Source organism: Mycobacterium sp. TKK-01-0059 (assembly GCF_000709305.1).
GTDB lineage: Bacteria > Actinomycetota > Actinomycetes > Mycobacteriales > Mycobacteriaceae > Mycobacterium > Mycobacterium intracellulare.
This window is the reverse complement of sequence record NZ_KL446995.1, coordinates 1-57,671: the sequence shown is the minus strand read 5'-3', so window position 1 is coordinate 57,671 and position 57,671 is coordinate 1. Positions and strand designations below refer to the sequence as shown.

Sequence of the window (57,671 nt, the reverse complement as noted above, 5' to 3'; positions counted from 1 at the left end):
CCGAGCTTCTCGCGTGCCGCTTTTGCGATCGCGGTGGCGATGGGATGTTCGGAGGCAGCCTCCAGCGCGCCGGCGACCCGGAGCACCTGATCGGGCTGTTCGCCGTCGTCGGTGATCACATCGATCAGGGCCATCGCGCCGGTGGTTACCGTGCCGGTCTTGTCGAGGACGATGGTGTCGATGCGTCGCGTCGATTCCAGCACCTCGGGACCCTTGATGAGGATGCCGAGCTGGGCTCCGCGGCCGGTGCCGACCATCAGAGCGGTCGGCGTGGCCAGGCCCAGTGCGCAGGGGCAGGCGATGATCAATACTGCGACGGCAGCCGTGAACGCCGCGCCGATCGACCCGCCGACGACCATCCACAATCCCAGCGTCGCCACCGACAACACGATGACGATCGGCACGAAGATGGCCGAGATCTTGTCGGCCAGCCGCTGCGCGTTCGCCTTTCCGGTTTGCGCCTCCTCGACCAGCCTGGCCATCTGCGCCAGTTGGGTGTCGGAGCCGATCCGGTTGGCCCGCACCACGAGTCGGCCGCCGACGTTGATGGTGGCCCCGATGAGGTGGTCGTCGGGCCGAACCTCCACCGGCACCGATTCGCCGGTCAGCATCGATGCGTCCACCGCCGAAGCGCCCTCGACGACGACGCCGTCGGTGGCGATTTTCTCCCCCGGCCGCACCACAAACTCGTCGCCCACTGCCAGTTGTTCGATCGGAATGCGTTGCTCCAGACCGCCTTTGCGCACAGCGACGTCCTTGGCGCCGAGGCCGAGCAGCGCACGCAGCGCGGCGCCGGCCCTCCGCTTGGCTCGGGCCTCGAAGAACCGGCCAGCCAGGATGAAGGTTGTGACACCGGCGGCGGCCTCGAGATAGATGTTCCCGGCACCGTCGGTACGCGTGACGGTGAACTCGAAGGCGTGCCTCATGCCAGGCATTCCGGCAGTGCCCCAGAACAGCGCATAGACTGACCAGCCCAACGCGGCGAGCGTGCCCATCGAGATCAGCGTGTCCATCGTCGCGGTGCGGTGGCGCAGGTTGGCCCACGCGGCCCGATGGAACGGCCACGCCCCCCACACCACAACTGGAGCAGCAAGCGTCAGCGACAGCCATTGCCAGTTGGCGAACTGCAGCGGGGGGACCATTGCCATCACGATCACCGGCACGGTCAGCACCAGCGAAACCAGGAGCCGCTGCCGTAGCGATGCCGTGGGGTCGCCGTCGGGCTGCTCGTTCGGGTCACCATCGGCCGCCTTCTGCTGGGGAAGCGCCGCCGTGTAGCCGGCCTCCTCGACCGCGGCCACCAGCTGATCGGGCGAGACATCGCCGACGTAGGCCACGCTGGCCCTTTCCGTTGCGTAGTTGACCGTCGCGGTGACGCCGTCAAGCTTGTTGAGCTTCTTCTCAATTCGGGCCGCGCACGACGCGCAGGTCATGCCGTCGATCAGCAGCTCGACGTGGCCGATGGGTGTTGTCTCGATGACGGGACGCACACTGCTCTCCTTTAGAGGCCCGGCCTGCTAGCGGGCCGGCGGACCGTTCGACGGGGGTCGCACACAGTTGAGGGTTTGCCTCAGCCGGCGAGCTGGTATCCGGCCTCTTCGACGGCGGCCTTGAGCGCGTCGTTGTCGACTGGGTTGTCGCTCTCCACGGTGACCTTGCCAGTTGACAAATCGACGTCGACTGCGGTGACGCCGGCGATGCTGCCGACCTCATCATGTACTGAGGATGCGCAATGGGCGCAGGTCATTCCCGCAACCCTGACTGTGACGGTGCTCATGTCGGCTCCTTTCACGTCGAAAGCCGTTTCAATCAACAATATACCCCCATAGGGTATCTGTCCAAGTGTCAACATCCCGAACGAACGCGCTGCCGAGCTCACGGGGACGAAGGTTCATTTGGCATAACCACATTTCGCCGAAAATATTGCCCCGATCGAAAGATGGCACGGACCACCAACGGCTGGTTGACGGCCTCACTGCGAAGCGAAGCGCCCATTTCTCGAGTCGCATCGGGCCGGCATGCAGTCCGGCGGCCGAATCGACGCGACGCACAGGAATTAGTTCCTGGTCAAGGTGCAGCTCGCGGCCCGCCCAACTGCGTCAGAACGTCTGCAAGGGATGCCCCTCCGAGAAGGTCCGAGACCTCTAGATCGTGATTGAATTCGGCCTTCACACGGCGGCGTAACTCCAGTGCCTGCAGGGAATCCAGGCCGATCGCGACCATGGGGGCGGTGGTGTCAATCGTCTCGGTGCGGTCGACACCGATGGCTTCGGCTAGCAGGTTTACCAATCGTCGGGGTAGACCTGTCTCCTCGACGGGGGCTGGAGCTTCGACGATAGAAGTTGCCGCGACGGGCGAGGTCAGCTGGGACAACAGCGGGCCGTAGCCGTAGACCTCCAGGACTGATCGTGCGCGAGTGAAGTCGAATGCCGCGACGATGGCATTTCCAGGAAGTCGGCGCATTCCCAAAGCGATTGCGTCGGCGGGAGACATCGGGACGACGCCGATGGCGGCCAGCTGCGCCATGCTGGCGTCATCGAGATCAAAATGGACGGTCCACTGTCCCCACTGCACGGACACGCAGTCCAAACCCTCGGCTCGGAGTCGGTGCGCCATAGCGTCGAGTATCCGATTGGCCGCCGCGTAGACGACCTGTCCCCGGCCGCCGATCGTCGCCCTGGCCGAGGAGCATAGGACTACCCGACAGTTGTCTGTCCTGGGGAACGTCCCTAATATGCGGCAGATGCCAACAACTTTGGCGCGTAATGCCTGGTCGACTTTCTCGGTGGTGATGTCCAGGAATTCGACAGCCGAATACTCTACGGCGGCATGGATGATCAGATCCGCAGGCACGCTTTGGTTTTCGGCAGCCAGTCGCGAGACCGCTGCTTGGTCGCCCACGTCGCACCTAGTGACATGGATCGGCGTCGCTGCGGCCGAACGAATGCGCTGCAGTCGATCTGCGACGGCAGCCGTCTCGCCCGATCTGCTTACCAAAGTGATTCGCTGCGCGCCGCAGTGCGCGAAGTGCTCGCAGAATTCGAGCCCGAGATTTCCTGTTCCCCCGATGATGAGCACATGCTCAGGGGGTGCTGTGTCGCAGTCGCCGGCGGAGGTGTCGCTCTCGGCGATGCGCTTGGCGTAGAGGCCGCCGTTGCGGAATGCCAGCTCGGATTCTTCAGCCGTGTGCAGCGCCGTGAGGATTGCGTGTGTCGAGTCTGACGCCGTCATTCCGCGCGGGAGATCGAGGTGTCGGAATCCAATGCCTGGATAGTCGGCACCTATGCTGCGAAACCCTGCGCTGGCTGCCGCGTGAACCGGGTCCGGCGGCGCATCGTCTGCAACAACCGTCTCACCGCCGACTGTTACGAGCCAGCAGTCGGTGACCGCGTCGTGTATCCCCGGCCACCAGCTGCGGTCGGCAAAGAATGTCGCGACCTCGGCTGCTGCGGCGGCGTCGTCCAGTTCGGGCGATTGCGGAACCAGGATGACGAGCGTATTAAGATCGCCGCTGGCGGCGCTGCTTTCGGTGTTGATCATGCGAGCCGTGGCGCCGATTTCTTCGGCCACGACGCATAAGGTGGTGGCCAGGTCCCCGCAGGCTCCGGTGTGATCCACGATTCCGAGGGCGCGCGGCGGCATCAGTGAGCGTTGCGACAGCCGAACCCACTCCTCGACGAGAAGGCGAGCCGGTATGGCTTCTGCGGCTCGGCTGCGCGCCGAATCAGTCACTGCGGCAACGGGTGTGACAGCGGATGATTGGCGGGCACGCACGGGCAGAACCTCGTTATACGGCAGCCACAGCCGCGTCTCGTTCATCCGGGTGTTGGGGAAATCGCGTAACGGCAGCCGGACGTGGCCGTCAGATTCGGTGCGCAAGCACTCCCACGAATAGTCGAGGTCGTGTACTGCCACCTGCGCGAGGCCGCGGGTGAACTCGCCCAAATCGGTGGCGGTTCGCTCCGACGTGCCGACCACCACCGCCTCGCGTTCGTCCGCCTGGAGGGCGAGATTCTCGTGAATCGCCAACTGCAGCGTCGGATGTTCGGCTAGTTCGACGAAAGTATCGATGCCGTGCCGCACCGCGGTCGCAATCGCTTTGTCGAAGCGAACGGTGTTGCGCAGGTTCCAGAACCAATATTCGTCGACCGGCAGCTCAGGCATGATGGGGCCGCCGAGAGTGCCTCCGAGGCAGTCGATGTCGGTGTCGAGGAACTTCGCATTCTGCAGTTGGCGCTGCATGGACGCACGTACCGAAGCGGCGAGCTCATGGATCAAGCTGCTGTGCGCGGGATACTGCACGCGAATGACGCGCGCGAACGTGCCGCGCTCGGTCAACGTGTCCACGATGCCCTGCACCGTCTCTTGATCGCCTGAAATGCCCACCATGCTCGGGGAATTCACCACCGACAGCTGCGCCCAGCCCGAGCAACGTGCGAGTAAGTCCTCGCAGGTGTCACGGTCGGCGGCGACAACGGCCATGGCGTAATCACCGGAGGCGAACTCGTCGGCGGCACGTGCACGGAGCCCGACGACGAGCGCGGCATCTGCCAAAGTGGTCATCCCGGATACGTAGGCTGCGGCGATCTCGCCTTGGCTGTGCCCGATGGTGACGTTGGGCGCAATGCCGAATGATCGCCACATCGCGGCCAGGCCGGCCATCTGGGTGAACAACGCGGGCTGGACGACGCCCGAACTGTCTTCGGCTGGAAATTTGTCGTCGAGAAGGTATTTCAGCGGCGACTCGCCGAACTGCGTCTGGAATGCCTCGGCACAGCGATCTGCCTCGGTTCGGAATGCCGGTATCGATTCGTAAAAGAGCCGCCCCATCCCCGGTCGTTGGCCTCCCTGCCCGGGAAAAACGTAGGCGAGCCGGCGGGTGCTGGCGGGTGTATTGGTGCGCACCAACGAAGGATGTTCGTATTCATCGATAACCGCGTGCAGGGCGCTGATCAACTCGTCGCGCTGGCTCACCATGACTAGGGCTTGGTGCCGGCGCGCGATCCGCGTCCGAAACAGCATTTCGGCGATCCGGTCGGGTGTCACCTCGGGATGGTCTGCGGCATAAGAAAGGAGGGCGACAGCCTCATACCGTAGTAATTCGCGGGTTTCGGCCGATAACAGGACGGGAATGGTGTCGTTCGGAAGCCGGTAGGTAAGAGGTGCCACTATTCACTCCAGGGAACTTGCGGGCATCGCGATGATCGCATGCGCGTTGGCGCCACCGGCGCCGAACGATGAGACCGCGCCGTAGCGGACGTCGCCTATGGGCTCCCACTGGTGCAGTTTTGTCGCCAATCGCAGGCCTGTCAGGTCCCAGTCCACCGTCTCGGTGGGGTTGTCCGAGAAGAGCGTTGGTGGGATCTGACCGTGCTGGCCGGCGAGTAACAGTTTGATCAGTCCGAGGATTCCGGATGCCGCTTGCGCGTGCCCGGCGTTCGACTTCAACGAGCCCAGCCGCGCCTCGGATCCCGCCGCGCCGTAGGTCTTGAAAAGGGCCAGCAATTCCACCGGGTCGCCCGCGCGGGTCGCGGTGCCGTGCCCTTCGATCATTCCGACTTCGGCCGGATCGATCCCCGCCGCGTCAATTGTCTTGCGGATGAGCTGCTCTTGCGCGCGCACCCGGGGTACGAGGATCGGCTTGCCTTTGCCGTTGTGGTTGGTGCGGACGGCCAGGATGCGTCCATAGATCCGGTGTCCCAGTCGGCGTGCGCGGGATTCAGATTCGACAACGACCATCCCCGCGCCTTCCCCCCACACGGTGCCGCTGGCGTCCTCCGAGTAGGCGCGGCAATGCCCGTCAGTGGAAAGCGCATTGAGCCTTGCGAACTCGTAGAAAGCTCCCGGTGACCCCATGACGCACGCCGCGCCGGCAAGCGCCCATTCGCACTCGCCCGTCCGCACCGCCGTGGCTGCCAGGTGTAGTGCGGTCAACGACGACGCACACGCCGAATCGATACACATCGATGGCCCGGACAGTCCAAGGCAGTGCGAGATACGCCCGGCGGCCCCCAGCTGGCCTAGGCTGGCGATCCGATGCCCGCTGTGGGCATCGGCTACGGCTGCACGCGGGCCGTACTCCATCGGGGACATCCCGACGAAACAGCCGACGTCGTCGCCGTCCAGCGCACCGGGGTTTATCCCCGAATTCTCCAGTGCCTTCCACGCCACGCGCATCGCCACCCGTTGCTGGGGCTGCATCACGAGGGCCTCGCGATGCGTGATACCGAAGAAAGGCGGGTCGAATGTTGTTGCGCCGTCGAGGAATCCGCCCGCGTCGAATACCGGCCCCCAGCTGTCTAGCTCGGACACCGAAAGGAGATCGTCGATCGGCCAGCCGCGATCGCGCGGAAAGGGGGCAATCAGTTCCCTGGCTTCGGCAAGTGCGGACCACAAGGCTGCGGGACTGTCGATTCCCCCGGGCGCCTCGACGGCCATTCCGGAAATGACGATCGGGTCGTCGCTGCTCACGCCGTCTGCTCGCGGTGCGCACTAGACGCCAACAACTCCGCGACGGCGCCTATGTGCGATTCCAGGTAGAAGTGTCCGCCGTCGAACATCGTGACCTTGAGGGTGTCGGTATGTTTGCCCCATCCGTACAGATCGCCCATCGTGATATAGGGGTCCTGATCACCGCCCATCGCGTGTACCGGAGCCGCTACCTTGATGTCGTCGGCGCAGGAGTAAACGTCAAAAGCGTTGTAATCGGCTTTGATCACCGGAAGCGCCCGTCTCATGATTTCGCGGTCGGTGAACACATCGGTGCTAGTTCCCTCCAGCGCCGCCAGATGGTTGAGGATCCCCTCGTCATCCTTGGGATGCGGTGGCTTGGCCGCTGCGCGGCAAGGGGCAACCGCCGCGGAGACGTTCAACTGGCGCACATCGATTCCGCTGGCTTCGGCGATACGGACAAACTCGAACGCGACCAACGCACCCATGCTGTGCCCAAACGTGACGATCGGGATCCCGCGATTGTGCTCCGACGTCCAGAATTCGCCGAACGCTCCAGCGGCGATCTCGGGGAGTGATTGCAACGACGCTTCAGCCGCCCGGTCCTGCCGTCCCGGGTACTGGAAAATAATGACCTTGAATGTCGTGCGCAGTGCTTTCGAAAATTCGCGGTACGCCGACGCGCCAGCCCCAGCATGCGGAAAAACCAGCAACGGAACGCTTTCGGGCAAATCCGGTTCGTGGAACTGTCTGATCCACCCCAGTGTGCGCGGCATGCAACGCTACCTTTCGCTTCGTGTCGCTGTATGCGCCGCGAGGAGTCCGCGGCGGCACGACCACCGCATGCGTCATTAACTTAGCGTAGGCTAACATAAGCTCCTCGCCTTCGGGAGATGGCACCGGCCCGTCGTCCGGGTTCGGGGCGGCGCTGGTCGGCCCTATCGGTCACGGATCATGAGGGCGGCGCGCTTGTTCGGCAGGTCGAGCTCCGTGATGCGCTGAAACCCCGCGTGGTCGAGCACCCGGAGCACCCGCACATTGTCAACGTCGGGTTCGGCGACCACCCGGGCGGCTTGCGGATCCGCATCCAGTTGCCATGACGAGACCGTGCGTAGCAGGTCCACCGCCAGCCGCCGTCCGCGACACTCGGGTGGACCCAGCAGCATGTGCACGCCTGCGTCGTGCTCGCGGGCGGGGTAGTACTCGGCCAGCGGATCAAGGTCGGCGCGGTAGAGCTCCCAATAACTCATCGGAAAGCTATCCAACAGACCCAGGTATGGAACCGAGTGCGCGCTGGAGTGCTGTTGTTGCAGATAGGACGCAATCCGGACGCGGGACCACGGCTTCCTCCAGAATCGCGCCACCTCGGGGTCGTTCATCCAGCAATGCATCAGGTCGAGGTCGCCGTCGGGGTCCAGCCGGCGCAGCGAGAATTCGCCCGCGAACACCTCATGATCAACCGCGGCGCGGCATTGCTGCAGATCTAGCATCTGCACCCGTGTACCTCCCGACCGAACGGGCCCATGTGGTGCGCGACGAGCACATAGGGCAATGGGCAATCCGATCTCGTCGCCGCGGCAGGCGCACGAGCCCTGTAACTTAGCGAAGGCTAACATAAGCCCGCAGTCGCGGTACGGTGCCGGCGACGAAGGGATCGTGGATGCGTGTCGTGTCGTTCGGGTTCCGGATCTGGGATGTAGGACGTCCCATGCTCTGATCGATCCGGCGAACTGAATAACGGGAGTGAGGCGAGCCATGGCCGACGACGTCAAGACTTTGGAGCAACGTCGCCTGGAACTGTTACGTTTGCGCATCGCCGAACGCGGTCTGGCGGCGCGGGAGTCGGTCGAACTGGTGCGGATCTGTCCGGGAGAACGTTATCGGCTGTCGCCCGGCCAGCGCCGGATGTGGTTTCTACAGGCCATGGACCCAAGCGACGTTACGCTCAACATCTGCGTCGCCTACCGGCTGACGGGCGCTCTGGAAGAGGCGCGCTTACACGCAGCCCTCAATGAGGTCGTTGCCCGGCACGCCGTTTTGCGTACCACCTACGCGGTGGATAGCGAGGGTGAACCTTATCAAGTATTTTCCGATGACGTTGAGATCGGTTGGCGAACAGTTGATTTGACCCATCTCTCAGAGGCCGAGCGCGAGCGCCAGATCCAGGCGTTGGCGCGAGATGAGTTCGGCCGGCCATTTGACCTCACCGAGGATCGTCCGTTGCGGACAACCCTGATCCGCTCCGGCGCGGACGAATTCGTGCTGATCCTGGTCGTCCACCACATTTGTTGGGATGACGACTCCTGGGCTGTTTTCTTCGGTGAGCTGAGCGCTGCCTATAACGGTCATCAACTGAACGGCCACGCGCCGCAATTCGTTTCGGTCGCGGTGCTTGGGAACGAGGCGGAACCCACCAGTGCCGACATCGGCTACTGGACGGACACTTTGCGGCCGGCACCGGAACCGCTGGAGCTTCCCGGTGTGGGTGCTGCGCAGCCGTCCAGGCAGGCCGAACGTCGAACTCGCGCCCTTCCCGACGACATGTTCGGCAGGGTCGAGGATTTTGCCCGAAACCGTTCCGCTTCACCGTTTATGGTGTTGTTGGCGGCCTTTGGCGTGCTGCTGCGCCGCTATACCGGCGCAGCAGATTTTCTGATCTCCGTGCCGGTCACCGGACGCGGCGGCCCGGCCGAGGGGGCGATCGGGTACTTCGGCAACACGCTATTGCTGCGGATCGTGGCTCGACCGCACGACACGTTCACCTCGTTCGTCGACTCGGTACGCGAAACCTGTTTTGCCGGGTTCGCCCATCAGTCCGTCGGCATCGATCGAGTGGTGCGCGAAGCCAACCCGGAACGGGCTATAGGGCACGATGGCATGGACCAGCTGGTCCGCTTGGGTTTCAGCATGCGCAACAGCGCAAGTGGATTGATACTGGACGGTGTCACGGTAGGACAACTCGAATTGGGCGCGGTAGCCGCCCAGCTTCCGTTGGCCTTGACGGTTGTGCTCGACCCAAAGGGAGTATCGGTCGAGCTCGAGCACCAGACCGACGTGTTGAGCTCGGCACTCGTTGATCAGATGCTGACCCATTATCTGCAGCTGTTGAACAACGCCCTGGCCGAACCCGAACGTCGCCTCACCAAATTGGACTTGCTCGGCGCCGGCGAGCGGGAAGCCGTCCTGGCGCAGTCGCACGGGGAAGTTGTCGCCACGCCGGCCACCACGATGGTCGCGATGCTTGAAACAGCCGCGGCCGTCGCTCCCGACGCGGTCGCGCTCGTTTCCGACGCGGGTGAAGTGACCTATGCCGACCTGCATGCTCGCGCGAATCGTTTGGCGCGCTGGCTTATCGGACGAGGCTTCGGTGCGGAGGACGTCATCGGGCTGCGCATGACCACGTCGATAGAGTTCATCGTCGCGCTGCTCGCCGTGCTGAAAGCCGGTGCGGCCTACCTGCCGATCGACCCCGCCTATCCCGACGACCGCATCCAATACCTCGTCACGGATGCCCGACCCCAGACGGTTATCGGGCGGCGGGAACTCGACCCCGCCGAAGATGCCGCCGCACAGTTGTCGGACGCCGTGCTCACCGATGCCGACCGGCTACGTCCGTTGCGTCCCGACCACTTGGCTTACGTCATCTACACGTCCGGTTCCACCGGGCGGCCCAAGGGCGTGGCTGTCTCGCACCGCGCGATCGCCGAGCACGTGGATGGTTTCATTGCCGAGTGGAGCGTGACCGGAGAAGACCGGTGGCTGCAATCGTCGTCGGTGAGCTTCGATGCTTCACTGGCAGACATCTTCATCCCGTTGTCGCTTGGCGCACAGCTGATCGTGCCCAGGCCCGAGGCCTTCGGGGACATCGATTACGTTGCCGAGCTGATCAATCGCCGCGGCGTCACCGTGCTGCACATGGTGCCCTCCATGCTGAGCACCCTGCTGATGCTGCCGCAGGCCAGCCAATGGCGGCAGTTGCGTCATGTGCCGGTGGGCGGAGAAGCGCTTCCCACTGAGGTGGCCGACAAATTCGCCAGCTACTTCGACGCGGAGCTACGCAATCACTATGGCCCGACCGAGGCCGTCGTGTGCTCGACACACAAGCGGGTCGCGGGGTCGCAGGGCGCGCGTGTGGTGCCGATCGGCGTGCCGAACCGCAACGTCTACGCCTATGTGCTCGACGAGCAGTTGCAACCGGTGCCCGCGGAGGTCGTCGGTGAGCTGTACCTCGGTGGCATTCAGTTGGCGCGTGGGTATCTCGGTCGTCCCGGGCTGACCGCGCAGCGATTCATCGCCGACCCTTTCAATCCCGGCATGAGGCTGTATCGATCCGGAGACCTGGTCCGCCGCAACATCTCTGGCGACCTGGAATTCGTCGGCCGAGCCGACGAGCAGGTCAAGATTCGTGGCTTCCGCATCGAGCTCGGTGAGGTCGAGTCCGTGATCACAGCGCATCCAGCGGTGCGGCACTGCCTCGTATCCGTGGAAGACACCGAGGCTGGGCCCATGCTGGCCGCGTACCTGGTGCCAGCGGCTGATGAGCACCTCTCCGCCGACTCAGATCTCGATGAGATACGCGCACATGCCGCCTCGGCGCTGCCTGAATACATGGTGCCCAGCGCATTTGCGGTTATCCATGAGATCCCGCTGACTGTGAGCGGCAAACTGGACAAACGGGCACTGCCCGCACCTACGCCTATCGCCGTGCGCCGCTACCGTGAGCCGGCGACCGAGACCGAGCGCCGGATGTGCTCGATTTTCGCCGAGCTGTTCGGCTGGGAGCGTGTGGGTGCTGACGACTCATTCTTCGGGCTGGGTGGCCATTCCCTGCTGGCGGCTCGGCTGGTCGCGCAGATCCGTGCCGAATTCGGCATAGAGCTGACCGTTCGCGCCGTGTTCGATACGCCCACCCCGGCCGGATTGGCGGCTGCGCTGGTCGAGCAGTTCCGTGCCGAGTTCGATATCGACCTTGACGCGATGGACGCCGAGGACACTTTCGACGACGCAACGACGGCGTCGCAATCGAGCCGCCCAGAACTCGTCGAATCTGTTCGCCCGGAGCGGCTCCCGTTGTCCTACTCGCAGCTCGCCGCGTGGTTCCAGTATCGGATGGAAGGGGCGGGGGACGGCTTTAACATGCCCTTTGCGCTTCGGTTCGACGGTCCCCTGGACATCGTCGCCCTCACCGAGGCGGTCAACGACGTCGTTAAGCGCCACGAGGCCCTGCGCACGAACTTCGATGAGCACGAAGGCGTTCCGTATCAAATCGTGCACCCGAGCTTGCAGTTGGAACTAAAAGTCCGGAAGGTCACCCCGGACGGCTTCGATGACGCGGTGGCGCAGCTGCGCCGGCACGTGTTTACGCCCGAGTCGGGGCCGTTGATTACGGTCACCCTGTTGGCGCTGGGCACGGATACGCATGTGCTATTGGTGGTCGTTCACCACATCGTCAGCGATCACGCCTCTCTGGGGATCTTCTTTGACGACCTCGTCACCGCCTACCGCGCGCGGCACCAAGGGCAGGCGCCGCAGTGGACCACATCGCCGATCCAGTTCGTGGACTACGCACTGTGGCAACGAGATGCATTCGCTTCCCTATGGGGACAGGCTGAGCTGGCGTATTGGCGTGACGCCCTCGCTGGGTTGCCCGACGAGGTCTCGGTTGCCCACGATTATTCCCGCCCGCCGGCGCTCGGAAAGCGTGGGGAGGTGGTGACTTTCACCGTGCCCGCCACCCGCCGGGCGTCCTTGACACAGCTTGCCGAGCAAAATGTCGCCAGCGAGTTCATGGTTTACCAGGCCGCCCTGGCGGTAGTGCTGCACAAGCTCGGCGGAGGGACGGACATTCCGCTCGGCAGTCCGGTCGCGTCCCGTGTCGAACCGATCACGGCTAATCTGATCGGCTTGTTCGCCAACGTGGTGGTGCTGCGCGACGATCTGTCCGGTGATCCAAGCCTGCGCACCATGCTCACCCGTAGCCGCCACACGGTGCTCGACGCATTCGCACACCAAGAGCTGCCCATCGAACGTCTGGTTGAGGCTCTCAACCCACCGCGCTCGCGGTCCCGAAACCCGCTGTTTCAGAACATGATCCACTTTCGCGGAGAGGACTGGGCGCTGATACCGCGCCCTCTCACCGAGACCGGCGGCACCACGGTCGTACCGCTTCCGATGGACTTCGAGGTCTCACTACTGGATCTGGACGTGGGCATGAGCGTGACGCCGGGCGGTGAACTCGACGTGCGCGTCGTCGCCAATGCCGATCTCTACGAACCTGCGACGGTTGCCCTTATCGCCGCCGCTCTGAACGCAGCACTCGATGCGTTCGCGACGGCGCCGGACCGTCCAGTGTCCAGCGTGGAGTTGCTTCCCACGGATGATTTGGAGAAACTTTTCGCCCCGCCGGCCCCGCCCATCGCTGCGCCATCGAAACCGGCCACCGCAGGCTCGGTGGAAACCGAGCGGATCCTCATCACCTTGCTGGAGGAATTGCTCGACGTCACCGGTCTCGATCGCGACGACAACTTCTTCGCGCTCGGCGGTGACAGCATCATCTCCATTAAATGGTCGGCGCAGGCCACCGCGCAGGGACTGGCCTTCACGCCGGGAATGGTGTTCGAGTACATGACCATCGGCGAGCTGGCCGCGGCGGTCGACGCGGCAGCGGGTGAGCCGGCGGCCGAGGCGGATTCGCCGCCGAAGCAGGAATATACGCCGATGAGCGCGTCGGGCCTGACCCCCGATGCGTTGGCGCAACTCAACGCATCCTGGCTCAACCAGTCGTGACGGCACCCGTGAGGTATTTGTGACCACAGCTCCGCCGCAGATCGAGGACGTGCTCGCTCTCAGCCCTTTGCAGGAAGGGCTGTTTGCGTTATACCGATTGGCGCAGGACAGTATCGACCTTTACAGCATGCAGTTCGTCGTCGATGTCGACGGACCAGTCGATCTCGAGCTGCTCCGCCGCAGCGCTCAAGCCATGCTGGTCCGACACCCGAATCTGCGCGCCGCCTTCTGGGATCGTGATGTACCGAAGCCCGTGCAGATCGTGCCCACGCAGGCCGAGCTGCCCTGGTCCGAACGGTTCGCACCGCCAACGGAATTCGATGCCATCGCACGATCGGAGCGGCGCCGCCCGTTCGATCTGAGTCGTGGACCGGCATTGCGGGTTGTGCTGCTTGGCACTCCCGGCGAGACCAGGCGCCGGATGATTTTCACCGCCCACCATATTCTGGTCGATGGCTGGTCCCTCGCCGTGTTCTTCACCGAGATGCTCACCGTGTATCGGGCGGGAGGATCGACCGACGGGCTACCGACCGCGCGCCCGTACCGTGACTACATCGTCTGGCTCGCCCAGCAGGACAGGGCGGCCGCGGCCGCCCAGTGGATGACGTATCTGCAGGGTGTGTCCGGCCCGCTCATGGTGGCAGACGGGACCGTCGCCGCGGGCGAGGGCGTGCCGGAAAAGACCGAATTGCTGTTGCCTGCGGCCGATACGGTGCGGCTGCGACAGTGGGCGGGTCGCAACGGTCTTACCCTCAACACCGCGGTGCTATTCGCGTGGGCGGTTGTGCTCAGCAGGCTCACCGACCGTCGCGATGTCGTTTTCGGCACCATCGTGTCCGGCCGGCCGGAAAACCTGCCCGGCGTGGAAACCATGGTCGGACTGTTCATCAACGCCGTGCCGGTGGTGCACCAGGTGAGCACCGCCGACTCGGTGGTGGAGCAATGCGCCCGGTTGCAGCGCGAGTCATCGGCGATGCGCGACATCGGTTATCTCAGCCTGTCGGAAATCCAGCGTGAGCATGGCCGGGGAACCCTCTTTGATTCGCTATTCGTCTTCGAGAACGCACCGATCGAGGACGCTATCCGGACGGTGATCACACCAGACGGAGCCCGGTTCAGTCCGGCAGAGATGGAGAGTCTCACGCACTACCCGTTGACTGTGGTCTCGCACATGCGAGACGACGCGCTGTTGGTACTGGTCGAGGCGATTCCCGAGGCACTTTCGCATCTTCGGCCCTCCCAGATCGGCGAGCGCTTGCTCGCCGTGCTGCGTCAACTCCCCGATATTGGCGACGACACGCCCGATGCACTGGATATTCTCACCACGGCGGAGCGCGCCGAGTTCGAAGGACTTGCGACGCGGCCGCTGCCCACTTCGGAGAGCACTTCGGTGTGGGAGACGTTCGAGCGGCAGGTCCACGACACACCGCATGCCGTCGCCCTGACTACCGGCGGTGGTGAGTGCTATACCTATGCCGAACTACACGCGCACGCTTGCCGGCTCGCGGGGGAGTTGGCGGAGCAGGGCATAGGACCGGAAAAAGTCGTTGCGCTGGTGCTGCCGCGCTCGACCCGATCCATCGTCGCCATCCTGGCGGTGCTCGCCGCCGGTGGCGCCTATCTGCCGGTCGATATCACGTTGCCGAACGCGCGTATCGAATCTATTTTGCGGCAAGCAAATCCGGTACTTGCCATCGCCGAAGCCGGCTACACGGAGTTGGTAAGCGGCCGGGTCGCCACAGTGGTTATCGACGATCGCGCTGCCGCCGAGCGCATCTCGCAACGCGCAGCCGCCACGCCGGCGGTTCGCCGTCACCTCGAGCACAGCGCGTATGTCATCTTCACCTCGGGCTCGACCGGTGAACCCAAGGGCGTCATCGGCACCAATGCGGCTTTACTCAGCTATTTCGCTGACCACCGCGACCGTGTCTACCGGGCGGCTTCGGCGCGCCTGGGCCGCCCGCTGCGGATCGCCCACGCCTGGTCCCTGAGCTTTGACGCCTCGTGGCAGCCCATGGTCGGCCTGCTCGACGGGCATGCAATCCACCTGTTCGACGCCGAGGAGATGCGCGACGCAGATCGGCTCGTGAAAGGGATGGCCGCCAACCAGATCGACATGATCGACACCACCCCGTCGATGTTTCTCCAACTGCGTGCCGCGGGACTTTTGGACCACTCTCTTTCGGTGCTGGCCCTCGGCGGTGAAGCAATCGATACCGCGCTGTGGGAGCAATTGCGCGCTCCGTCGCCAACTTCTAAAACGGCCGTCTACAACTGCTATGGCCCCACCGAAACGACGGTCGAAGCGGTGGTGGCACCGGTCACGGAATATCAAAAGCCGACGATCGGCACCGCAAACGCTGGAACCGTCGGTTACGTCCTAGATTCGGCGTTGCGGATGGTGCCGGACGGTGTGGTGGGCGAGCTCTATCTGTCCGGGGCGCAGCTGGCCCGTGGCTATGTCGGCAGGTCTGCGATGACCGCGGCTCGCTTCGTGGCGGACCCGCTGCGTCCCGGTCAACGCATGTACCGCACCGGTGACCTGGTACGTCGCCTGCCGCACGGCGGATACTCCTATGTGGGACGCTGCGACTGCCAGGTCAAGATACGTGGCTACCGCGTGGAGATCGGCGAGATCGAGGCGGCCCTGCGTGGCCAGCCACAGATACACGATGCCGCGGTTACCGTTCTGCGTCGCGACAGTGGCACAAGCCTCGTGGGTTTTGTTGTGTGGCAGGAGGATATGGCTGCCGACCTGGTGCGGTTGCGTGCCGCGCTCGCTGAACGGCTGCCGCCTTACATGGTTCCCGCCCGAATCGTGGCGATGCCTCAGCTGCCGGTGAACGCGAACGGCAAGCTGGATGGTGGTGCATTGGACCGGCTTGCCGAGGATGCGCTCTTGCGTGTCACTGAAGGCGGGGCGGCATCGGCGTCCACCGACACCGAACGATCACTGTGCAAAATATTCGAAGAACAATTTAACGGCGTAGTGCCGCACATCGACGATGACTTCTTCTCACTTGGGTTAGACAGCATTGTGGCGATCTCGGTGGTCCATAAGGCACGGCGGCGCGGTCTCACATTGAGTCCACGGATGGTGTTCAGCGCTCCGACAATTCGCCAACTCGCTGCTGCTGTCGATGCGGCGCCGGAATCCGATGCGGCCGTCGAAAACATCGAATACGGTGAGATCCCGCCGCTGCCGATGGTGTCCTGGCTCTACGAGTACGGAAACTACCGCCGATTCACCCATACCGTGTTACTGCGATTGCCGTCTGAAATCGACTGTCTATCAATCGAGACGATGCTGCAACTGTTACTCGACGGGCACGACACTCTGCGATCGATTCTGATCGAGACCGCTGAGGGGCCACGCCTGGTTACCCGCGAACCCGGCGTGGTCCGTGCCGCTGACGTGCTCACGCGTGTTGAGCTACCGAAATCGTCCGCCGCGGAATTCAATGCGGTCTTGACACATTCGGCGCGTAAGGTCACCGACGAGATCGATCCCCACTCAGGTGCCATGGTGCGCGCCGTTTGGTTGTCCAGCGCCGGGCAAGGCGAGATGCTGCTGATCACCGCGCATCACCTGGCGGTCGACGTGGTTTCCTGGCACATCATGCTCGGGGATCTCGCGGAGGCGTGGCGCTCGGTGACATCGGGTGCAACGCCGAAAACGATGCCCGAGTTCACTTCTTACCGCCGCTGGTCGGAGCTGATGTGGCAGCGGGCCGCTACGGCCGAAGTGCAAAGCCAGCGCGGTTACTGGACAGCGCAGGTTCACGGGCCCGATCCTGCGCTGGGTAGGCGGCACCCTGATCCGACGCGTGACACGTGGTCGACTCTGCGGGTCACACGGGCACTCACACCGATCGACGTCACTGAGCGCGTGCTCACAGCGCTCACCAGAGATGAGGGCATGGACGAATTCTTGCTGGCCGCGCTCACGATGGCCGTCGCGAGTTGGCGGCGTACTCGTGAACAAAACTTTGCGGCAGGCACGCTCGTCACGATGGAGAGCCATGGGCGCGCGGACGCTATTTTGGGGACCGACACCACCAACACGGTCGGTTGGTTTACGACTGCCTACCCGGTACGGCTCGGAGTGGGTGCATCAGGTGTCGACGCCGAGCAGGCAGAATGTGATCCGGCAGCGGCCCGAGCGCTATTAGATTCCGTGGCTGACCATTTGAGGATGGTCCCGAATGAAGGTCTGGACTATGGACTGCTTCGTTATGTGGACCACGTTCCAGAACTGCAGGATTCTGTCGAACCTCAGATCATGTTCAGCTACTTGGGCCGCCTCGACCTCGCCGGTGGAACGGATCAGCCCTGGTCCTTAATTGCCGGCGACCAAGTCGACGCATTGCCCGTCGACCCTGAGCCAGATCTGCCACTGCGTTTTGCGCTGTACCTCGCCGTGGCGATACGGGGAACACCGGAGGGTCCGCAACTGACGGCTAACTGGCTCTGGAGCGATGCCCTGTTCGGGCACTCCGATATCGAACGACTGACGCAATTCTGGCAGCGCGGCATAGCCGCGCTCGCAGCCGGATTGACTAAAAGCCCCGCATAGAAAGCTGGCGCCCGAACTACCCACCGTCCCGGTCAGCGACCGCACCGCACCGCACCGCATCGCACCGACGGTTGGCGTGCACGCCAATTTCTTTGGGCTCGGCGACGATTCAATGCCGGCTGCCCCGACTCGCGCGCTCTGGCCGTCATTGCACCCCACTGCCTCGACGTCGCAGCATTGACCAACGAGCAGATTCTCGCCGAGGGCTAGTTCGGGGCGGGCGACCCGACGATGATACTGCCGACGCTGCACTCCTGTAGTTCATCGACACCGGTGGCCGCGACGAAAGCGGCGGTATCACCGAAGCCTTGCGCGCACGCGCCGAGGCCCATCGCGGTCGCGGCCAGGTAGATCGTCTGCATGAGGACGCCGACATCTTTGAGGATGGCGGCATAGGCGATCTGCTCGTAGGTCCACATGATGCGACCGCAACGTGCAGCCATGACGACGAGCACTTGCGGCTCGGCACCTCCGGTGAGAGTTGCTGCGGCCGGTTTCAACAGCTGGGACACGGCCTTCGAATCTGGTCCAGCGACAGGGCGTAGCACATGGTCGAACGAGTCGTAGTGGTACATTCCCGGCGCGAGTCCGGCGACATTGCGCACCACAGGGTAGAGCTCCAGCTCATACAGACTGCCACCAGAAGGGTACGGGCGTGACACGAGTTCCTCGCCGTCGGCGACGAGTTCGGTTCTCCGCGTTCGCGCTGTGCGGTAGAGCAGTTCGGCCAACTGCCCAACAGTAATCGGGCGGGCGTCATCGAATGTCCTTGTGGAAACTCGGTCTTCGAGGACGGCCGTCAAAGTCGGGTCCTGCATTCGTATGGCCGCCAGATCGGGAACCTGAAGGGCAATAGGCTCACCCGGATAATTTGTCCTGCGCGCGGGCGGCTGCGGGAATCGACCCTTCGCCCACTTGGTCGGGCCGAAACGCTCCCAGGTGACGGTGCGTTGACCCAGCGTGCTGCGGCGGTGAAACCACAGATCCGGTGCGCTCCAGCTGAGAGCATCGAACCTGCCGTCTTCGTCGCCGAGGTGGGTGAGGATGCCACACCAGTGCAGATCCTCGATGAACCGCGAGGTGACGGCGCTCGGCATGCCTGAGGCGTCTGCTGCGGGCCCGTCGAGTAGGACAAGCAGGCGTGAGTCGTGGATGCGCACATCACACCATGCCAGCGGATGCTCAAGGACGAAGCCCTCTGAGTCTCGGTGCAGTACAGCAAATTTCGATAGCGCGAAGGAACGCGGCGACATCGGCGCCGGCCGTGTCGCGGGCCGCCCGAACGGCAGGATGGAGTAAAAATCGTTCTTTTCGTCGCGGACCGTGACCGTCAGCCAACCGCTCGTGGCGAGCTGATCAATCAGCGTGCCGACACCGCTTTCGTTCGTCGGCGTGAGTATCTCCGACAGCGTTGCCGGCCCGAGATTCAGCGTTTTGAGTGCCTGTAGCTGGCCAGGGGTCAATTGGGTCAGCTTCTCGCTGCGCGGAGGATTCAGCAGCACCGCTCCAGCGGGCGTGACCAAGCAGGTGACACCGGAACGGAACGCGAATCTCGTTTGGCCGGGGTATGTGACGTCGGGCAATCCGCTAACCCTTCCGCTTCCCTATTTGATCCACCATGTCGACTCCCTCAGCGTAAGCGAGGCACAGTTCATGCGGGCCAGCAGTTCCGCGGGCTACATCAGCGATCTGGGGAGCATTTCCCAGACGGCACCGGCTGCGATTCCGAGCCCCAGACTAAGGCCCGCCGCCACTATCGCGGTCCGTGCGGACCATTTCTCCGCCGTGACGACGCTGTCTCTCATGCCTTCGGCGGGCCGCTGGAATGACGGGATGATCCAGCGCAGATAGTAGAAGAGACTAACCACGGAGTTGACGAAGACAACCACGGCGAGCCATGCCTGGCTACCGTCCCACGCCGCCGTCGCCGTGGTGAGCTTGCCGATGAAGACCGCCGTCGGCGGAGTTCCGACCAGGCCGAGCAGCGCGACCACCAGCGCACCGGCCAGCCAGGGCCGAACGTAAGCCAGACCCCGGTAGGAGTCGAGGTGGCGCCGGGCCGGCAGCGCTGTGCTCACAGCGAATGCCGCGCTGTTGGTGAGCGTGTAGCCGGCGAGATAGAAGAGCAACGACGGGAGCGCGAGGTCGCTGCGGCCCGCCACGGCGATCGGAACGAGCAGGTAGCCGACCTGGCTGATCGTCGACCAGCCCAGTAGTCGTCGGGGGTCGTGCTGCCAGTAGGCGGCGAGGTTGCCCAGCGTCATGCTGGCGACGGCGATCACCGCGACCAGTAACGGCCAGGCCGTCTTTCCGGGCAGCACGTCGACCAGGCGGTAGAGCGCGAGCAGCGCCCCGACCTTCGGCACGGTGGTCAAGAACATGGCGGCGGTGCCGTTCGCGCCTTCTGCCGCATCCGGAATCCAGAAGTGCGCGGGCACGCCGCCGGCTTCGAACATCAGGCCCGCGACGACACCGAGCAGTCCTGCGGCGATGGCACCACCTGGTGCGCTGCCAAGACCGGCCGCCAGGTCGCCGTAGCGGGTGGTGCCGGAAGCCCCGTAGAGCACGGTCACGCCGAGCATCAGGACGATCCCGAATAATGCGCCGATCAGGTAGGCCTTCATCGTCGCCTCGGCGCCCTTCGCGGAGCGCACCAGCCCGATCAGCCCATAGAGCGGAATGCCGGCCAGCAGATATCCGGTTATCAGCACGAGCAGATCGTCGGCTCCGGCCAGGACCATAACTCCGGCGGTGCAAAACAGCAGCAGTGCGTACGTTTCGCTTTCGCGGACCGAGCCGGCGATTTCACCGGCGGCCACCGCGAGCACCAACAGCGTCCCGACCATGACCACGATCCGCGCCACGCCCGTGGCGGTGTCGGCGGCGAAGGTGCCGTCAAAAGCGGTCCGATCCGGACCGGCCATCCCGACCACCGCGACGGCGATGGCACCGCACAGCGCGGCGGCGGCGACTCCCCGGGCCCACCACTGCCGGCGCCGGGCCAGGAACGATCCGCTGATCAGCACCACGAGCCCGCCGCCGAACACCAGCATCTCGGGCAGCATCAGCAGCGGCCGCATCCCCGTCTCCACGTCCGGCTACCGCCCGACCAGCCCGACGAGCGCGTGAGCGGCCGGTTCGATCAGATCGAGCAACGGCCGCGGAAACACGCCTATGGCGACGGATAAGGCGAGAAGCATTCCGACAGAACACGTTTCGGAATAACGGAGGTCGGCAAATCCCACCGAGTGTCCGCGCGTCTCGCCCGTGAAGATGCGCTGCAGCGCGAGCAGAAACAGCGCCGCGGTGACCAGAATGCCGGGCAGCGCGACGGCGGTGATCGGTGCGGCGGCGATACTGCCGGTGAAGATCTGGAATTCGGCGATGAAGCCGGAGAAGCCCGGCAAGCCCAGGGAGGCGAATGCGCCGACGGCAAAGAGCCAAGCCAGTTTCGGGGCCGGCCCGGCGAGCCCTCCGAAGGTGTTCATGTCGTATGTCCCAGCGCGCTCGTAAAACACGCCGGCGATCAAAAACAGCGCACCGGTGATCAAACCGTGGCTGACCATCTGGGTGACGGCGCCCGTGACCGCAACCCCGCGAGCCTGGGCGGTGTCACCCGCGATCAGCCCGGCCGCACCGACCGCGAGCACGATGTAGCCCATATGGTTGACCGACGTGTAGGCGACCATCCGCTTGAAGTCGTTTTGGGCCAACGCCACCAGCGCGCCGTAGAGCACCGACACCACGCCGACGACGATGATCACCCACGCCCACGCGCGCCAGGCCTGCGGCAGCATCGGCATTGCTATCCGCACGAACCCGTAGGCGCCCATCTTCAGCAGCACCCCGGCGAGCACCGCCGAGCCGACCGCGGGGGCATCGGTGTGCGCCGGCGGCAGCCAGGTATGGAACGGGACGGTGGGAGTCTTGACTGCCAGTCCCAGCAGGATCGCCGCGAGAACCAAGCCGCCGGCGACGGGGCTGCCGCCCAGAGGTGTGCTGGCGGCCAGGGTCACCATGTCGAACGTGTGCGGCTGGGCCGCGATATACAGGCCGATGAAACCGACGAGCAGCGCCAGCGAACCCAGGAAGGTGTAGAGGAAAAACTTCAGCGCCGACCGGCCGGCGTCGCCATGGCCCCAGCCCGCGATCACGAAATACATTGCCACGATGGATAAATCGAAGAAAACAAAGAACAGAATCAGGTCGGCGGACACGAACAGACCCAGGCTCACCGTCTGCAGGAACAAAAACAGCGCGGCCAGCGGTTTAGGCCGGTCGCGGCCGCGCAGGCTGTAGAGGGCACAGGCCAGAAAGATCACCGCCGTCATGACGACCAGCGGCAGCGATAGCCCGTCGACCCCTAGGTGGTAGCTGCTGTTGACCCCGGGTATCCATCGGGCCTTCTCCTCGAACGCCAATGCACCCGGCCGGGGCGTCCGATAGAGCGCCCACACCACCGCAGTCAGCGCCACATCGGCGGCTGTGACCGCAACCCAAATCCAGTTTGCCGCAGCACCGCCAAGCCGCGGCAGCGCCAGCAACACCAGGGCCGCCGCTAGCGGCAGGAAAACGATCACACTGAGCACGCTCACCTCGCTACGACCAGGACCACGACACCGAATGCCAGCACCACCACAGCCGCGAGGTAGTACTGGTGCAGCTGGCCGGTTTGCGGTCGGCGCGCCAATTCACCGAGCCGGCGCATCCAACCCGCGACCGCTTCCACCGCACCGTCGACCGCGCGAATGTCCGTGTGCGCCAAACGGTGCGCTGCCCGTAGCGAGTGGATGGCGGTTGCCTCCACGGCCCGGTCGAGCACCCGGTCGTCGAATCGCGCCAGGATGCGTGCGAGGCCGAATGTGGGCCGGACGACGAGGAGATGAGCGACCTGCTCCAGGCCGAGCCAGCCGCCTGCCCACCGGGGCTCGGGTACCCACCAGCGCGCCACCGCCGCGACGACGATGACCGCTAGCGCTGCCGAGCCTAGCAGCTCGAGCGCCGTCGCGGGTGGGCTCGCGGTGCCGCGCAGCGCCCGGGTAAGAGCCGAGCCGGCCGGCGGCAACGCCAACACTACCGCCGCTGCGGCGCCGACCGCGAGGACGACGATAGGGGCCTGCTGGAAGGCGTTGGGGCCGAGAGCGTCTCGCGTGACGCCGGGGCTGCTGTCGGCAGCTTTGGTGCGCCACAGCACGGTTAGGACCTTTCCGGCATAGGCCGCCGAGAGAGCCGACGCGGCCAATCCCACGGCGTAGAGGGCGGGGGAGTAGTGCAGGGCTGCGGTCAGCACCGTGTCTTTGGTCGCCCATAGCGACAGCGGCGCAACGCCGGCCAGAGCCAGGGCGCCGACGGTGGCCGACCAGCCCAGGAGCCGCCACCGTCGCGCGACCCCCCAAAGGTCGTCGAGCTGCTTGGTGCCCAGTACCGACAACCAGGCGCCGGCCGCAAGGAACAATCCGGCCTTGGTGAAGGCGTGGGCGATCAGCTGCGCGGCGCCGCCGCCGACGGCGCCCACACCCGCGGCCATCACCACGAATCCGAGCTGCGCTGCGGTCGAGGCCGCCAGCAGCTGTTTGAGATCACGCTGCGCCACCGCGACCGCGCCCAACAGCAGCGCAGTTCCCCCACCTATCCATGCCGCGGCCGGCGCGGCCCACCCGGTGGCCGCGAGCAGCGGCTGCGTCCGCAGCAGCAGATATGCGCCCATGGCGACCATCGCGGCCGAGTGCAGTAGCGCGCTGACCGCGCTGGGACCCTCCATGGCCCGGGACAGCCAGAACGAGAACGGCAGCTGCGCGGCCTTGCCGAGCGCCGCGAGCAGCACCCCGAACGCGATGACGTGCCGCCAGCCGCCGCTCGCGTCGGGCAGGTCGGCCAGCGCAAGCCCCGCGCCACCGGCCAGCGCAGCCGCCGCGGCCAGGTAGAGGCCGAGGTCGGCGGTGCGGGTGGTCAGGAAGGCGGTGAGCCCGGCCGACATTCGGTACTCGTCGCGCCACCTGAACCCGATCAGCGCGTACGACGCCGCCCCCATCACCTCCCACGCCAACAGCAGCGTCGGCAACGTCGTTGCCGACGCGGTTACGGCGACAGCCGAGGCGAATAACAGCATCAACCCGTGGAACCGGCCCGGCGCTTCCCGAATGTCCCCGGCGGCGAATACCAACACCAGCAGCGTCACCGCCGCCACCATCGGAACTACCACCGCGGCCAGCGCATCTATCCGTAACGCGAATTCCGTGCCGGCCATGAACGCCACGGCCAGTTCCGGGCGGGCAAAGCCCACGACGATCGACGACACCAGCATGACTGCCGCCGCGGTCACCGAGATCGCCGCGGCGTACCGCTCGAACCGGCGGCCCAGCAGTAACGTCGCGCCGGCCACGGCCGGCGCGAGGATCAGCAACCACAACCAAAGCTGCGCTGGTGTGCCCCCTGCCACGGTCAGCCGGACAGCTCGGCGGCCATATCGGTCATGTCGGCCCGGTGGTCGCGGTGTAGCAGCGTCGCGACGGCGAAGCCCATCGCCATCTCCACGGTCATCGCCGCGATGATCACCAGCAGCAAAACCTGGCCGGTGGGCGCCGGCGCGAGGAACCACCAAAAGCCCGCGGCGGCAAGGATGATCGCGTTGATCATCAACTCGAGACCCATCATCACCATCACCACGACCTGTTGGGAGAGCGCACCGTAGAGTCCGATGCTGAACAACGCGGCCGCTACCAGCAGCACCGTGTCGAGGGTCATCTCCCGACACCTCCCGGCTGCGGGTCGCGGGCGGGACGTTGTTTCAAGTCATCGCCGAACCGGTCGTAACGGCTCCGCTTGGCCGCCAACACAATCGCGGCCACAATGGTGGCCACCATGATTGGGCTGATAACGGCCATCGCGAGCATCTTCGGTCCCATCAACTCCTCCCCGAGCGCCACGGTGACATCGCGTGGTGGTGCACCGCGCCGCGATGGCCAGTCGACCAGCAGGATCCCGGTCGCCAGCAGAACGAAGGTGCCCACGGCCGCGGTGAGGGCCCGGCGCTTGTCGTGCACCATGCTCATCGGCATCAGCGCCGGGTTCATGCCCATGAACATGACCATATAGACGGCCATCACCGCCATCTCCATCACCATCATCAAGATCGTCACCACGCCGATGTAGTTCTGCGCCAGCAGCAGCACCGCGACACCCACGGCGACGAACGACACCGCCAGCGCATACGTGGCGCGCGCCATCGAGGTCACCCGGAAGACGGCCGCACCGGCGAGCACGGCGATCGCCGCGCAGATCCAGAAGACCACGTCGACGATCATGTATCAGCTCCTCCAAGTAGCGATTATGGCCACGACCAGGTCTTGCAACAGGACGGCCGGCAGCAGGACCACCCAGCCGAACTCCATGAACTTCTCCGGCCGAAAGACGGGAACCCGTCTACGCAGCCATACCAAAACCGTCAGCAGTACAACGGTTTTGAGCAACACCCACAACCAAGCCGGTAGCAACGGTCCGTCGCCGCCGCCGAGGAACATCGGCACGGCGAACGCGGCACCGGCGACCAGCAGCGCGTATCGCCCGGCGTGGAACACTAGCCGGTCCACACCGGAGAGTTCCGTGGTCACGCCGCCGGCGACGTCGGCGCCAAGCGCCGGCGTGAACGGGCCCCATACCGAAAAGGCCGCTACCCCAAGACAATAGACGACAAACGCGATTGGCATCCATACCGCGAACCACAATTGCTGCTGAGCCGCGGCGACCGCGCCGACACGCAGGCTTTGGGCTGCAATGGCCGGAGCGACCAGCGCGAACATGAGCGGGAGCTCATAGCCCAGGCCGTGGGCCAGGAATCGGTAGCCGCCGATCAGCGAATGCGCCGAATTCGGACCCCAACCGGCGAGCCACACCAGCGCCCACACCATCACGTCCATCGCGTTGAACCACACGACGCCGACATCGAGATCGAACAGCGTCCATCGGCCCAGCGGCACCACGGTCACCATCAACATGGCGGCGACGATCAGACCCGTGGCGCCGACCCGCCACAGCATCGCGTCCGCCGCGACGATGGTGCGCCGACGCTGCCGCATCAGCCGCGCCGCCTCCCACAGCGGTGTGGCCGCTCCGCCCGTGCGGACACCGTTGCCGCGGTCGGTCAGCACACCATCGAGGGAGGCGGCATAGAGGCCGAGTGCTCCGAGCAACCCGGCGGCGCCGAGCGCCCAGACGCCTGGCACCGACGTAACCGTCGGGTCACCCATGAGGGATGCTCTCGTTTGCGCGCGCGGTGTCGATGCCGAGACTGGCGACTACCAGGCGGGCAGTGGCCATGTCCAGGCCGCGCACCAGGGCCGGTAGCACATCGCTTATCTTTGTCGAGTCAAGTTCAAATAGACTGGAATTTAAGGGTTCTCGCAACAGAGTGCGCGCTAGACCGACTCGGGTGAGTAGCCGGTCGTAGGTATCGCCGGCAAGTGCCGCGGGCAGCTCATGACGGTCGAGACTTTCAGATGTCAGCGGCGCGAGGTCGCGTAACGACCAGCGCAGCAACCTGGACTTGCCGAGCATCTTGTGCAGGCCGTCGAGCAGCTCCCGCGCTCGGTCAACGTCAGAGTCGCCCAGCAACAGGTCCCTCGCCTGCCGCGCTATGGCCGCCGCCCGCGGCCACCCCGACAACTCCAGCAGATCGACGACGTGGTCGCACTGTCGGGCAGCCACCACCAATTCGGTGCGTTCCGGCGGGGCCTTATATCGGCTTTCATGGTCGTTATCGACGATCCATGCCTCGGCCTCGGCGAGGACGTCTCCCTGCAATGAGCACCGCAATACCAACCCCGCCGGCCAGTGCGGGAGGACCGGGCCGAGACGCAAGTGCAGGACATCCATCTCGAGGCCATCGCGGTCCTCTCCGCCTTCGGCCAGAGCAATGCCGGCGGGTGCCATCTCCATGCCGCCGTGGTCCATGCCGTGGTGGCCACTATGGTCCATCGCGCCGTGGTCCATGTTGTGGTGGTCCATGTCGCCGTGCTCCATCGCGCTGTGGTCCATGCCGTGGTGGCCATTGTGGTCCATTGCGCCGTGGTTCATGCCGCGGTGATCCGTGCCGCCATGGGCTGTTCCGCCGTGGTGGCCACTGTGGTCCGGGCGGGGCGATTGTGCGCGATCACGGGCGTCGTCTCGTTGTCGCCCGCAATCGAGCAGCTCCGCGCCTGCGCGGTCCAGCGCAGAATCGATCGACTCCTTGTCAGTAATGTCGATGCGGACACGGGGGCCGGGCAGTTGGTCCCAGATCCTTTCGACGACTTCGCCCAACTCGGACCCGGGCATGCCGCATACCGCTAGTGCATCGGCGTCCGCCGGGGACACCGCTGCACACCAGCCCCGAGCAGCGACACAGCGCTCCACCGCTGCGCGCAGAACCCAATCGCCTGGGACCTCGACGGTCAGGACGTGGACCCGGCGGACAGCAGCTCGGGTTAAGGCGGCGGTCATACCCATCGCAGTGCGCCCTCCCGCCACGCCCACGCGACCGCGACGAACAACGCGGCCAAAAATAGGAACATCTCGACGATCGCGGTGGTGCCCATCTGTGCGACGACCATGGCCCATGGGTACATGAACAGCATCTCGACGTCGAAAGCGAGAAAGACCAGTGTCGCTGGATACCAGCGCACGTGATACCGGGACAGCGCGTGCTCCTCGGGCCGCCACCCCGACTGGAAGGGAAGCGACGTCAACGCGGCCGCCCACACCGCCGTGAGCCGGTGCATCCCATACGCGCCGGCGACGCCCGCTAGGGATACCAGCAGCGTCGAGGCCACACCGGCATACATCGCTGCACTCCTTTCACCCGTGCAGGCCACAGGGTCTTGTCCACGTCCCCACATGCGCAGTGCACCCGGATTATGGCCTACCACGCCTCCACGACGCCCCGAAACCGATCGCCGCCCTGCTGGGTCCGGGCCGCCGCGCCGCCGCCGGCGACCTGAAGCAGTCTGGGAGTTGACTCGCAATGGTTGTGCAGCGCCAATCATCTTGCAGGCTAGTTGATTTCGGCTGGCCCAGCGTCGTGCAGGCTCTTTGCTCTTTCGATCGAGGTGCGGCTGGCGCCTCTGGGTGGATGTTAGGCCCAGCTGGACCCAACGGCGCTGTCGGTGGAGGCCATGTTGGCCCCGGCAGTTTGGACTTTTGCCCATGGGCGTTGGCTTGCTCGTAGATGACCTGGAAGTTGCGGCCCAACTGGGTGATGAACTCTTGGCAGGCCACCGAACCCGCACCGCCCCAAAAGTCCCCGGCGGCAAGCACATCACGGATGATGGCCTGATGCTCGGCCTCCAGGAAAGCGGCCTGGGCGCGGATCAGCGCGCCATGGGCGTCGACGTCGCCGAATTGGTAGTTGATGCTCATCGTCGGTTCTCCTAACTGCCTAGCATCTGCTGTGAGGCTTGCTCTTGCTGTTCGTAGTTGTTGGCGTCGCGGATCAGGCCGTCGCGCACCCCGTGCAGCATGGTGACGATGTTGCGGAACGCAGTGTTCGTTTGGCCCATGGTGTCGTAGGACGCGGCCTGAGCGGTCCCGCTCCATCCGGCACCGGCAATGTTCAGCGAGGACCCCCACATCTTGCGGGCTTCATCTTCGACGGTTTGGGCGTGCACGTCGAAACGGCCTGCCATGGATCGCATCTCGTTCGGATCGGTCATCAAGCGTGCAGTCATTGGAGTGTCTCCTTACCTGGAAATCATCAGTTTTGCTCGACGTGGCCGGCGTCATGGCCGCCTGCCAAAACGAATTGGTGCTCTCCTTTGTTATCCGACGGTCGCCGAGGGCGGTACCACTGTCAGGCGGGGCATGAACCGGAGGTCGGTTTCGCCGACGTTGCCTATGCCGCGCCCGGCCATCGTTGCCATCGGCGCGCCGAGCATGCTTGCGGGAGCCCCCGTTGTGGCTCCTGGGGCAGTGGCCAGGCTGGTGCTGGGCAGCGCCGTCGCGGCAGGACTCATTGCCGGGGCCGCCGAAGCCCAGGCTTGGGGCACCGACAACGCCCCGACCGTGGCCGCCCGGCCCACGCCCGCCGACACGGCTGCCCCGCCGAGTCCTGCTGAGCCGGGTGCTCCCAGCGCGCTGGACGCGAGCGCGCCCGTCAATCCCGGTCCCGAAGCTGCGGTGCTGGCGGCGGTGACGGCCGGCATCAAATTCTTCATCTGATTCGCGTTCGAGAGCAGCGAACTCGATATCCACCCAACCGAACTTGTCATCGACAACGCCGGATTCATGGAACTGAGCGACGAACTCAACGACGACAGCGACCCCGTGGACGACTCGGATGTGGACGACAGCGGCGACGCGAGCTGCTGCAGAGCCGTCGGCACCGTGGAGGTCACCTGTGACAGGACCGCCTGCGCGTCGGTGCTGGCCGAGCTTCCGACAGCTTGGCCGACCGCGGTTCCCTGTCCGGCCAGGCCGGCCGGGTTGCTGGCGGGCTGCGGCGGGATGAACTGGGTCAGGAGCGACGCACTCGCCGAGGCGGCCGCGTAGCCATACATCGCGGCGACGTCCTGGGCCCACATCGCCGCGTACTGTGCCTCGGTGGCCGCGATCGCGGGCGTGTTTTGCCCGAGGATGTTGGTCGCGATCAGCGACATCAACAGGCTGCGGTTGGCCGCGATGACTGGTGGCGGCACCGTCATCGCAAAGGCCGCCTCATAGGCGGCCGCGGCCGCCATGGCCTGCGAAGCCGTCAGCTGTGCCGTGGCGGCAGTGGTGTCCATCCACGCCACGAAGGGGGCGCTCGCGGCGGTCATCGCCGCCGACGCCGGACCCAGCCACGGTCCGCTCGTCAGCCCTGAAACCACCGAGGAATACGAAGCGGCCTCCGAATATAGCTGCTCGGCGAGTCCTTCCCAGGCCGACGCTGCGGCCAGCATCGAGCCCGGCCCCGGACCGGCATAGATCCTTGCCGAGTTGATTTCGGGTGGCAAAGCAGCGAAATCCATCATTTCACCTCGGAATGCTTAGCCGGCCGCGACCGCGTTGGCGGCCTCGGTGACCGCATACGAATCAGCGCTGACACCAAGGGTTTTCGCGACCAATTCGTAGATCGCCGCAGCTTGGGCGCTGACGGCCTGATACATCTGAGCGTGCGCGGCAAACTGCAGCGCCGTCAACGCCGACACCTCATCGGCGGCGGCGGGAACCACCCCGGTCGTCGGTGCGGCCGCGGGCGTGTTTTCGGCGCTCATCGCCGAGCCGATGCCCAGCCGGTTACCGGTCGCCGCCGTCAACATTTGCGGGGCGACGGTGAGTGAGAACATGGACTTCTCCTTGGAGACTTGGGATTACGGACATGGGCTGACCCCGTCCGCTGCGGTGTGTTAAGGCGCTGGTGCGGTCGCCGCGGGACGGAAACCGCGTCGCCCAACTCGGCTAGACAGAGTCAGGCAGGATTGACGTGTTCATTGGCCCGGCATTCATCCGAGCGGAAGGGGCGGCAGAGATTGGTGACGGTGGGCGAGCGTTCACCGGCCGTCGTGGCGCAACACGATGGCCTGCCGCCGGCTGATCATCGGCGAGCTATGCAGAACCGCGTCAAGAGGTCTCGACCGGTGAAGGCAATGGCAGCTGCGCGGGGCGGGGCTCGCCCAACCGGCACGACGAGTTTGACCCGCGAACCTGCGACGGCGACCACCGCGACCGCGAGACCGAGTTCCACCAGCGCGGTAACCGGCCCCGGCACCGGCATAGCCCCGAACACCTTGGAGCATTTGGCGGCCAGGCCGCGGTAAAGCGAAGCATGGTCGGCCTGCATGCCGGGCCCGCCAGTGCCAAACCCGCCATCCGCCGATGTCACGAAGGCGTGCGGTGGGTCAAACGCGAGAGGCGCGAAATGCACCAACCCACACCCCAGGGCGCCGAGGACCAGCCACACTGCAGCCGCGATCGCGACGACAGCGCGCAACCGCACCGAACTGCCTGCGCCGCGGGGACTCATAGTGTCTCAACTGTACCTGTCTATAGGGGGGTATGCCATACGTAGGGCGGCCGATACCACATTGTGCCCGGGTCAGGAGTGTGCCTGCTCGCGGCCCTAATGCCGCAGGTAAAGTCGATATCAGCAGTCGGGCCGCAGGGGCTGACGCGCACAATTGCACCCCCATACCGAATACCCCTACCCACCGGAGGTATAGCGGGCGGCCGAGCTGGCATTCCTCTACCCAGGCGGTAATCGGTACGCCGGCCCGCTCGCACGACAACACCAGCTCGCGGCTTCGATCTATCGGCCCGGACACATGAGGACTCACCCGGCAGGCGATGCGCGCGGCCGAGCCGTTGGCAGCTGTTCGCGTCAAATCCCTTAATCGCATGGGGATTTCGCGCCGATCGGGTGCTTAACGGTGGATCCTGCGGAGTCACATGGGTAATCACAAGGTGACGTCATCGACGCGACCGAACGTGAGCAATCTTGCGCCTGGTTGCGTGCCGATGCCATTCTGCGGCGACTCTTTGGGGTCAGAGTCGTCGTCATCGCGGGCCGGCGCCCGAAAGGATGACCAGGAGACGGGGACACAGATGCCTTGCCGTGCGGCGGTGTAAATCGCCGGCGTCGGCCCCGGCCGGTTATCGTCGGTACCGCCGCTTGGACGCCGCCAAGCTCGGAATGAGCCGGTTGCAGGTCGCGTGCGGGTTCGAGACGGTAGAGGGCAACTGCGGCGATGATGCCGATGAGAACCAGCCCGCCCCACACCAGTGCGCCGGCGCTCAGCCGTTGGGCCGCACCGAATATCGATCCGGTAGCCAAGTTGCCGACGAGGATTCCGGCTCCGACGATGGTGTTGTAGAACCCGTAATGGGTGGCCACGAGCCGGCCTCCGGCCAGCGAGACGACGGTGTCCATCTCGAACGGGAAGACCGCGGCCGAACCGACGGCCAGCAGCGCCGCCGACACCAGCAGGGCCCCCACCGCCGCCGGTGTCCCGAACCGATGGCCGTCGGGGACGACAGTCAGCGGCACAAACGAGGCCGCCAGGATGGCCACACCGATCGCCAGGCTACGTCCGGGTCCCCAGCGTTTGGTGAACCAACGGGTGATGCGCAGCTGTCCGATCACTGCAACCAGGCCCGAGACAACGAAAAGTACTGCAACCAAAGCCGTTTCAGAGCGCGGCGCCAGCATCGACGCCTGCAGCGGCAGCGCCAGGTACACCTGGAAGGTCAATACGTAGGAGCCGATCATCGCCGCCGCGAAGAGCAGGAACGGCCGATTGCCGGCGACAACCCGCCAGTCCTGCAGGAATGACTTCTGCTGCGGCGCCGAATCGACACCGCGTTGCGGCAACGTCAACAGCTGCGCCACGGTCAGCACTGCGAACACGGCCGCCGCTGCCGCCGCCGTGACCTGAAAATCAACGGCCACCAGGACCAGTCCGACCAGCGGACCCAACAGGATTCCGGCCTGATAGAAGAGGTTGAACATGGCGAAGGCCTCCACCCGGCGATCTCCGGCGTCAGCGGCCAGATAGGCGCGTACCGCCGGGTTGAACAACGCGCCGGCGAACCCGGTGGCCGCCGCGGCGATCAGCACAGCCGGCAACGAGTGAGCCACCACCAGCAGCGCGAATCCGCCGGTGCGCAGCACGCATCCGGCCACGATCAACGGCTTGTAGCCCAGCCGGTCGGCCAGGGTGCCGCCCACGATGAACATGCCCTGCTGGGAGAAGTTGCGCACGCCTAGCACCAGCCCGACGGCCCAGGCCGCCAGCCCGAGCGGGCCGGCCAGGTACCCGGCCAGATACGGCATCAGCATGTAGAAACCCATGTTGATGCCGAACTGGTTGAGCATCAGGACCTGGCTGGGCCGGTCGAAGCCTCGAAACCGGGTGAGGAAATCCCTCATGCGGCTGCGATCAGTGCGGGACTGACGACGGTGCTGGTGCGAGTCCAGGAGGTCACCACCTGCTGGGTGGGGTCGGTGATGACGGTGGGCTCGGCGACGGGTTGCCAGTCCAACAGCTGGTGCTGGTGGCAGTAGTCGTCGTTGTAGATGGTGTCGAAGTAGCGTTGCGGCCCGTCAGGAAACACCGCGGCGATGCGGGTGTCCTGCGGGAAGGTGCGCGCGGCCCAGCCCGCGACCAGCGCCACGGCCCCCACGCTCCAGCCGCCGCTGGCGAAGTTGCTGGCCGCCAAAGTGCGGCACGCCCACACCGACTCCTGCGGGGCCACCCAGTGCACCTCGTCAAAGGCGGCGTAGTCGATGTTGCGCGGATAGATGCTCGAGCCCAGCCCGCGCATCAACCGGCTGGCTACCGGCTGACCGAAAATGGTCGAGCCGATGGTGTCGACCCCGATCAGTTTCATGTCGGGGTTGAACTGGCGCAGCACCCGCGCCACGCCGGCGGAGTGTCCGCCGGTGCCCACCGAGCAGACCAGCACATCGACCCCGCCAAGCTGATCGAGCAGCTCCAACGCCAACGACCGGTAGCCGGTGATGTTGTCGGGGTTGCTGTACTGGTCGGGGCACCAGGCCCCCGGCTCGGCGGCCAGCAGCTGGGCGACCCGGTCTTTACGGGCCTGTTGCCAGCCCCCCACCGGGTGCGGCTCGGTGACCAGCTCGACCTGGGCGCCGTAGGCGGCCAGCATGTGACGCACGATCGGCTCCATGCCGGTGTCGGTGACCACGGTGACCGGATGCCCGTAGGCTTGGCCGGCCAACGCCAGCCCCAACCCCAGGCTACCGCTGGTGGATTCCACGATGCGCGCCCCGGGAGCTAATTCGCCGCGGGCCCGGGCGGCTTCGACCATGTGCAGGGCCGGGCGGTCTTTCATGCTGCCGCCGGGATTGAACCCTTCCAGCTTGGCCCAAAACCCGCGTCCGGGCGGGGCGAACGGCGCCTCAATGCGCAGCACCGGGGTATGGCCCACCATCGCACCGGGACGCCGATAGGCGTCGGTGCCGGGCTGGGCGCACTCACGTGGCTGAACAACTTTGAGCGCCGGGATCGGGTGAACATAGTTATCGAAAGACAAAACATCGGTCATGAGAATCGTCGCTTTCTTGCGAACGCCGCGAATCAGTGCGGCACTTGACAGGGGTCAGCGATCACCAGCCGCCGAGCACACACGTGCTGCAAACGACCTGGCGCTGACCAGTCAGCGACGAGACAAGCAGAACCGGGTCAAGACGTCTTGACCGGTAACAGAAAGAGCCGGGGCGCGCGGGGGGCCGCGCCCGGCGGGCACCCCAAACCGGGCCAGCCCACCGGTCAGCGCCACGGCGGCCACCGCACTCAACGCGATTAACGCAGCCACCACCGCGCCTGAGCGCGGCAGCACCGCCGTGGTGAACTGCTCGTGATGGTCGCCCGAGGAACCCTTGCCCACATGCGGATGATCGACATCAACGGTGAACTCACCACCCAGCGAAGCCACCAACGCATGCGCCGGCTGCGACATCGAAGACTGCGACACCGAAGACTGCGAATGCCCCATCACGCTGTGGGCACCGATGAGAACCCACGCCGCCAACCACGCCGCAGCCCCCACGGCCACTACATACCGGAGCCGAGGCAACCTGCTAGCACCACCGAATATCACGACACGCCAGCCCTGCCAGTATGGGAGAAAACCGGGAATAAGCCGGGGTGTTTCCGATGCGCGGATTCGCAACTCATCGCGTGCGTCGCCGATGAGCAGTTCACTGCGCGTCCGGTGGACATAGAAGCAGAATATACCCCATACCCGTATATGTAAACCGGGGCCTTTGGCGGTTGAGCAGTCCTAGGTTGCGCCTGACCAGATGCTGACGACGCTTCACGGGCTGTACGACGGCCGGCATAGTTATGCCTGAGATCTACCGTCACCTTCGGCCCGGCATGTCGATTACAACCAGTGCTCCGCCGCGCCCACCACCGGATTCATCGACCCAGCGGCCGTTGCGCCGTGATGTAGTGCAGCAACAACCGGTCACCGGTGCCGACGATGGAGAACCCCGCATCGGTAATCAGCTCATCGAGCTGGTGTAGCCGGTTCTGCTCCCTGGCATGGGCGTTGAAAACAGCAGCAATCCGGTGCAAGGCGCCACCGCCCGAGGGGCGAAGATCGGCGATGCATAGCCGTCCGCCCGGTCGCAGAACTCGGTACATTTGCCGCACTGCGTCGGCGCGTCGGTCGACTGGAAAGTGGTGAAACGCCAAGCTAGATACCACCACATCGAACGATTGGTCGGAGAAGGGCAGCTCTTCGGCGGAGGCAACCTGAAAGGCCGCGTTCGCCGGCGCACGCCGCGCGGCGTAGTCGACCATCGATTGTGAGGGATCGATCCCGACAACCCTGCCACCAGGGTGCACCGCCCGTGCGATTCGCCGAGTGAAGTATCCGGTCCCGCAGCCGACGTCGAGCACCCTATCGCCGGGCTCGGCGCCGGATAGCCCGACCAGCCGGTCCCACATGCGCGCACGTAGCCCCAGAGACCACGCATTGGTGGCCCATTCATAGGTACGGGGATAGTTGAGCACCCACCCGGTGCCGTCACCGTGGCGATGATCAGCGAACAGCCTCTGCGCCAGTCCCATCTAAAAATCCTTCCCGGATATGCTTTCAGTGCGGCCAACCCAACGGTACAGCAATACCCCCATGCGGTATATTCAAGCTCGACGGAGCGGGACGCGGCTCTCCGGGATCGAACGAAACACCGAACGGCGCAACGAAAGACAGGTGCAGGCATGCGCGAATCGACTTCTGACAGGGCGCGACTTAGCAGGCGGAGTTTTGTGGCTGCCACCGTCGCCGGCGGGTTCGCCCTGGCCGCATGCGGCCGATCCGGCGAGCAAACACGTACCGGAAACACGGCGATGGCGGCCGCCATCGCTGCTGCCGAGGCGGCGCGGCCCCACACCGGGCGTACCGTAACGGCGGCACTGACGCCTCAACCGACGACAATCGACCTCGGTGGCATCACTGTGCGCACGATGGCCTACGGTAACGCCATCCCGGGGCCCCTGATCCGCGCCAATGTCGGTGACGAACTCGCGGTCACGGTCACCAACCGGCTCGATTCGGCCACCTCGGTGCATTGGCACGGCATCGCGCTGCGCAACGACATGGACGGCGTCGCACCCGCCACCCCGAACATCGACGCCGGCCGCGACTTCACCTACCGATTTTCGGTACCTCACCCGGGCACCTATTGGGCGCATCCGCACGTCGGCCTGGACGCCGACTACGGCCTGTATCTGCCCGTGATCATCGATGACCCCCGAGAGTCGGGCCGCTATGACGCCGAATGGATCGTCGTACTCGACGACTGGACCGACGGCGTCGGCAAGACCCCCAGGCAGCTCTACGACGATTTGACCAATCAGCGCAGGCCCAGCATGGGCAGCATGCCGGGCATGGGAAACATGCCTCCCATGGAGATGGACGGTGTCGGGACCAGCAGTCTGCTTGGCGGCGACCCAGGCGATATTGCCTACCCGCACTACCTCATCAACGGCCGCATTCCCGCCGCTCCCACCACATTCAGCGCCAAGCCCGGAGAGCGCATCCGGATCCGGATCATCAATTCCGGCTCCGACACCGCGTTCCGCGTAGCGCTAGCCGGGCACTCGATGACCGTCACCCACACCGACGGCTATCCTGTAGTGCCCACCGAGGTCGACGCCGTGCTGGTCGGCATGGCCGAACGCTACGACGTCGTCGTCACCGCCGCCGACGGCGTTTTCCCGCTGGTCGCTCTTGCCGAAGGCAAAAATGCGCTGGCGCGGGCCCTGCTCTCCACCGGCGCCGGCAGCGCCCCTGATCCGGGTTTCCAGCCGCCCGAACTCAACAAGCGAGTCGGCACCGTCGAAATGTTCTCCGCCGCACCGGAAGTCGACTTGGGAGCCAAATCCGATGCGAATCTCCCTGTGGTCCTCAGCGGCGACATGACGAAGTACGATTGGCTGATCAACGGCGAGCCCTACAGCAAGACCAAGCCGCTACAGGTACGCCAGGGCCAACGCGCCACGCTGGCATTCGACAACACCACCATGATGTACCACCCGATGCACCTGCACGGACACACTTTCCAGGTGATCAAGCCCGACGGCACGCCCGGCCCGCGCAAAGACACTGTCAACGTACTGCCCAAACAGAAATTGAGCGCCGTCCTCGTCGCTGACAACCCGGGCGTCTGGATGTTCCACTGCCACAACACCTATCACCAAGAGGCCGGCATGATGACTCGCCTCGAGTACACCAGCTGAGCCATCACGGCGTGCGCGCAGGAGCGCGGCGGTGGCGGCGCCATGCTGGTAGGTGCCGAGCGAGCACTTAGCCGAGCGAGCCGATGAGCTCGCGGCATGCCCGTTCGCAGCGGCGGCAAACTTCCCCGCACAGCCGGCAGTGCTCGTGATGGGTGGCGTGCCCCTAACACTCGTCTGCGCAGCTTTTGCAGGTGATGGCGCATGTTTCGAGCACCGTTCTGGTCAGGTTGGCATCGTAGCCGGTGTGTCGGGAGAGGACACGGCCGGTGACGTCGCAGATATCCGAGCAGTCGAGGCACGTGCGGATGCATTTCCTCAGCTCGTCGACCGCAGCTTCGCTGAGGCAAGCGTCCGCACAGGCTGTACAGGCTTGCGCGCAGTCGATACAGGCTTCGATACAGGCTGTCACGTTGGCCGTATCCCCTCCGCCGAGGTCTTGGGGATAGCTCTCCAGCATGCTGCTGGTAGTAGTCACGTGTTCTCCGGGTGTTCAACGGCAACGGTTTTGATCATTTTCGGGGGGGGGGGGAATGCCTCCGCGCAGTCGTACTCGGTCCGACATACGCTAAACGGATCGCGCGTCTGTTCCCAGTTTTTGAGGCGAACAGTCACCTTCTGGCCGGACAAGTTCGATAACGGCTCTGGTCAGAATCGGGTCGAGCAATGCGGTAGCCGCAGACAAGGTGCTCACCCGCTGCGGAGGGCCCAAACAAGTCACCTTTGATTGTGGAATACATTGCGAGACATCACAGTTGCGTCCAAGAACACTCGAAGGTCGCCGCGCAATCGATGGTATTGGGTTTACGGGTTTCGACCGCACGGCCGCACTTCCCTAACGCTGTCACCACCCACGTCCTACCAGATACTCATTATGACCATCAGTTTCAACATGGCTAGGGTGATGCCGAGGTCGCTAGCCTTGCTAGACGAAGATTGTCTGAGATGTCATTCTCGACGGCCTGGATTGAGTGGCGTGCGCCCCGGCAGGCTTCTAATTGGTGAGTAACCCAAACCACCGTTCAACCTGCTCGAGCACGACGAGTATGTTGGGGTGAAGCAGATTCGAACTCGAGGATGGGCGACGAGCCGTTTCGTTATCCGTCGAATTTCACGAACGATGTGTCGTTGCGTCGGTGGGGTGCGAGTGCAAGGGCTACGCCGCCCGCTGAGTGCCCCGTGGCCGCTAGTGGTGCGCCATTTGTCCGTCTTCTTGGCCTATGCTCCCGGCACAGTGGTATCCGGGCGGTATTGCGGGCAGTAGGCATTGACTGCGGTGCCGAAGAAATAGCCGGCCACGTGTGCCGAGAGGTCGGTGTCTTTTACCAGCGACAAAATCAGGTTGGCCGGCGTCTGGCCTGCATCGAGTCCGGTGCACACTTTATGACCGGCCGCGATTGCGACATCGCGGTTGGTAAAGACGATCCCGTGTTTCTTGAGCGCGGCGAGGAAGTCATCGTCAGTTTGATCCGCTGATACAGGTGGAGCGAACTGCAGCGCAGCAGCAAAGAGCAGGATTACGCTCGTTGTCAACCATTTCCACCGAGGCACATTGGTTTGGGCCATTAATCTCTCCCGCGGGTGTTAAAAGGTCTTGAGACGCGGGAGCGTCGGGGGCCACCGACATGGCTTTGTTTGGTGCGCGCGCGGCGTCGTCGACGTTGGATGATGATGAATGCCACTGCCAGGGCGACCGCAATGGTGGCGAGGATGGCAGTTCCTGTGATCTGCTGGATGTCGTTGTAGTGCGGTAGGTAGTTGGCTTCCGCGGCGAATCGCCCGTTGCGTGGCGTGCTCATTTAGTGACCTTTCGGGTTGGCCCAAATTCATCGGCCGCTGAGCTGGACAGCCTTGACGATGAGCAGGACGGCGCCGACGACGAGGTAGCCGCGCAGCGCAATCATGCCTAGACGGGTCCCTGGCGACCAGGTCACGGGCTCTAACAAGGTCAGTGGTGGCATTCGCCAGCTATTGCGGTCAATAGGCCGCGCCGGGCTCGATGCCGCCGGTGGTGAGGGCTGGCGGCGACCCATCCAACGAAGTGCCGGTACCGTGGCTGCGGCGAGGATGACCAACGTCAGTGCCAGGTAGCCGGCGACAACGATCACGTTGAGGTCGGGGAACAAGGTAGTCGCGATCAGGATTCCCGACAGCAGCAGCAGGACGCCGACGATCAGCCCGGCAACCCAGTTGAGCCAGGGCCGGTTCACCCAGGGGCCCAATACTTCCCGGTCGTTGCACAGCAGCAGGAGGAACACGCTGGCGCTGGGCAACAGCAAGCCAGCGAGGGCCTGCACGGCGGTGGTGATCAATCCAAGGGGGGCGCCAGGGATCAGCACGATCGCTGCCGCAAACGCCACCATTGCGCTGTAGGAAAGGTAGAAAGGTTTGGCATCGGCAAACCCCCGGTGCAGCGAGTGTTTCAGGCCGAATACGTCGCCAAAGGCGTAGCTGGTGGCCAGGGTCACTGCGGCGGCGCCGAGGATCGAGGCGTCCATCAGCACGATCGCGAACAACCAGCCGAGCGTCGAATTGTGTTGGCCCAGTAGATGCGAGATGGCGCCGGCGTCGGTGAAACCACCTGTGGTGTTAGTGGAGCGCGCCGCCCAATCGCCGATCATGACCAGCGCGGTGGCGCCGATCACCACGATGAACGCCCCCAACACGGTGTCGGCGCGCTCATAGCCCATAAATCGAGGTGTAATGCGCTTGTCGACGACGTTGGACTGCTGAAAAAACAGCTGCCAAGGCGCCACGGTGGTGCCGACGATGGCAATGATCAAAAGCACCGCATCCGAGGTCACGCCGCCGGAGATGTTCGGCACCACAAATGATTTGGCGGCCTGGGCCCACTGTGGGTGCGCTATCAGCAGGATTGGGATCTGCGCCAAAGTGATGGCAATGAAGACAAACATGGCCCGCTCCCAACGGCGAAAGCTGCCGCTGGCCATGATCGCGATGAGCGCGACCGCTGAAACCGGAACGACAATATATTTGGAGATACCGATGTAGGTGGCGGCCAAAGTGATGCCGATGAACTCGGTGACGATCGTGAGGAAGTTGAGCAGGAACAGGTCGCCGACGGAGAACCAGCCCCAGCCGCGACCAAAGCGTTCGTTGATCAAGCGGGCGTGTCCGACGCCGGTAACCGCGCCCAGCCGGACCACCATCTCTTGGTTGACAATGAGCACCGGGATGAGCAGGAGTAGCACCCACAGCAGGGAGTAGCCATAATTTTGGCCAGCTTGGGTGTAGGTGGCCACCCCGCCGGCATCGTTATCGCCGACCATCACAATGATTCCGGGACCCACAATGGCAAGCAGCGTCAGCAGCCGCGTCTTGAACGTGCGGGGATGGTCGGTCTCCTCGACGTTAATGCGCCCGAAGGCGCCCTCGATATCACCGAGGTGAGCCGAGTCAAGCACAGCGGTGCGCTTCGGTGGTGGCGACTCGGATCGGTGAGTCGCTGCTGCGTGGCCGGTCGCGTTCTCTTCGCCGGAGGTCACCGCGCCTCACTGTTAGGTGCAGGCGCATCGCGATCGTCATCTGGTGGGGTGATTTCGCGGACCGGGCGGGGGGCGGGTTCGCGGCGACGCCAATCCTCGGGGATCGTAGCTTCTAGCACGTCATCGACGGTGACAACCCCGAGCACGCGATCCTGGCCGTCGACGACGGGGATGGAGTAGAGGTTGAAGTCGGCCATCAATAGGGCGACGTCGGTCAGATCGGCTTCGGCGCCGACCCGGATTGGGTCGCAATCCATCAGTGCTTCAACGGTGTGACCGGGTTCGGCTTGCAGCAGGTCGATCACCGACACGACACCAGCCAGGCGGTTGTCTTCATCAAGGACATGCATCTTGACCAATGCCTCGGGCTGTATCGTCGTGGCGCCCGCGATCACTGCCAGCGCCGTGCCCGCGGTGGTGCTTGCGGCGCAGGAGACGAAGTCGACATTCATCAGGCCGCCGGCACTGTCGGGGTTAAAGCCCATCAGGGTGATCACCTTCGTGCGCTGCGGGCCCGGCATCAGCTCCAGCACGCGCCTGCGCCGCGATTGACGCAGGTCTGCGATCGCGTCGGCGGCGTCGTCGGCGCGCATCCGGCCCAATAGTGCGGCGACCTCGTCATCGGCCATGTCATTGAGCAATCGGCTGGCCTTGTCAGGGTCAAGTTCTTCGAACACGTCGGCTTCCAATTCCGGGTCGCTGCGGACCCGGTCGAGGATCTCGCCGCCCTCGGCTTTGTCAGCGTCTTCGAGAAGATCAGCGATGTCCGCGGGTTTGAACCCGCTGAGCCGGCCTGACTGACGTCGCGATGCACCGGAGCGGGCGTGGCCGATCAGGGGTTCGAATGCCTTCCAATCTCGGGCCGCATGCCCACCCCGGCTTTTGATTAGTCCGAAGAACCGCGCCGGGCGGCGAGTATCCAGACGGACAAGCACCCACCCGCCCCCGGTATCTTCGAGCTCCACGTCATAGGCGCGTACCAACTCCACGGCAGCCACATCGATCAACCGGTGTCCTAGCACATCAGTGCGCAGCAACACCTCGCCGTCGCGGCGTTCGAAACCGCGCAGATCGATTTTGTGTGTCGCCAAGACCACGCGGTCTGGGGCGTACTGGGAAATGGAGGGGCTGCCGATGAACACCCGCCGCCTCCCCACCACAGCGACGATCCCACTCACCAGCGGATGCTCGTCGGCGCCGCGCAGCCGCACAATCACGTCCTGCACCCGGCCCACAGCCTCGCCCGACCGGGCCAGGACCGGCGCGTGCAGCAACTCTGAGAGATGCATAACCGGGTGCGCCCCGGCCTGCTTAGCTGGCGTTTCGGGTCCACTCACTTCTGCTCACCTTTCTTACCGGGCGCTCGTCGGGCTCAGGATGCCGTAGCCCACTCGAACGGGTAACCCTCGCGAGTCACGCGCTTCGGCGATTCGCTGCGGGGGAGACGCGACAGCATGGGCAATCAATTGGCGACCAGGGCCGACATCGCGTCCTGATACCGCCGCCCCGGCGGTACTTGACGATCCTGGACGGGCCGTAGATTCGTTGCATCGTTACGTTGAATCGTGACTCGATGGCTTTGGCCCAGCAAGTGGTTTGATGCGTCCGGCGCGCACGCCATTGGCGATGACGACGACCTCGGTGAGCTCATGCACGAATACCACCGCAGCCAAACCCATGGTCCCGAACAGCGACAGCGGCATCAGCACGGTGATGATCGCCAGTGATAGCCCGACGTTTTGCAACATGATCTGCCGGGAACGACGGGCATGGTTCAGCGCTTGGGGCAGATGGCGCAGGTCCTGGCCCATCAGCGCGACGTCGGCGGTTTCGATGGCGACGTCGGTTCCCATGGCGCCCATAGCGATTCCCAGGTCGGCGGCGGCCAGGGCCGGAGCATCGTTGACGCCGTCGCCAACCATCGCGGTCCGCCGCTGGGCACGTAGCTCTGCGACCAGGTGTGCCTTGTCCTCGGGACGCAGCTCGGCGTACACGTGCTCGATTCCGGCTTCGGCGGCCAAAGCTGAAGCGGTGGCGCGGTTGTCGCCGGTGAGCATTGCCACCTGGTAGTTGCCGGCTCGCAGTTCGGCGACGACCTCGGCGGCTTCCGGACGTAGTTCGTCGCGTACGGCGATGGCCCCGAGTAGCCGCCCGTCGCGTTCGACGAGAACCGTTGTGGCTCCGGCTTGTTGCATGCGCATGACGTCCTCGGCGAGGCCGGCTGGGTCCAGCCAGCCAGGGCGTCCCAGTCGAACATCATGGCCGTCGAGCCGCCCGGTCAATCCGGCACCGGGGATGGCGTGCACGTCGCTAGCCGCGGCGACCGACGTTCGGGTCGTGGCAAGAATGGCCGCGGCCAGTGGGTGCTCGCTGCGGGCTTCCAGCGCGGCTGCCGTAGCCAGCACCTCCTCGCGAGTGGCGCCCCCAGTGGTGACGACTTCGATGACCGCAGGCCGATTGGCCGTCAGGGTGCCGGTCTTGTCCAGGGCAATTGCGCCGAGGGTGCCCATGCCTTCCAGGGCGGCGCCACCTTTGATGAGTACACCGAACTTGGCGGCCGCCCCGATGGAGGCCACCACCGACACGGGCACCGCGATGGCCAACGCGCATGGAGAGGCAGCAACCAGTACCACCAGAGCACGTTCGATCCAGACGGCAGGGCTACCGAAAATGCTGCCCACCCCGGCGATCGCGGCCCCGGCGATCATGATGCCCGGCACCAGCGGTCGCGCGACGCGGTCGGCCAGTCGCTGACTGGCGCCCTTGCGCGCCTGCTCGGCTTCCACGATGTGCACGATGCGCGCCAGCGAGTTGTCTTCTGCCGTTGCGGTGACCTGCACCAGCAGCGCGCCGGAACCGTTGATCGACCCGGCGAACACGTCGTCGCCGGGTCCGGCTTCGACCGGTACCGACTCACCGGTGATCGCGGAGACGTCCAACGAAGTGCGACCGTCACGAATGATGCCGTCAGTGGCCAGACGTTCAGCTGGTTTGACGATCATTTGATCACCGACCTGAAGGTCGGCTGCGGCCACCACGGTTTCGCTGCCCGCGCGCAGCACTGTGGCCTGATCCGGCACCAGCGACAGCAACGCGCGCAAGCCGCGGCGCGTACGCGACACCGCGAATTCCTCCAAGCCCTCACTGATGGAGAACAAGAACGCCAGCATGGCAGCCTCGCCGACCTGACCGAGACCCACGGCGCCGGCCGCAGCGATGGTCATCAACGTGCCGACACCGATGCGGCCCTGCGTAAGTCGCTTGATGGCCGACGGCACGAACGTCGAGGCCCCCACCGCCAAGGCGACGACTTTGAATGCCAGAGCGACCGGCCCCAGTGGAGTGACCCATGCGGTGATCACCGACCCCGTCAGCAACACCCCGGACAACGCAGCGCGCCGCAGCTTGACGACCTGCCAGAGCCGCTCCGGCGCGTCCTCGCTGTCATCATGGTCGCAACAGCCATCGCTAACCGTCTGCGGAGGACGACCTTTCTCAAAATCGCACGAGCCCGACCGCACCCGCGTGCTCCAGTCGATGACTCGTTGCACCACACCGGGCTTGCGGCCGTCCGCCGAGTGCGGGGTACGCGGTGGTACCGACGCTACCGGGATGTGCTCAGCATCGGCGATCGCCGACAGGACGGCGGCGGTGTCGCAGCGCTCAGGCGCGTACCAGATCACCACTGAGGCGGTGCGCGGATAGGCCCGCACGGCTTCGACGCCGGTGACCATACCAACGGCGTCCTCAATCGCGACCGCGCGGCCGGTGTCGAATCGAAACCCGCTGGCGTGCACCCGCATTCGTCGCGCCGTCGCAGACACAACGCTCAGCTTGAGGCCAGCATCGGGATGCGCAGCGGTGGTCGGCATCATCAGCCCTCCTAGCGGTATAGCAGAGCGCCCTTCTCATCGCGGATGTAAAGCTCTCCTATCCGCCGAGGAGTGCCCAGCGTGCGATGTCAGCTACAGCAGTCGTCGGCTACGGGGTCGACCGGAAGGGAGGCGTTGTCACCGATCCGATCGCGAGCTTCGGCGACCACGTCGGCAACTTTCAGCCGTGCGGCTTCGGCCGCCACCTCGGCGCGCCGGGTTCCCCGCAGGCCCCATTCTGTGGCGGTCACCGCTGCGCGGTGGACGGGAGTTTTTCCCACCGCCTTGCGCAACACTTCGTAGGCACTCACCCCGACGAGCCCGGTAAATACCGTCCCGGTCGCCCTGATCAGTAGTCCATGTGCAACCACGGCTAACCCTCCTCATCTTCTGCTTGCTCGTCGCGATTCGGCGAGCCCGCTCATCGACTAGCCGGCATGGTGCGGACTCCCTCGAACGTGGCTTGCTCACCACCGCAAGGCTGATCGGTGTCCACCGCGAGAACGACCTGAACCAACTCGCTCAGGGCACGCGCGAGGTGACTATCGGCCAGGGCATAACGAACCTGGCGGCCCTCATACGTTGCGATAACCAGGCCGCAGCCCCGTAAGCACGACAGATGGTTGGACACATTGGATCGGGTCAATCCCAGGTGCGAAGCCAACAGGCCGGGATAGCAAACTCCATCCAGCAGCGCGACAAGAATTCGGCACCGCGTCGGATCGGCCAGCGCCCGGCCCAGTCGCGACAACGCCGATTCCCGCACCTCACACGTCAGCATGGCCGCAACTGTACAGTTGTCGCTGATATAACAGCAACGGCTGAACTATGGTTCCGAATCGCGGTGCACCTGTGATGTGTGGCGTCGGTATGCAGTCGACGGGTTTGGGAATTCCGCGGCGGGGCATGCGCAGCCGGGGTTGTGGCGGTCAAAGAACCCTATTTCTCAGTCGTAGGTTGCGGGAAACCTTGTCCCAGTATCGATTCCACCGGGCAGTGTGGGCATCGGTCCACGTCATGGGGCCTCCGTCTTCAGGGCGGTGTCTAGTTGCGCCCGATGCCGGGCGCAAACCGCCCAACCGCGGCGCGGTAATCGGTGTAGGCGCGGCCGTGGATACGGGCCAGATACGGCTCTTCGACGACACGGACCTGAACCTCGATGGCCGCCAGCAGGACCACGAACGCGGCCAGGGCCAGCGGGTTGGGCGTCATCAAAGCGATGCCGGCGGCGAAGACGAGCATGGCAGCGAAGATGGGATTGCGGACCCAGCCGAACACACCCGTGCGTACCAAGGTGGTGGTTTCGTCGGGGTCGACCCCGATCCGCCAGGATTCACCCATGCCGTGTTGGGCGCAGAGGGTGGCGGCGAGTCCTGCGATCGCCGCCACCACCCCGGACGCTTGGACAGCGGGTGCGTGCAGGACCGGCATCGGAGTGAGGATTTCACCGAGTTGCAGCAGCGGGGCAGCCACACCGGCGAGGATGGCGCCCACGAATCCGACGCCGGCCCACCATTCCAGCGAGCCGGGACGTCCACTGACGCCGCGAAATCCGGTCGAGCCGGTGCGCCGCTGCTGGGTCCAGCTGCGCCAGCCGAACCCGAGTGCGGCGAAGACGAGGTAGAGCGTCAGCGCGGACACAGGCATCATGGTCAGTCCTGTCCTGTGCGAACCGGCGACAGCTTGCGCGATTGCTTGCTGTACGGTGGCGACGCCGCGGGTTGCTCGCTAGCGGTGCCGACGGGCTCCCCCGTCGAGTGTTCGTTCGCGGTCGGGGATTGACCGTTCATCAGGCGGTAGCGGATCAGTCGAGAGCTGTTGGTGACCACCGCGACCGAGGATGCGTTGTGCAGGATCGCGGCCAGCACCGGAGACAGGGCCCCTCCGGCGCCCATGAGCAGACCGACGGAGTTGACGGCGATGGACATGCCGTAGTTCTGCCGGATCACCGCGACGGCTCGCGCACCCAGATCGGGTACATCGAGCAGGCGCTGCAGGTTGTCGTTGGCCAGTGCGATATCGGCGGTTTCCACTGCGACGTCGGTGCCGGCCAGACCCATGGCGATCCCGATATCGGCGGTCGCCAGTGCCGGCGCGTCATTGACGCCATCACCGATCATCGCGACGACGTAACCCTCGTCCTGCAGTTGGCGCACCGCCTGAAGCTTGTCTTCGGGCAGCACCTCGGCGCGCCACTCGTCGATACCGAGTTCGCCGGCCACCACCTCGGCGGTATCCGGATGATCACCAGTCAGCATCACGATGCGCCCAATGCCCTTGCTGCGCAACTTGTTCAGCACATCGGCGGCCTCGGGGCGGATTTCGTCGCGCAGGCTGATCAGCCCGACCAGCGTGCCGTCCACCGCCAGCAACAGCGGGGTCTCAGCCTGGCGCCGCAATTTGTCAACCCACTCGGTTGCCTTCTTGGACACGCGGACCTTTTCGGCACGCAGCAGCGACGGGCTGCCCAACAGCAAAACGCGGCCATCAGCCCAGGTGCGCATGCCCAGGCCGACCAATACTTCGCACTGTTCGTGCGGCGGGATCGTGATGTGGCGTTCGTTGGTCGAGCGGATCACCGCTTCGGCCAGCGGATGACGCGAATGGATCTCAGAGCTGGCCGCATAGGCCAAGACCTCTTCGGGCTGCCAGTCCTTCTGGAAGGCAACGACATTCGTCACGACGGGGCGCCCAACGGTGAGCGTCCCGGTCTTGTCGAACACGATGGCGTTCACCCGCCCGGCTTGTTCGAGGTGCGATCCGCCCTTGATCAGAATGCCGCGGCGCGCCCCGTTGCCGATCGCTGCGCTGATCGCAGTCGGGGTCGACAATCCCACCGCGCATGGACACGCGATCAACAGCATGGTCATCGCGCGCCGGATGTCGCCGGTCAGCAGCAGGGTTGCCGCGGACACGATGAACGAGATCGGGACAAATCGGCGCGAGAAGTTCTCACCGACCGTTTGAATCGGCGCCCGATCGTGCTGGGCCTCCTCGACGCGGGAAATGATGCGCCCGATCGTGGTTTCGCTGCCCACCGCGGCCGCGCGCACCACGAGGCGTCCGCGTACCACCACCGATCCGGCGTGCACGCGGGAGCCGACGACCATGCTGACCGGCAACGTTTCGCCGGTGATCGCCGACTGGTCGACTACCGCTTCGCCGTCGAGCACCTCGCCGTCCACCGGGATCGCCACGTGATCGTGAATGACGACCTCGTCACCGATTTGCAAGGTATCGATGGGCACCTGGACTTCGCTGCCATCATTAACCCTGATCCAGGCGGTGTCCGCGGTGCCGCGCAACAGGTCGGCGATGGCCCGCCGGGTGCGGCGCAGCGTCAGGTCCTGCAGGTACTCGCCGATATTGAGCAGCCACAACACGGTCAGCGCGACCACGTTCTCCCGCAACACCATGCTGGCCACCGTGGCCACCGTCACCAGGGTGTCGGTGCCCGCTCGGCCAGAACGAAGCGAACGTAGCGCCCCGCGGAAGAACGGATAGCCCATGAACACCGTCGCGCCGGTGGCCACCAGCTGACCCTTGGGCCCCAGCAGCGGCGGGCGGCGGAAACCGTAGCGGCGCACACCCAACAACACCAGCGCCGCCCCGCCGACCGCAAGGCGCAGCACCTCGGTGTTGCGAACATCAGCCGAGCGCGGCGTACGCGCGGGAATCAGCTCGGCAGCGACGTCTTTGGCCGCCGCAATGGCCGCCATGATCGCCGAGCGATCACAACGCTTGGGTGAATACCACACCACGACCGATCCGGTGTGGGGATAGGCGTGCACCGCGCGCACCCCGGTCTGCTTGTCCACCTTGTCTTCGACGGCCACCGCACGACGGGAATCCGAACGAACCCACGGAACATGCAATCTCATCCGCCCCGCCGCATCGGAGAGAATTTCTACGGCGGTGTCCTCGACAACAGTCATAACAGCGATCAGTGGTCGTGGTCGTGGACCGCGGCCGCAGCCGGCGGGGAAGCCTCTTCACCGATGCGTTCACGCGCCTCGGCGACCACGTCAGCCGCCTTCAGCCGAGCCGACTCCGCTACCACTTCTGCACGACGCGTCCCTCGCAAACTCAACTCCGCGGCCGCGACCGTCGCCCGACGCACCGGCGCCCCACCAGCCGCCTTACGCAACAGCTCATAGGCACTCACGCCCACCAATCCGGTGAACACCGTAGCGGCCGCCTTCGCCGCTAGCGCATGCGGAAACATCAACTTCCTCCTCGTGTTCGGCCCTGTCGGGCGCATTTCACCTACTACTCATTCGACCGTAACATAGATACATCGCAATATCACTATGAATTTCGGTTGGGCCAACCGGCCGGGGGCGCCGGCAAGCAAAGCGCAGCCGCCAGCCCGCGCGTAGCACCTGCATCGGCTGCGACTGCCAGGCGTCGTGCCGACGGGGTGGTCAGCGTGGGGGGGCCTCGGTACTAACCGGTCCATCAAGGGGGAGGGCCTCACGACGGCACCATGCGCCGTGAAGTTGGTCAGATGCGAGCCCGGCTGTCCGATCGCCGCTGGCCGCCGCCGACGGCGACTCAACATTTGGGCTGGATAAACTTGACAGTGCGCGACTGTGGGATGTGGAGGCCACTGGGTCGGGCATGCACGGAAGTTGAAGGCAATGCCGCCGGCGCAATCGTCAGTGGTGTCCGCCCCGATATCCTCCGTGGTGACCACCGTAATAGCCCTCTCCGAACAATCCACCCAAAAATCCTCTAGGGCGGGGATTTTCGACGTACACGGGCTGCGCTGGGTACTGCGCAGGCGCATACCCTCCCGGCGGTGGCGCGGGTTGGGGTGGCTGTTGGGCGGCGTAGAACTTGGCCTCGGCCTCGGAGAGTTGCTCTAGTTCGCCCCGGTCCAGGAAGACGCCGCCGCAACCCGTGCACTGATCGATCGTCACCCCGAAGCGCTGCACCGGCAGCATCTGCGACACACACCGCGGACACAGCAGCGTTGACTCTTTGGCCTCCATTGATCCGCGCTCGTCTGCCATTTGGACCTCCCTAATCAGGCAACGGCGATGCCTTACCCGCCCAGACTAACAAACTATAAACGCATGCGCATATACGAATGCGCATGACTTGGGCTCCGCGGTTACCCCGCCGTCGCCTGATCAGCAAGGGAGCGATGCGAGCGCTCGGGGGCCGATATCGCGCGGGCCAATCGGGTGCTGCGCCGCCGGCTATACAGCAGGCTGGCCACCGCGACAGCCAGGCAGGCGGCAGCTGGAAGAAGCAGTGCGTTGTGGCCGAACCGGCCGCCAATGAGGGCGCCCGTCGCGCCGCCGCCGACGAATAGCACCACGGTCGTCGTCAGCACCGCGGCCTTCCACTTGTCCATCCCGTGGCGGCGGCTGCGGCCCAGTATCAATCCGAGGTCGGTGATGGTGCCGGTGAAGTGCGTGGTGCGGATCGACATTCCGGGAGCGTTCGAGGTCATCGCGTTTTGCAGCCCGCACGCGGCCGCCGCCAGCAGCGCCTTGAAACCGGGAATCTCGATACCGGCTGCGGCCACCAGCAGCGCGGCCTCGGCGAGCAGGACCGCGGCGTGGCGCGCACTGGTGTGGGTTTGCACCGGCGCCAGTACAGCGCCGGCCCCGGCGGCTCCGGCCAAAAATCCGCCTACGATCAGCGCGATCATGCAGCTCTCGTACAGCAGCGGATTGGCTGAGTCCATGCCCAGCTTGGTGCTCAGTGCGGTCAGGTTGCCCACCGGAAACGCCAAGACCAGCAGTGCCACCGAATTGATGAAGCCAGCAACCCCGGCTAGCACCCCGCTGTAGCCCAGCACCAATACCCGCAGTGAGCGTGTTTCGCGGGTTGGCTTGTGCGGCATGGTTTCTCCTTCCGTAGACCGGAGGCTGGTTATGGTCCGTGGTGGGTCTGTCAGGCGCCGGTGAAACGATGCGTCGGGCCGTGTGGACCCTCGCAGTGCGCATGCTCGCCGGCTGCACCCTGCCTGCCGATTTCGGAGGCTTCGTGGTCGAGCTGCAACGTGGTGTGGGAGATGCCATGCTCGTGGGCCAGCAGCTGCGCCAAGTCGTTTCGGGTGGCGTGGCAGTCGCGGCCCGGCGCGACGATCACGTGCGCCGACAGGGCCGGTTCACCTGAGGTGATTTCCCACACGTGCAAATCATGAACTTCCACGACGGAATCGTGAGCGGCCATGGCCTGCCCGATCGAGTCCGGATCGATACCTTGGGGCGCGGCCTCGAGAAAAACGAGGCTAGCGGCCCGCACCAATCCGATGCCGGCTCGCAGCATCAGCGCTACCACGACCAGCGTGGCGATCGCGTCCGCACGCCCGAACCCGGTGACCACGATCACCACCCCGGCCACGGCGGTGGCGATGAAGGCGAACAAGTCGTTGAGTATGTGCTGAAAAGCGCCCTCAACGTTCAGGCTGGCCCGGTTTGCCCGGCTGATCATCCACGTCGCCGCCAGGTTCACCACCACACCGACCAGCGCGGTGACTAGCACCAGTGCACCCGTCACCTGCGGCGGGTGGATCAGCCTTTTGATCGCCTCATAGGCCAGCCATGCCGCCAACACCAGCAAGGTCACGCCGTTGGCCTGCGCGGACAAAATCTCCACGCGCCGCCACCCGTAGGTCATCCGCCCCGACGCCGGACGCGCAGACAGCCGAATCGCCCACAACGCCAACGCAATCGAGGCCGCATCGGTGAGCATATGGGCCGCATCAGAGAGCAACGCCAATGACCCCGCGATGATCCCCACTACCACCTCGCCCAGCATGAACCCGGCGATCACTGCCAGCGCACCGCCCAGCCATCGCCGGTCAGAATCCGCCGACGTATGCCCGTGGGTGTGGCTATGGTTCTCGTTCATCGACGCCCCCCGACCGCCCGATCCATGTCGACAAACTATGCGTATATCGCGATATATGCAATGGCGGTGTCGAGTATTCCGGTGCCGTTCATCTGCCCCAGGCCCTAGCATCCGCAATCCTCGCCGCGCCACGATCGCCGCCCCTGCCAGACGGCGACGGCGGCGATGCCCAACCCGATGGCGGGGTCTAACCACCATCCGTTGCGCCATGCGAGGGTGACCGCCAAGCCGAGGAGGACTGCGGCCGCCTGTGCGGCGCACAGATAGTTTTGGATGCCCTTGCCGATTGTGGCGCCCGAGCCCAGCCGTGCGCCGAGTTTCTGTTGCGCGCGGCCCAGGATCGGCATCTGCACCAAGGCGGCAGCCGTCAAGACAACACCGACCAGCGACGTGTGTGACACGTGCTCTTTGAGTAGATGGTGCAGGGATTCAGCGGCAATGTAGGGGGCGCTGAGCCAAAACGACACCGCTACGCCACGTTGCGCACGGAGCTCGGCCGTCTCTGACAAGGTTCGCGTGCCGCTGAACCGCCAAATCACGACCAGGCTGGCCATCGCCTCGGGTGCGCTTCCTAATGCCCATGCGGTCAGTGCGACAGATCCTGTAGCCACGCCCTGCCACAGGCCGAGCGCCCCTTCGGCGACCACAAAGATCAGGCTGACCCAAGCCAGCCATCGCGCCCATCGTGCGGCAGCGTGCCATCGGGAATCGCGTTGAAATGTCATCGCTGTTCTCGAAGGGGTCGTGCTGCAACAGCTAAGGTCGTCGCTTCCCGGGGTGGCGGCTGATCCAAACTGCGTCATGAGACTCGCTCCACGAGTGAGCCGAGCGCGCCGTTAGACCCGCGGTGACAACGCTGCGAAATACACGCTGTTGGTCCGATTGGCTCGGTGCCTTTAGCGACGACTGGCGCGGCGCTCATTAGTACGCCGCGGGCGGCGACTGAGTCAACTATTTCCATGACTGGCTCTGCGGGTTCAGCGGTCCGCTGACGGGCGGTGTCACGAACCGCGGCCGGAGACCGGGCGCGATGGTGTGGTGGCGCATCAAAATTCTCCCGAACGACAAAGGCATTTGACGAAACGACTCCAGGTGGCGTCGCTTCACTGTTCTTAGACGCGGCCGACTGGCCCTGGGCCGCATGGTGAGTGAGGACGCCAGATAACGCGACGCAGCTTGGCTGCCGGGTCAACTCATCGAAAATATCGACAGGTCTTCGACCCATCCCGCGGGAAAGAATGCTCGTCAATCGAGCAGGGGGATTACCGGTAGACCGTGCAACGCCGTCTGATCTGGCGCCGACCTATCAGCGCCGTGCGAGACAAAATCGTGTTAGCAGGTCTTGACCGGCGACGGGTGTAGCGGGTCCTCGAGGTGGACCCCGTCTGGCCTGTCGCGCCCACACAAAGCAATAACCGACAACGGCCACCGCCGCGACCCCGGCGTACACCAGAAACGCGTCATCCCAGCGCGGGACATCCGCCACCGCCGTCGCTACGAGGCAGGAGTGCGACAGCCCGCTGTCGCACTGCGCGTGATCGCCATTTACCGCCGGTGCACCATTCGATGAGCTATCCGACTGCTGAGCCGCATCAACCGTGGCGGCCGCGTGCCACGCGTGCTCGGCGGCACCACCCAGCAACCAGAGTGCCGCGATGATGGCGATGGCCGATCGCAGCAGGGGAAGCTTGAGAAGGTCGCTATGCACAGTGCTTCCAAATGTAGCAGCGCTAGGCGTGTGCCTCCGACATTGCAACCTGGGGGGCTGCTGTGTCTTTCAGATCGAAACTGCGGCGTGTGAGGCGCTCGTTTCTTGTTGAATCCTGAATGGCGGTGTTGGTTCTCCTTCGGCACAATGGAGGTTCGCTGAGGCAGCCAAGCTCCGTTTTGTGTCTCCGAGATGCACAATGCCCGAATCGCTTGCTTGGCGCTCAACGCGTGGCTGAATCACCCAAGATGCTAGAAAAATCTGGAATCTCGACGCCTACCTGGTCCAGGTAGGCCCACTGACCACACCGGCGCTTCCCGGGCCGCCAGGCGCCTCCGAAACGCGGACCGCCAACCTCAATAGCTGACGTGAACGCGCATTCGTAGCGCGAACGCCATTTCGACTGGTTTGTGCCTACATAAGGAAGGAATAGGCAAGGCAGTGGGCGGGCGGCGGGATTGACCAAGCTGGCCGCGATGAGTTCGGAGGCGCCCGAACATGCGGGTGGTGCCGGCCATGGGACTCGCACCGGGCGGCGGCGCGGGGCAAAAAGTAGAGCGCAGCTGACGGTCAGTACGCGACGACGGCCCAGCGGCAATTGTTTCCATAACCGAATAAGAGCGTATCGGGTTGTTACCCGACATGGTCGCCGAAGTCGTGGCGGGCGATCGAAGCGATGCGTCAGTGCGACAATTGCGTTTCGACGGTCTCCCAACGGCAGGAAACGAACACGCCGGCAACAACGTTGATTGGGTTTCGCCGCCGTCGTGATCAGACATCCGACATTGTGTGCCGGCCATGGGTAATCTACTATGTGCGTACGTAGTTAGTGTATGACGGCGACCGGCGTCGAATGCTGTGCGGATCGGAGGGTGACGGTGCGGGTGCGGGGCTTCGGGGAGTTGGAAGCGGTGGTGATGGACCGCATCTGGGACCGGGATGGAACCACGACGGTCCGCGAGATTTTTGACGAGCTGGCCGCTGAACGCGAGATCGCCTACACGACAGTGATGTCGACCATGGACAACCTGCACACCAAGGGGTGGCTGGCGCGTGAGCGAGATGGCAAGGCCTACCGGTACTGGCCGGCGTTGACCCGCGAGCAGCACAGTGCGCAACTGATGCGCGAGGTGTTTGACGCCGGGGGGCGCTCTGAACTGGTGCTCAGCCACTTTCTCGAACAGATCAGTCCCGAGGAATCCGCGCATTTGCGTGCTGCGCTGCAGCGTCTGGCCAGAAGAACCCGGCGCAAGTAACCATTACCGGGCCGCCAGAGTCCTGCCTTTACCGCATCGAATAGGGCTGCGTTGCAGACGTATTGTTGAAAGTCATCTCGTGATCGCGGGCCGCTATGGTGGTCCCACGGGCCCGCCGGCCCCGTCCATCACGTCCTGCATCGTCGTGGTATCCCGTCGTGCACGAAACCACTCACCTCGCGGGCATGAGCTCGGATGGTGCCAGACAACGCGGGACCAGACGTTCTCACGGCGATGGTGGCCCCCCTGCGCGTCGCCGTAGGCGGCAGCCACCCCAGTATCGCGGTACAGCGTCGGCGGGGTCGAGCTCATACCAAACGAACTCCGCGCTGCGGTCAGCTACCCCAAATCATTTGTATACGGCCAATTACTCGCGCAGTCATCGCATCTCGCCCGCCTACATCAACCGGCGGTAAAATTCATCCTCTTCCGCATCGCCGCGCTCATGAGGTGACCCGACCCGAGCAAACGCGCCATCTCCTCCCGCTGACCGGCCGCTTCGTCCCGCGCCGCCAAGATGAACCGCAAGCACCACGGCCGCGGTGATGACACCCAAAATCACCATCACCCCCAACGTGTTGAACAACGCGCTACACCAAACCCAGCCGTCGCCGCCATACGACATCATCAGCGCATTACCTCCGTCTCGTTACCGATCACCACACGACCGCGGGATCTGAAAACCGATACTGCCCAACCGTATCGCCCACCTAGACTGCGACGCCACCCGCCAGAATCGGTCGGGCGACGAGTCCGATATGCATTTCTACTATCTATGTACACAGATAGTAGATCAAGCGTGTCGCTTGCCAGGGTGATGGGACCACCGTTTTGCCATGAGCATGGGACCGGTTGTTTCCGGTTACTGGCCGTTGTGATGGTGACTGACGAGATGGCTGCTGGTCAATTCGGCTGGTCCGAATTGACCGGCTTTGCGGGGCGGGGTTTCTGACGTTGCCGGTAGGACTCGCCTTCGACGACGAGTTCGTAGGCCGCGGATTGGAGCCGGTCCATCGCCGACTGCGCCAGCAGTGGGTCGGCCATCATGGTGAGAATCTCTGGGGGTTCGCGGTTGCTGGTGATGATCGTTGAGGCGGTGCGGTGGCGTTCCACGATGATTTCATAGAAGTCATTGGTCTCGGTGGTTTCAAGCCGGTGCAACGCGAGGTCATCGATGATGAGTAGCTCGACGCGGTGCAGTTTGCGTACCTCGTCTTCATAGCTGCCGTCTAGCCGTGCCCCGCGTAGGCGTTTGAAGAGTTTGTCGGCGCGTTCGGTGTGCACGCTGTGGTGACGTCGGACCGCGATGTGTCCTAAGGCGTTGGCCAGGAACGTTTTTCCGACCCCGACCGGGCCCATGATGAGCACGTTGTAGGCGTCGGCCAAAAACCGCAGCGAGGTCAACTCTGCCCACAACTGGCGGTCGTAGCTGACCGCGGCGGTATCGTCCCAGGCCTGTAACTGCATCTGCGGATCCAGACGGGCCGCCTTGGCGCGTAGTTGGGCGGATTTGCGGTCGCGGCGGGTGACCTCATCGGCCAGCAGCATCTCCAGGAAATCGTGATGCGGCAACCGATTGGATCGTGCCAAGGCGAGCCGTTCGGGCAGGGTGTCGAGCAGCTGGCCGAGCTTAAGACGGCGCATCAGGACTTTGAGGTCTGCAGAGATCTCGATCGGCTTGACCGCTGGGGTGGCGTCAGGACGGGCGGGGCTCATGATGGCCTCCGCACCGTAAAGTCAGTGGCGGCGCGCACGAATCTGGATGCCGTGGGCGACGGCTTGGGGATCAGCGGCAGCTGCGCACCGGCGCCACGGGTGAGCATGCGCTCGATCAGGCCGACGTCGATGACCTCGGCGTCCAGCGCGCGTCGGCAGGCATCATCGACCGCCTCCGCGCCGTGGCGGCGCACCAATCCCAACAGGCGGTAGACCTGGCGCATCTTGGTCCACGGCAGCGGGTGTTCTAACACCGCGGCGGCGTAGACGCCGACATGGGTGCCGTGGGTGGCTGCCTTGCGCTGCAACGTGTTCAGATCCCGCATGGCATAGACCGACACCTCAGCGGGCAGGTCGGCGGGATCGGTGTGGCGGCGCCCCGGACCCACCACGGGGTGGACCTTGATCAGCTCACCGCGCCAATACAGTTTGACCGTATGCGCATCCACGCGGGCATCGAGGCGGCGGCCAATCAGCTCGCCGGGAACGCTGTAAAGCGCCCGCGCGATCTGCACATGCCGATCCGGGGCCACCTTGGGCCGGCTCCAGGTCGGGATGTCGAACACCTCGTTGGGCACCGGCTTGAGTTGGGGTAGCTCCTCGGCGGCGAACACCTCGACCGGGCGGCACCGGGTGGTGCCGTGGATTCGCATCCCGGCCACCTGCCCACACCACTGCTCAGCTCGCGCGCGGCAGTCACTCAGGTTCCGAAAGTCTTCTCCGGCAAAGAAATTCGATCTCACATATTGGACGCAGCGTTCGACGCGAGGCTTATCGCGGGGGCTGCGGATGCGGGTGGGGTCCACAGCGAATCCCCGAGCCTGGGCATATTCGCGAAATGCGTCGTTGAGCTTCGCGTCGGTCGCATCAGCCTTATCCACGATGGTCTTCATGTTGTCCGGGATCACCACCGCGAACACCCCACCAAAGAACACCCACGCCGCTTCGAACCCGGCGATCACCTCGCCCAGGGTCTGCCGGTAGGTGGGCCAAACGAACATGTGCCGCGAATACACCGCGGTGAAGATCAACCCATGCACCACCCGCCGGCGGCCGTCCTCGATGTCGGTGAGCAGCCCGAGTCGACCGAAGTCGACCTGCAGTTCGCTGCCGGGCTCACAATCGGCCACCGGCACCGTGGCCCGCCGTTGCCCAAAGCCCAATTCCGTTGTGGCATATCGATGCAACGTGCGATACGACACCACCACTCCGCGCCTGCCCAGTAGCGTGTGCACCTTCGTCAAGGTCAAGTCCTGTTTCAGCCACGCCTGGACCTGCTCACGCTGAGTGTCGATGATCTCCCACGTCTGGCTCTTGCCGTTGGGCCGGCTCGGCCGCACCTCGGCGATCACCGCCGCCAACAGCTCGTCAGTCAGCTGACAGGCGTCGCCATCACGGTCCAGCCCGCACGCGCGCGCCCGATCCACATACCGGCGCACCGTTTTGCGGTCGGTGCCCGAGAGCCGGGCCACCTCCCGATACCCGCGACCATCCAGCCACAGCCGCAACATCTCCTTGACTTCGATCACAGAAACCTCCCGGTAGCTCATTCGGCCAATACAGCGGCCGAGCAACCGGAAGCCCCGACGCCACGCCGGGTGGTCCCATAACTGGCAAAACAGCTAGCCAGGTGGTCCCATCACTGGCAAACGGGTGGTCCCATGCTCATGGCAAAACCGGCGCCGAGCTGGCCCCTTGTCCCTGGCAGCCGACA

Annotated in this window: 43 protein-coding genes and 3 pseudogenes (1 of these 46 running past the window's edge); 4 read left to right on the top strand and 42 right to left on the bottom strand. The window is 64.8% G+C overall.

Annotated elements, in window-relative coordinates; translation table 11 throughout:
- From K883_RS22445 to K883_RS22420, 6 genes are all read right to left on the bottom strand, one after another.
- On the bottom strand, positions 1-1,433 hold the 5' portion of the coding sequence (locus K883_RS22445) for a heavy metal translocating P-type ATPase (protein ID WP_231504893.1). Its footprint begins 766 nt before the window's first position; only the first 1,433 of its 2,199 coding nucleotides appear in the window; it begins with the start codon at positions 1,431-1,433; its stop codon lies off the left edge, out of view.
- A 137-nt stretch (positions 1,434-1,570) separates the two neighbouring features.
- A complete protein-coding gene (locus K883_RS22440; RefSeq protein WP_014711838.1) occupies positions 1,571-1,777 on the bottom strand; it encodes a heavy-metal-associated domain-containing protein in 207 nt (68 codons plus the stop codon).
- Positions 1,778-2,067: 290 nt separating this feature from the next.
- Entirely contained in the window at positions 2,068-5,169 is a 3,102-nt protein-coding gene (nbtC, locus tag K883_RS22435; protein WP_020822736.1) for a nocobactin polyketide synthase NbtC, read from the bottom strand.
- Between the two features lie 3 nt (positions 5,170-5,172).
- On the bottom strand, positions 5,173-6,471 hold the full coding sequence (locus K883_RS22430) for a beta-ketoacyl [acyl carrier protein] synthase domain-containing protein (RefSeq protein ID WP_014711836.1): 1,299 nt from the start codon (positions 6,469-6,471) through the stop codon (positions 5,173-5,175).
- Positions 6,468-7,226: a thioesterase II family protein gene (locus K883_RS22425; RefSeq protein WP_014711835.1), complete on the bottom strand. Its 759-nt coding sequence runs from the start codon at positions 7,224-7,226 to the stop codon at positions 6,468-6,470. Before K883_RS22425 ends, K883_RS22430 begins: the two co-directional genes overlap by 4 nt.
- A 162-nt stretch (positions 7,227-7,388) precedes the next feature.
- Positions 7,389-7,946, bottom strand: a complete 558-nt coding sequence (locus tag K883_RS22420) for a GNAT family N-acetyltransferase (RefSeq protein ID WP_014711834.1) — start codon at positions 7,944-7,946, stop codon at positions 7,389-7,391.
- 259 nt (positions 7,947-8,205) lie between these two features.
- Here K883_RS22420 and K883_RS22415 point away from each other — a divergent pair, with 259 nt between their 5' ends.
- The gene (locus K883_RS22415; RefSeq protein WP_014711833.1) at positions 8,206-13,236 is read left to right on the top strand and encodes a non-ribosomal peptide synthetase; all 5,031 of its coding nucleotides are present in this window, start codon (positions 8,206-8,208) and stop codon (positions 13,234-13,236) included.
- Between the two features lie 19 nt (positions 13,237-13,255).
- Positions 13,256-17,812 (top strand): non-ribosomal peptide synthetase, encoded by a 4,557-nt coding sequence (locus K883_RS22410; protein WP_014711832.1) that lies wholly within the window; start codon positions 13,256-13,258, stop codon positions 17,810-17,812.
- A gap of 206 nt (positions 17,813-18,018) precedes the next feature.
- Here K883_RS22410 and K883_RS22405 read toward each other — a convergent pair whose 3' ends face one another.
- The 18 genes and pseudogenes from K883_RS22405 to K883_RS22320 form a co-directional block, all read right to left on the bottom strand.
- Entirely contained in the window at positions 18,019-19,395 is a 1,377-nt protein-coding gene (locus tag K883_RS22405) for a SagB family peptide dehydrogenase (protein WP_020822733.1), read from the bottom strand.
- A 93-nt stretch (positions 19,396-19,488) separates the two neighbouring features.
- A complete protein-coding gene (locus K883_RS22400) occupies positions 19,489-20,892 on the bottom strand; it encodes an NADH-quinone oxidoreductase subunit N (RefSeq protein WP_014711830.1) in 1,404 nt (467 codons plus the stop codon).
- Positions 20,893-20,910: 18 nt separating this feature from the next.
- The gene (locus tag K883_RS22395) at positions 20,911-22,401 is read right to left on the bottom strand and encodes a complex I subunit 4 family protein (RefSeq protein ID WP_014711829.1); all 1,491 of its coding nucleotides are present in this window, start codon (positions 22,399-22,401) and stop codon (positions 20,911-20,913) included.
- Between the two features lie 2 nt (positions 22,402-22,403).
- Positions 22,404-24,221, bottom strand: a complete 1,818-nt coding sequence (locus K883_RS22390; protein ID WP_014711828.1) for a proton-conducting transporter transmembrane domain-containing protein — start codon at positions 24,219-24,221, stop codon at positions 22,404-22,406.
- Between the two features lie 32 nt (positions 24,222-24,253).
- The gene (locus K883_RS22385) at positions 24,254-24,556 is read right to left on the bottom strand and encodes an NADH-quinone oxidoreductase subunit NuoK (protein WP_014711827.1); all 303 of its coding nucleotides are present in this window, start codon (positions 24,554-24,556) and stop codon (positions 24,254-24,256) included.
- Entirely contained in the window at positions 24,553-25,116 is a 564-nt protein-coding gene (locus K883_RS22380) for an NADH-quinone oxidoreductase subunit J (protein ID WP_014711826.1), read from the bottom strand. Before K883_RS22380 ends, K883_RS22385 begins: the two co-directional genes overlap by 4 nt.
- A 3-nt stretch (positions 25,117-25,119) precedes the next feature.
- Positions 25,120-26,058, bottom strand: coding sequence for an NADH-quinone oxidoreductase subunit H (locus tag K883_RS22375; RefSeq protein ID WP_014711825.1), 939 nt, complete (start codon positions 26,056-26,058; stop codon positions 25,120-25,122).
- A complete protein-coding gene (locus tag K883_RS22370) occupies positions 26,051-27,124 on the bottom strand; it encodes a hypothetical protein (RefSeq protein ID WP_050593740.1) in 1,074 nt (357 codons plus the stop codon). Before K883_RS22370 ends, K883_RS22375 begins: the two co-directional genes overlap by 8 nt.
- 161 nt (positions 27,125-27,285) lie before the next feature.
- A complete protein-coding gene (locus K883_RS22365; RefSeq protein WP_014711822.1) occupies positions 27,286-27,630 on the bottom strand; it encodes an NADH-quinone oxidoreductase subunit A in 345 nt (114 codons plus the stop codon).
- Positions 27,631-27,920: 290 nt separating this feature from the next.
- Positions 27,921-28,204: pseudogene (locus K883_RS27245) on the bottom strand (WXG100 family type VII secretion target).
- 11 nt (positions 28,205-28,215) lie between these two features.
- Complete coding sequence (locus K883_RS22355; protein WP_014711820.1) at positions 28,216-28,512, bottom strand: WXG100 family type VII secretion target; 297 nt, start codon at positions 28,510-28,512, stop codon at positions 28,216-28,218.
- 90 nt (positions 28,513-28,602) lie between these two features.
- Positions 28,603-29,793, bottom strand: a complete 1,191-nt coding sequence (locus K883_RS22350) for a PPE family protein (RefSeq protein ID WP_014711819.1) — start codon at positions 29,791-29,793, stop codon at positions 28,603-28,605.
- 15 nt (positions 29,794-29,808) lie between these two features.
- Positions 29,809-30,108 carry a PE family protein gene (locus tag K883_RS22345; RefSeq protein ID WP_014711818.1) on the bottom strand — a complete coding sequence of 100 codons (300 nt, stop codon included), beginning with the start codon at positions 30,106-30,108 and terminating at the stop codon, positions 29,809-29,811.
- 248 nt (positions 30,109-30,356) lie between these two features.
- Positions 30,357-30,785 carry a putative copper homeostasis (lipo)protein LpqS gene (locus K883_RS22340; RefSeq protein WP_014711817.1) on the bottom strand — a complete coding sequence of 143 codons (429 nt, stop codon included), beginning with the start codon at positions 30,783-30,785 and terminating at the stop codon, positions 30,357-30,359.
- Positions 30,786-31,442: 657 nt separating this feature from the next.
- Positions 31,443-32,687, bottom strand: a pseudogene (locus K883_RS22335) (MFS transporter); the annotation flags it as partial.
- The gene (locus K883_RS22330) at positions 32,684-33,829 is read right to left on the bottom strand and encodes a PLP-dependent cysteine synthase family protein (RefSeq protein ID WP_014711815.1); all 1,146 of its coding nucleotides are present in this window, start codon (positions 33,827-33,829) and stop codon (positions 32,684-32,686) included. The pseudogene K883_RS22335 and the gene K883_RS22330, both read right to left, overlap by 4 nt.
- A gap of 111 nt (positions 33,830-33,940) precedes the next feature.
- Positions 33,941-34,339: a putative copper homeostasis (lipo)protein LpqS gene (locus K883_RS22325; RefSeq protein WP_020822727.1), complete on the bottom strand. Its 399-nt coding sequence runs from the start codon at positions 34,337-34,339 to the stop codon at positions 33,941-33,943.
- Between the two features lie 365 nt (positions 34,340-34,704).
- The gene (locus tag K883_RS22320; RefSeq protein ID WP_014711813.1) at positions 34,705-35,361 is read right to left on the bottom strand and encodes a class I SAM-dependent methyltransferase; all 657 of its coding nucleotides are present in this window, start codon (positions 35,359-35,361) and stop codon (positions 34,705-34,707) included.
- A gap of 150 nt (positions 35,362-35,511) precedes the next feature.
- Between K883_RS22320 and K883_RS22315 the strand changes: the two genes are divergently transcribed.
- Positions 35,512-37,032 carry a multicopper oxidase family protein gene (locus K883_RS22315; protein WP_033712894.1) on the top strand — a complete coding sequence of 507 codons (1,521 nt, stop codon included), beginning with the start codon at positions 35,512-35,514 and terminating at the stop codon, positions 37,030-37,032.
- Between the two features lie 67 nt (positions 37,033-37,099).
- Here the strand turns inward: K883_RS22315 and K883_RS27240 are convergent.
- The 15 genes and pseudogenes from K883_RS27240 to K883_RS22265 form a co-directional block, all read right to left on the bottom strand.
- Positions 37,100-37,489, bottom strand: a pseudogene (locus K883_RS27240) (four-helix bundle copper-binding protein).
- Between the two features lie 758 nt (positions 37,490-38,247).
- Entirely contained in the window at positions 38,248-38,595 is a 348-nt protein-coding gene (locus K883_RS27235; protein WP_081490110.1) for a DUF732 domain-containing protein, read from the bottom strand.
- Positions 38,595-38,828 (bottom strand): hypothetical protein, encoded by a 234-nt coding sequence (locus K883_RS27230; protein WP_020822724.1) that lies wholly within the window; start codon positions 38,826-38,828, stop codon positions 38,595-38,597. Before K883_RS27230 ends, K883_RS27235 begins: the two co-directional genes overlap by 1 nt.
- Positions 38,829-38,855: 27 nt before the next feature.
- Positions 38,856-40,535 carry an Nramp family divalent metal transporter gene (locus K883_RS22310; protein WP_020822723.1) on the bottom strand — a complete coding sequence of 560 codons (1,680 nt, stop codon included), beginning with the start codon at positions 40,533-40,535 and terminating at the stop codon, positions 38,856-38,858.
- Entirely contained in the window at positions 40,532-41,824 is a 1,293-nt protein-coding gene (locus K883_RS22305; protein ID WP_014711810.1) for a magnesium transporter MgtE N-terminal domain-containing protein, read from the bottom strand. The genes K883_RS22310 and K883_RS22305 overlap by 4 nt, the downstream gene beginning before the upstream one ends.
- Before the next feature lie 264 nt (positions 41,825-42,088).
- A complete protein-coding gene (locus tag K883_RS22300) occupies positions 42,089-44,410 on the bottom strand; it encodes a heavy metal translocating P-type ATPase (RefSeq protein ID WP_014711809.1) in 2,322 nt (773 codons plus the stop codon).
- Between the two features lie 86 nt (positions 44,411-44,496).
- Positions 44,497-44,778, bottom strand: coding sequence for a DUF1490 family protein (locus K883_RS22295; protein ID WP_014711808.1), 282 nt, complete (start codon positions 44,776-44,778; stop codon positions 44,497-44,499).
- 50 nt (positions 44,779-44,828) lie between these two features.
- The gene (locus tag K883_RS27225; RefSeq protein WP_020822721.1) at positions 44,829-45,188 is read right to left on the bottom strand and encodes a Cd(II)/Pb(II)-sensing metalloregulatory transcriptional regulator CmtR; all 360 of its coding nucleotides are present in this window, start codon (positions 45,186-45,188) and stop codon (positions 44,829-44,831) included.
- A gap of 263 nt (positions 45,189-45,451) precedes the next feature.
- Positions 45,452-46,054: a methyltransferase family protein gene (locus tag K883_RS22290; RefSeq protein ID WP_033712914.1), complete on the bottom strand. Its 603-nt coding sequence runs from the start codon at positions 46,052-46,054 to the stop codon at positions 45,452-45,454.
- 5 nt (positions 46,055-46,059) lie between these two features.
- A complete protein-coding gene (ctpC, locus tag K883_RS22285; RefSeq protein ID WP_020822720.1) occupies positions 46,060-48,342 on the bottom strand; it encodes a manganese-exporting P-type ATPase CtpC in 2,283 nt (760 codons plus the stop codon).
- Between the two features lie 8 nt (positions 48,343-48,350).
- Positions 48,351-48,632, bottom strand: a complete 282-nt coding sequence (locus K883_RS22280; protein WP_008257367.1) for a DUF1490 family protein — start codon at positions 48,630-48,632, stop codon at positions 48,351-48,353.
- A 433-nt stretch (positions 48,633-49,065) separates the two neighbouring features.
- Positions 49,066-49,401 (bottom strand): TFIIB-type zinc ribbon-containing protein, encoded by a 336-nt coding sequence (locus K883_RS27220; protein ID WP_014711804.1) that lies wholly within the window; start codon positions 49,399-49,401, stop codon positions 49,066-49,068.
- A 122-nt stretch (positions 49,402-49,523) separates the two neighbouring features.
- The gene (locus K883_RS22275; protein ID WP_014711803.1) at positions 49,524-50,264 is read right to left on the bottom strand and encodes a DUF1275 family protein; all 741 of its coding nucleotides are present in this window, start codon (positions 50,262-50,264) and stop codon (positions 49,524-49,526) included.
- A gap of 50 nt (positions 50,265-50,314) precedes the next feature.
- Positions 50,315-51,277, bottom strand: a complete 963-nt coding sequence (locus K883_RS22270; protein WP_014711802.1) for a cation diffusion facilitator family transporter — start codon at positions 51,275-51,277, stop codon at positions 50,315-50,317.
- 104 nt (positions 51,278-51,381) lie between these two features.
- Entirely contained in the window at positions 51,382-52,002 is a 621-nt protein-coding gene (locus tag K883_RS22265) for a cation efflux transmembrane domain-containing protein (protein WP_020822717.1), read from the bottom strand.
- A 1,861-nt stretch (positions 52,003-53,863) separates the two neighbouring features.
- Between K883_RS22265 and K883_RS22260 the strand changes: the two genes are divergently transcribed.
- Positions 53,864-54,241: a BlaI/MecI/CopY family transcriptional regulator gene (locus tag K883_RS22260; RefSeq protein ID WP_033712913.1), complete on the top strand. Its 378-nt coding sequence runs from the start codon at positions 53,864-53,866 to the stop codon at positions 54,239-54,241.
- Between the two features lie 397 nt (positions 54,242-54,638).
- On the opposite strand, the gene K883_RS27680 is transcribed toward K883_RS22260, so the two are convergent.
- From K883_RS27680 to istA, 3 genes are all read right to left on the bottom strand, one after another.
- On the bottom strand, positions 54,639-54,869 hold the full coding sequence (locus K883_RS27680) for a hypothetical protein (protein WP_020822714.1): 231 nt from the start codon (positions 54,867-54,869) through the stop codon (positions 54,639-54,641).
- Between the two features lie 275 nt (positions 54,870-55,144).
- Entirely contained in the window at positions 55,145-55,957 is an 813-nt protein-coding gene (locus K883_RS22255; RefSeq protein WP_014711800.1) for an ATP-binding protein, read from the bottom strand.
- Positions 55,954-57,507, bottom strand: a complete 1,554-nt coding sequence (gene istA / locus K883_RS22250) for an IS21 family transposase (RefSeq protein WP_033712892.1) — start codon at positions 57,505-57,507, stop codon at positions 55,954-55,956. Before istA ends, K883_RS22255 begins: the two co-directional genes overlap by 4 nt.
- Positions 57,508-57,671: the final 164 nt, after the last annotated feature.

Excerpts from the sequence above, each read along its gene's own strand:
- K883_RS27225 (WP_020822721.1), bottom strand. The coding sequence starts at position 45,188 with ATGCTGACGTGTGAGGTGCGGGAATCGGCGTTGTCGCGACTGGGCCGG.
- K883_RS22365 (WP_014711822.1), bottom strand. The coding sequence starts at position 27,630 with ATGTATGCCGGTGTGGCCTCGACGCTGCTGGTATCCCTAGCGGGCGTC.
- K883_RS22320 (WP_014711813.1), bottom strand. The coding sequence starts at position 35,361 with ATGGGACTGGCGCAGAGGCTGTTCGCTGATCATCGCCACGGTGACGGC.
- K883_RS22425 (WP_014711835.1), bottom strand. The coding sequence starts at position 7,226 with ATGCCGCGCACACTGGGGTGGATCAGACAGTTCCACGAACCGGATTTG.
- K883_RS22385 (WP_014711827.1), bottom strand. The coding sequence starts at position 24,556 with ATGACCCTCGACACGGTGCTGCTGGTAGCGGCCGCGTTGTTCAGCATC.
- K883_RS22350 (WP_014711819.1), bottom strand. The coding sequence starts at position 29,793 with ATGATGGATTTCGCTGCTTTGCCACCCGAAATCAACTCGGCAAGGATC.
- K883_RS27220 (WP_014711804.1), bottom strand. The coding sequence starts at position 49,401 with ATGGAGGCCAAAGAGTCAACGCTGCTGTGTCCGCGGTGTGTGTCGCAG.
- K883_RS22415 (WP_014711833.1), top strand. The coding sequence starts at position 8,206 with ATGGCCGACGACGTCAAGACTTTGGAGCAACGTCGCCTGGAACTGTTA.
- K883_RS22380 (WP_014711826.1), bottom strand. The coding sequence starts at position 25,116 with ATGATCGTCGACGTGGTCTTCTGGATCTGCGCGGCGATCGCCGTGCTC.
- K883_RS22255 (WP_014711800.1), bottom strand. The coding sequence starts at position 55,957 with ATGAGCCCCGCCCGTCCTGACGCCACCCCAGCGGTCAAGCCGATCGAG.
- K883_RS22305 (WP_014711810.1), bottom strand. The coding sequence starts at position 41,824 with ATGCATCTCTCAGAGTTGCTGCACGCGCCGGTCCTGGCCCGGTCGGGC.
- K883_RS22270 (WP_014711802.1), bottom strand. The coding sequence starts at position 51,277 with ATGAACGAGAACCATAGCCACACCCACGGGCATACGTCGGCGGATTCT.
- K883_RS22355 (WP_014711820.1), bottom strand. The coding sequence starts at position 28,512 with ATGACTGCACGCTTGATGACCGATCCGAACGAGATGCGATCCATGGCA.
- K883_RS22440 (WP_014711838.1), bottom strand. The coding sequence starts at position 1,777 with ATGAGCACCGTCACAGTCAGGGTTGCGGGAATGACCTGCGCCCATTGC.
- K883_RS27680 (WP_020822714.1), bottom strand. The coding sequence starts at position 54,869 with ATGATGTCGTATGGCGGCGACGGCTGGGTTTGGTGTAGCGCGTTGTTC.
- K883_RS22375 (WP_014711825.1), bottom strand. The coding sequence starts at position 26,058 with ATGGGTGACCCGACGGTTACGTCGGTGCCAGGCGTCTGGGCGCTCGGC.
- K883_RS22280 (WP_008257367.1), bottom strand. The coding sequence starts at position 48,632 with ATGTTTCCGCATGCGCTAGCGGCGAAGGCGGCCGCTACGGTGTTCACC.
- K883_RS22330 (WP_014711815.1), bottom strand. The coding sequence starts at position 33,829 with ATGACCGATGTTTTGTCTTTCGATAACTATGTTCACCCGATCCCGGCG.
- K883_RS22345 (WP_014711818.1), bottom strand. The coding sequence starts at position 30,108 with ATGTTCTCACTCACCGTCGCCCCGCAAATGTTGACGGCGGCGACCGGT.
- K883_RS22370 (WP_050593740.1), bottom strand. The coding sequence starts at position 27,124 with ATGCCCGGGTCCGAGTTGGGCGAAGTCGTCGAAAGGATCTGGGACCAA.
- K883_RS22315 (WP_033712894.1), top strand. The coding sequence starts at position 35,512 with ATGCGCGAATCGACTTCTGACAGGGCGCGACTTAGCAGGCGGAGTTTT.
- K883_RS22265 (WP_020822717.1), bottom strand. The coding sequence starts at position 52,002 with ATGACATTTCAACGCGATTCCCGATGGCACGCTGCCGCACGATGGGCG.
- K883_RS22400 (WP_014711830.1), bottom strand. The coding sequence starts at position 20,892 with ATGCGGCCGCTGCTGATGCTGCCCGAGATGCTGGTGTTCGGCGGCGGG.
- ctpC (WP_020822720.1), bottom strand. The coding sequence starts at position 48,342 with ATGACTGTTGTCGAGGACACCGCCGTAGAAATTCTCTCCGATGCGGCG.
- K883_RS22290 (WP_033712914.1), bottom strand. The coding sequence starts at position 46,054 with ATGCCTGTGTCCGCGCTGACGCTCTACCTCGTCTTCGCCGCACTCGGG.
- K883_RS22340 (WP_014711817.1), bottom strand. The coding sequence starts at position 30,785 with ATGAGTCCCCGCGGCGCAGGCAGTTCGGTGCGGTTGCGCGCTGTCGTC.
- K883_RS27235 (WP_081490110.1), bottom strand. The coding sequence starts at position 38,595 with ATGGCCCAAACCAATGTGCCTCGGTGGAAATGGTTGACAACGAGCGTA.
- K883_RS22275 (WP_014711803.1), bottom strand. The coding sequence starts at position 50,264 with ATGCCGCACAAGCCAACCCGCGAAACACGCTCACTGCGGGTATTGGTG.
- K883_RS22300 (WP_014711809.1), bottom strand. The coding sequence starts at position 44,410 with ATGATGCCGACCACCGCTGCGCATCCCGATGCTGGCCTCAAGCTGAGC.
- K883_RS27230 (WP_020822724.1), bottom strand. The coding sequence starts at position 38,828 with ATGAGCACGCCACGCAACGGGCGATTCGCCGCGGAAGCCAACTACCTA.
- istA (WP_033712892.1), bottom strand. The coding sequence starts at position 57,507 with ATGAGCTACCGGGAGGTTTCTGTGATCGAAGTCAAGGAGATGTTGCGG.